A 57671-nucleotide genomic window follows, 5' to 3' on the forward strand; every position below is an offset into this window, starting at 1 on the left:
CCTCCGCATCGAGGGTCGGGCGAGCTCGCCGTCGGCCAGGTGGAATGCAAGATCGTTGTAGGGTCTTGCCGGATCGGGGCGTCAGCCCATCGACACGCATCCCTGCAGGGTCTGGAAGTCACCTGCGAATCCGGGCCCGCCCGCACAGGTGGGTGTCGAGGTCCCGGTGACAGTCACCGTGGCTCCGGGTCCGGCAATGCCGATGGACAGTCCTGGCCGCACGCCGGTGACAACCGCCAGTGCACCCGGCCCCACCGCGATCGCGGCCGGTCCGGACAGATACTGCGATGCCGAGGCGGCCTCGCCGCCGTTCGCCGCGATCGCGAGCGACAGGCTGGTGGGGGCGGCGTCGGCGTCGGCGTTGCCGTCGAGTCCGTATGCCGCGGCCGCCCCCATGGCCTCGCTTTCCGCGGCGCAGGACGCACCCTCCTCGCCCGCCTGGGCCGTGGTAGCGCCGGGGGCCGGACAGGCCGCGACCGGCGCGGCATTCGCTGTCGGGCCGCCGACCAGAGCCGACAGTGAAACCGCACCCGCACCTACCAATAGGGCCGCGGCGCGCCTAGCAGTGAAGCTGAACATCGGGGTCACCCTCGCTCTCGATCGTGTCGCTCGTACCCGGCAACCCGCGAGGCTGCCCGGTCGAGCTGAAATCTGAGTTGGACAACCTTCAGCTTACGCACCTAATGATGCAAATTCGATGCACTCGGCTACTTTTACGTTCGCAGGACGGGCGAGACCGTTGAGCAGGCTGCGGCAGCGTGGAGGTGCCCGTACAGGTGGGCTCCGAGATCGGCCGGGCGGCCACGCCGCCGCTGAACACGACGAGCGAGCGAGGGCTCAGCCGTTCTTGAAGGGGTTGAGGGTCTTTCCGGCGAGGTAGCCCAGTCGGATGGGCAGGGGCTTCATGGCGACGGCGGAAATCTTGTTGACGATGCCCGGGATGCACACGGGTTTGCCTTTCATCACCGCGGCCCAGCCTTCGGTGACGACAGCTTCGGGCTGCTGCCAGAGGATTCGGGGTAGCTGGTCGGCTGCGTCGCGAGTGCCCATGACGTCGTGGAATTCGGTGCGGGTGAAGCCGGGGCACAGCGCGGTGACATGGATGCCGTGGGGCTTGAGTTCCATGTCGAGGGCTTGCGAAGTGTTGAGGACATAGGACTTGATGCCGGTGTAGAGCAGGCCGGCGCCGGGCGGGGCGAACGCCGCGACCGAGGACAGGTTGATGATCCGGCCCCAGCGGCGCTCCTTCATGCCGGGGATGACCAGGTGAGCGAGTTCGGTCGGGGCGGTCACCATCAGCTGGATCTCCGCGGCCAGGGCGTCCCATGGGGTGTCGGCGAACGCGGTCTTGCCCGACAGACCCGCGTTGTTGATCAGGACGTCGACGTCCAAGCCCTGCTGGGCGGCGTAGTCGAGGATCGCGGCGGGTGCGGCGGGGTCGGTGAGATCGACGGCGAACACCTCGCAGCGCACCGCGTGACGTTCGGTCAGCTGCGTGGCGAGCTCCTGTAGCCGGTCGGCGCGGCGGGCGACGAGCAGCAGCTGGTAGCCGCTGGCGGCCAGGTGGTGGGCAAACGCCGCGCCGATGCCGGCGGACGCGCCGGTGATCAGGGCGGTGCGGGGGGACGTGGTCATGGGTCCTTCGTTTCGGATGGGGGTGGGCGGTGTTCAGGCGGGTGGGCCGGGCAGCTCGCGAGGACCGGGTGTGAAGTCATGGCGGGCTTTGCCGATGTCGCCGCGGTAGGAGCCGACCGGACCGGTCAGCAGGAAGGGGCGGGGTACGCGCCGCTGAGCGTCGGTGAATCCCCAGGTGCCGATGCCCAGGTAGACGCCGGGCGCGGCACGCCGCACCTCGTCCACCATATGGAGCGACCCGCACGTCGAGGTGTAGGCGCGATAGATGAGCGTGTAGGCCGCAGCGCCGTCGTAGCGGGACGGCGCCAACAGTGTGCGCATCGGGTAGCGCTGCCGGACCCGGCCGAACTCGCTGAAAGTGTTGTAGCCGCGCCCGCTGTTCTCGTCGACGGGCTGGAATGCCTTGCACAGCCATGGACCGAGCGGGTTGGCCACGGCCACCTTTCCGGTCGCCACGGCGAACAGGTTCGGCTGCGCCAGCAGGGCGGCGGTGTATTCACCGTCGATCTCGCTGATCGTGGGGGCTTCGAGGGTGGTGAACAGGGCAAGCAGGCCGCTGGTGTTCAGGCGGCGCAGCTCCGCGGTCACGGCTTCGGTGCCCACAGGGAACTCCACTTCTCTCGACTTCTTGAATGGTCCTCAAGAAGGTAGCGCGTTCTTGAGGACCATTCAAGATAAAGTGATGGGGTGCCCAGGAATCGACGCCCGCAGGATCGCGAGGAGAAGCGCGCGGAGATCATCGCTGCCGCGCAGCGCCTGTTCATCGACGACGGCTACGAGTCGGCGCCCATGGGGCAGATCGCCAAGAGCGCAGGAGTCACCGTCAATACGGTCTACTGGTACTTCCGGGACAAGGACGAGCTGCTCATCGCCGTCCTGGATCGCCTCCTGGCCGAAGCGCTCGCGACCTATGCGTCGGTCGACGGCCTGCCGCTCAACGACCGGCTGCTGTGGGTGGTCGACCAGCTGGAACGGCTACACGGGCTCGTCAACACCGTGCACACCCGCGCCCCGGCCTCTCCCGCCATCGGCACCTGGCACGCCGGGTTCCACCAGCTGGCTGACGCCCTGTTCGCCGACGACCTCCGCAGGGCAGGCGCCGCCGAGGCCGACCTCGCCGCCATGACCGCCATCGGGACCTTCGTCATCGAAGGCCTCCTCACCCATCAGCGCGACGACGCGGGCAAGCGAGCCGTCATCGACCTGCTCGTCCACAGCCTCACCGCCGCCCCCAGCCGAACCGGGACAAGCTGACCCGCTGTCGTCGAGATCGGGTGTTACGAACGGATCTTGTGCCCCCCGACCTGCTCAACCTGGAGGCTGCCAAAATCTCCCAGGCTGCATATGCCCAGGACGAGGCTGTTGGAAGGTATCCATCACCAATCGGATCGCGGCAACGACGGCACCCGGACCGTGTTCAGGCCTGCTGTCGAAGTCTTCGTATCGCACTGCGGCCGACCCGTGGACGATCAGTTCTTCGGTGTCCGCCGGATAGAAGCCATAGCCCACTCCGTCGGTGAGTTCGGTGTACGGATGACGACTGGAGTAGGCCGTAGCGAGAACGCCCGGGTGGGGAGAGCGCACCAGACCGCTGGCCGCCGCACGGTTGATCAGTGCTTCCAGTGCCGATTCGATCTCGAAGTCGGGGGTGCGGAAACCGAGCAGGTCGGCCCAGTCCGGAAACGTCGACTGGCGTAGCTGCAACGCCGCCGGTGCGCCGACAACCCATGCTTGCGCCCACTCGTCGATCGCCGGATCGATGACGAATTCCCAACTCCGCGCATCGAATTCCTCGTGGGCTCGCCGCGCACGCCGGGAGTCCTCGGCGTAGTAGGCCTCTCGAAATGCCGCAGTCGAGCGGTCGACAATCGGGGAATTGCTGTGCAGCGCCCTGTCCCGATCGTCCCAGCGCCGCACAGGAGCGATGCGCGCCAACGAGAGTTCGTAACCGGACGGCTCCTGCTTCATACACGCACAGTACCGATGTTCAACTTCCGCGGAGGGGTGCAGCGAACGAGCACCAGGAGTCTCAACGGCAATTTATCGGCAATGGCATATTTCCGCGAGTGAGTGAGCTGGTCCGTCGATCCGATCAGGGGGACGTGCGCGCGTCCTTCGCGGCGCGGCGCGGGGCTTGACAGGGGCGCCGGACACGGCTTTGACTGACTTGGAAATGGGTTCCACCTCCTACGACAGTGCTCTGAGAGGTCGACTATGGGTAACACGCGGATAGCGAGCCCGGGGCATCGGCGCGGATCGTCCGCCCGCCGCGGAGTCATCTCGGTTCTGGCACTGATCGGTGCGTGCCTGCTCTCCTTGACGGCTACCCAGACCGTCTCAGGGCAACCCATGGCAAACACCTCCGACACCGGATTCGCGATCCCCTTCGCCGGTGCGCCCGCCTACGAACACGTCGCACCACCGCTGATGACGAGCCCGGAGCAGCTCAACCAGCCGCTCGGTCAGGCATTGGCCGACACGATCGCCGGTCAGGTGGGTCTCGACAGAGCCGACGCGCTGACCGAGCAGCAATATCGTGACCTCAGCACCGGCGGCGGCGTCGGCGGCAGCCGCGAGGCGGCCGAGGTGATCGTCGCCTGCGTCGAGATCCTCACCAATACGGTCGGCCGCCCTCTCTATTCCGAGGTCAACGGGCAGCGCACGCCCTCGGTGCTGGCCAGCTACGGACTGTACGTGAACCCCGGTGGGCTGTTGGAGAGCCCGGCCAACGTGGACGCGCCGACCAGGCAGGTGAACACCTTGCTCGCGCCCGGCGGTTACGTCGGAACGTGGTTGCGCGACAACGGCGCGTTGCGCACTCTGGTCGCGCTCTACCGGTCGGCCTACACGGTGCAAGCTGCCTACGGCTTCGCGGCACAACAGATTTCGGGCGCAGCGCAGCTGGTGACCAACACCAAGGGGGGCGTGAGCTCCGAGGTCGGCATGTCGATGGCCCCGCCGCTGTGGATTGTGAACTTCGCGCTGATCTACATCTTGAACCCGGCCCTGGCGGCCGAGATGCCGGCCTACTGGGCTCCCATACCCCCGCAGGTCGCCGACGCCATCACAGCGAGCCCGACCGGCCAGGTCCCTTTCGGCGACTATGCGGTCTACTTCGAGTGACGTGGTCAGCACCACGGTGTGCCGGCGATCGTGCGAGCGGAGCGTCAGTTGATGGTGCCGACGTAGCCGATGATGGTGTCGCGCGCTGTGTTCCATGCAGCCGACTCGGCGTCGGCGAATTCACCGTGTCCGGTACCGCGCAGGATTCGTAGGTCGGCGAAGCCGCCGGCGCGAGTGACAGCTTCGACGTAGCGGTGGCTTTGTAGCGGCGCCACAACTCGGTCGTTCTCGCCGTGTAATGCGGTGATACGAGTCTCGTTCGCCGGGAGGCGGTGAATGGGGGAGGCGTTGCGGTAGCGGTCGGGTACCTCCGCCGGCGTACCGCCGAGGAGCTTCGGGACGAACGAATCCTGGCTCTCGGTGACGGCCAGATCCAAGTCGAGTACCGCCGCCATGAGGGTGAGACTGCGGATGCGAATCGCGGGATGTCTCGGTGGTTCGGCCGATCGGTGTCCGGCGGTCCAGGCGGCGAGGTGGCCGCCGGCCGAGTGCCCGGCGAGGTGAACCCGCTGTAGGTCGAGCAGGTTACCGAGGCGTGGTGCGACGATGTGTGCCAGCGCGTCGACGGCGTCGTCGACATCGGTGAGTGTGACCGGCCATCCGCCGCCGCCGTTCACTCGGCGATACTCGATGTTCCACACGGCGACGCCGTCGCCTGCCAGCGCACGGGCATGGGCGTCGAGTTGCGCGAGGGTCCGGTTCTGCGCCCATCCGCCGCCGTGGATCAGCACCACCACGGGCAGTCGCGTGTTCGATGCCGGTGGCAGATAGAGGTCGCCGAATGTCTCCGGTGAGTTTCCGTAGTTGATGCGCATCGGGGATGGCGGAATCGCCGATGCTTCCACAGCGATCGTCTCGGCCGGTACCGACAGATCCGTGGCGCGATATCCCAGGGCGAGGATGACCACCGCGAGCACACCGAGACCGGCAATGCGACGCTTGCCTCCGTGTGCCATTGGTAGATCTCCTCTCGATATCTGCTCCGTATCGTTCCCGCTGTCGGTGAACGACGAGATGAGGCGGTTGGATCCAGCGGCGTTCCTCACCACCACCCGAGTATCGGTTGCAGCTCCCGTCCGAGTGGTCCGGCCAGGGATCGGGAGTAGCTCGCGGTCAGGTGGTGTTCGTCGTGATAGATCAGGATGTTGCCTTCGGCTACCGCGCAGAGCGTGGGTTCGCAGACTGCGTCCGTCAGGTCGATCGGGAAGACGCTGGGAAACGCCGAGGCCGGTTCCAGTCCTGGGTTGACCGGGTCGAGCGCGTCCTCGCGGCGCATGCCGCAGCTGGTTCGGTTCCCGCCGCCTGCCAAGCAATCGGTGGCCTTGTATCGGACGGTTCCGCGGCGCAGCCAGGGGGTGTCGCGGATGGCGACCACGTTGAGACCGCGGTCCGACAGTGCCGCCCAGACGTGGAGATAGTCGGCGGGCGTCTCGTCGCCGCCCTCGTCGCGGGGCCGGGTACCGGTGGTGAACACCCAGTCGGGGCGGTCGGCATCGAGGCGGTCGATCACTTCGGCCGACCAGTCCCGGCAGTCCGGGATGGGCTCGCCCTTGTAGGTGGCGTCGTCGGCGAGCGTGAGCGGGCAGCCCATCTTCAAGTACACCTGGATGCGGAACGAGTGTTCGGTGGCGAGCACCTGGAGCGCGGGCAGCCAGTGTTCGGCATGGGAGCTCCCGACCAGTGCCAGTGTTCGATCAGCATCCGGGTCGCCATAGGTACAGGTGACGACGTCGCGGGTGTCCCAGTCCGCGATACATCCGTCCGCCGTGGGCGGGGGGACTTCGGTGGGCGCGGCGAAGACGGTGGGTCGCATCGGCTCGTCGGGTGTCGCAGCGCCGGAGGCCAGCGCCTCCGCACCCGGGTACAGTGCCGGGTCGAGCTCCCCGGCCGCGACCGGTGGCTTGACCTGGACCACTGCGAACTGCCAACCGGCGGTGACGGTGATGGTCGCCGCCAGCAACACCGCGACCGCGGACGCGGCGAGGTGCCGCGATCGTGCGTCCCCGGCATCGTTGCTGTCGGCTGGTGAAGTGCGCTGCCGCAGTGGCTGTTCGATCCAGCGGTGTGTCATCCAGGCCAGCACAACAGACAGCCCGATCACCCCGGTGCCGCCCACGAGACCGGCGTGGGTGTTCCCGCGTTCGGTGAGGAAGAAGATCAGGATCGGCCAGTGCCACAGGTACATGGGATAGGCGATATCGCCGAGCCACCGCATGGCCGGATGCGCCAGTAGCCGGTTCGGCAACGGCCAGTCGGCGAACCGCAGCTGGGTCACCGAGAGGATCACCGCAGCCGTCGCGCAGACAGGGAGCAGGGCCGCGGGGCCGGGGAACCGGTTGGCGCCGTCGATGATGAGCCACCCGCACAGCACGACACCGAGAACACCGAACACCGACAGCGCGACGCGCACCTGCCGCCACAACATGAGCGTCGGCGCGACGACGGCGAGCCCGGCGCCGACCAGCAACTCCCACCCACGGGCGAAGCTGTCGTAGTAGTTCCACCCCTGGTTCGTGGCGACGCCGTAGGCCGCGTAGACGAACGAGGCCACCGACACCGCGACCACGACAGCGCCGATGGTCGCGCGAATCCGACCAGGTCGTGAGAGCCGCGCGCACAACCAGGCGACAGCCGCGACCGTCAGCAGTGCGGCCAGATAGAACTGCCCCTGCACCGACATCGACCACAGATGTTGCAGCGGACTGACCGAAGGATCGGCGGCCAGGTAGTCCGACCAGGTCAGGGCGAGCTGCCAGTTCTGGTAGTAGAACAGCGAGGACAGAACCTGCGCCGCCGCCGTCGACCATTGTGTATACGGCAGCAACACCACCGTCGCGACGACGACCGCCGCCAGCACGACCGTCATGGCCGGGACGAGCCGCCGCAGAGTGCGGCGCACGACCGACCAAGCCCAGAACGGCTCCGGCGACTCCGCTCGGCGCAGCAGCAAGCCCGTGAAGAAGAACCCCGAAAGCACCAGGAAGACGTCTACACCCCCGGAAACACGACCGAACCACACATGAAAGACGACGACCAACGCGATCGCGAGACCCCGCAACCCGTCCAGATCGAAGCGGTACTCCAACTCACGCTTGGTTCGCGTTGCCGTGCTGAGACGAGTCTGCTCGGTCGAATCGGCGTCAACATCGGTCACAGCCCCTGACACCGCCCCGCGGAGCTCACATCGGGTACAGGCGAGCCGGTTCTCCGGAGAACGGACGATGACGAGGACATGACAACTCTCCTACCACGGACGAAACCGCCAGGTCCATTCGCCGGCGCTCGCTTTGAGCCGGGGGCCATGCCATCGGGCGTCGATATTCGCGGCGATCGTGGTGGCGGTAGGTCGCCGAACGGATAGTGGTTCGGTAAACATGATCTGAATTCCACTCGGGCAGTTATGGTCTGGGTGCCGTCGTCATGAAGGGACGTCCATGGACACCACCGACCGAACGACACCCGATCAACACTCCTGGGTCCGCCGGAATCGGTGGATCGTCATCGCGAGCGCGGTCGGCGCGGTGATCGGGTTGACGTTGGCCGGCGGTGGCCTCCAGTACCTGAAACCGCTGTTCGGTATCGAGAGCGATTCGGTACGGTTGACCGAACCCGATGCCCTGCAGGGTCTTCCGCGCCTCGCCGGTCCCGAAATTCAGCGCGAGGCCGCGACTGTCAAGAGCACCTACGGTGCGGACGTCGACTCGGTGGTCGCCGCTTACGGCGCCTCCAGCGAGCAGCCCGAGCTGATGGTCCATGTGGTGGCCGCGTCTTTGAAGAACCCCGAGACCAACCTCGACCGGCTGTTGACCGACACGCTCGGCACCACGCCCCGAGACGTGACGAGGGTCGACGCGGGCCCGTTGGGCGGTATCGCCCAGTGCGCCACTGCCGAAACCGTTCAGGGCGCGACGGCCCTGTGCTCGTGGGTGGCCGACAACAGTTTCGGCAAGATCGTCTGGGTGGGCGCCTCACTAGCTGACGCGACGCGCGAATTCGCGCACATCCGGGGCCAGTTCGAGAGCTGATGTCCGGCCGAACTGCCAGTCGGCGCGCGAGTTCGGCCACAGCGTCATCTCCGCGCAGCGGTGGTCTACCGATCTTGTTGAGTCGACTCGGAACGTCGCTGGCTTCGTGCGACGGGTTACCGTCCAGCACTACGTTCGGCGGCGTGCCGTCGGCGTCGGTCAGAGCGATAGCTTTGGTTGTGCTTACGGTGATGATGAACGACCGAGCGACGAGGGTGCTCGGTGTTCGGGGCGGATTCGGCGGCCTGGACCCAGAGGAGGGCTTGGCGGCCGGTCTGCGGAAGAGGGTGGACGGTGGGATCGAATGCCGCGGCGAGGTGGTGTGCTGGGGTCCGGTTCCCGCGCACGCTGACAACGCGCCGGGGCAGGCCGTCGATCTGACCGGCTGGGAATGTACTCATACCAGCTTCCATCTCGAAGACTTTGTGCCCGTTGAGGCTACGTACGCCGAAGGGCCGATCGTCAGCGTCGACGCGCAGCGAACCCTGCTTCGGCAGGGGATCGCACTGGCGCGGGAGGTCGGGCGACTGGCTGGTGAACTAGACGCGTCGATTCCGCTGCGATGCATCATCGCGACCGACGAAACCAACGGTACGTTCCGGTTTCACAAGATCCGGCCCGATGAAAGCTGGCTGGCCGACGACCTCGACGGTTACAACGGTGAATGCGTAGTTGCTATCGACTTTCCCTCGACTCACCCTTGATCTGTGAGCCTCTGTGCGTGAACGGCAGCCCGTTCGGGTTGGCGACAAACGACACGGCTGTGTGTACCCAATCCCGGAACAAGCCAAAGACCAACGCACGGCGTCCAGTACCCGGGTCCGCCACCCGTTTGGGTCGCTCTCCAGCACGGTGGCGTAGGTAAGTCACCTGTGCGGACACCGACGCGCTCCCGATGGTCGACGCGATCCGTCTACGCCTGTCCGATTGGCGCTCTGGTCAGTACCCGGCTATCCGTTGACCGGGTACCTGACCACAACGACTCGGCTGATCGGAACGCCCGGCCGCGGGATACCGCGGCCGGGAGCGTCGGTAGATCAGGGCTGGCCGCTGACGGCGGCGGTGACGGCGTCGAGGAAGGGCTGGCCGCCCATGGCGTAGCCGCCGGCGATGGCGCCCAGGACCAGGCCGACGGGGCCGGTGATGATGCTGAGGAAGCCGAAGCCGAGGACCGTGCCGATGAGGCCGCCGAGGATGCCGCCCGCGACGACGCCGACCACGTTGCGGTTGATCTCGTTGGTCAGCTGGGACATGGGGCTGATGGCCTGCATCTCGCCGATTCCGGTGGCGCTCGCCTGCGGGGCGAGGACGAGGTGATGGCCGTTGTCGGAGATCGTTTGCGCTACCCGCATCTCCTTGCCGGAGATCTGGTAGGTGAGCGGGATACGGGTGACGACGGCGCCGGAGTCGGCGACGAGGGTGACCGCGGTGTTGTCGTCGGTGGTGGTGAACGTGCCACCGGCGACGGTGGTGGTCAGCACCCGGGAGAACTCGGTGAGGGTGGCCTCGTAGTGCACGGACTGGTCGACCCCGGCTGTGGTGACCTCAGGGCGCGGCGGTGCGACCGGCTGCGCGGCGGCGGTCCCCGCGGTGATCCAGACGGCGGCGCCGACCAGGAGCGTGGCAGCAGGGAAGTAACCGAGTTTCATCAGGGAATTCCTTTACGCATCACGAAAGTTTGCGCGGCAAAACGGCGTGCCGCTGCTCGGGGCACGAACCGTGTTGTCCGCCAGTGAGATCGGGCAGACAATAGCATCCTTTTCCGGCTGTCGGTGAACCGCGTCGAATTGGGCGGTGGACCAGTGTTTAGCATTGTTAAAAGACGCAGATTCACAATTCGACACGTTCGTGTGTGCCGTGTAAGAACTGTCAGGCGAGTGGGACGTCGGTCGGGGATGTCCAACGGATGAGTAGGACAACACAGATGGCACGTCGAAGAAACCTAGCCATGCTCGGCGTGTCCATAGGGGCGGTGTTTGCCCTGGCAGGTGCGTTCTACCTGGCGCTTTCGGTCGTGGTGGGGTTCGCAGCCGAGGAGCCCGACGGGCCTGAGAATGCCTCCGCTGAAAAAACTTTGCCGAGCGAGGTTTCGGCGACTCAACCGCTGGGAACTATTACCGATGTTTCTGGCAGCGTCGTGTCGACTTTGACCAAATCCGCGACGCGGATTCCCTGGGTGGAACTGCGTGCCGGCGATTGTGTGGATTTGAATGCGAGTCCGGACGATATTCGCCAGGTCTCGTGCGGCGACATCAACTCCCGCTACAAGGTGACGGAATTGGCGTCGGTGGGCGGGCACTGCCCGGGCGACGTCGACCGCGCCCAACCTCGGACACTGCCCGGCGGTGTGGACCAAACCCTCTGCCTGGACATCGACTGGACCGTCGGGGAGTGCCTCGACATGGCGGGGGACGCGGCGAGGCACGTGGACTGCGCCGCCGACATCCCCGGTCGGGTCCGCGTCCTCGAGATCCGGCATGACACCACGGATGTGAACGTCTGCACGATCGGCGACCGCGGTGTCGTCTACGACCAGCGCCGCTACGTGGTGTGCGTCAGCACCCGCTGACGCGCCGGGATCGTCAGTCAGCCGTGCCGATGGTCGCGGCGGTCGTCTCCGCACTCGATGTGGCCTCGATCCGACTGACCGGCTCCTGGCCATTCGCTGTGTGTGAGATCCTCGGTGTACCACCGTGACTGGTGTATTCGAGGAGGAACCATGACCAACGCAGTCGGCATCACTCCCGCTGGAATCGGACGTCGGGCAGGGGCCAGGTTCATCGACTGGATCATCGCCGGAATCGTCGGCGCCGTGCTGTTCTGGATCCTCGAGCGAGTCACCGACCTCCCCAGCTGGATCGCGATCCTGCCCGGCGCCGGATTCGGGTTCCTGTACTTCGTCGTCTTCGAAGTGGCGACCGGATCGACCCCGGGCAAGAAGCTGCTCGGTCTGCATGTGAACGGCGCGGGCGGAGCGGTCAAGCCCGATCTCGTCGAATCGGCCAAACGCAACGCCTACATGCTGCTGAACCTGATTCCCTGGCTGGGCGGGCTGCTGTGGTTCGTCGCGGCCATCGGCATCGCGGTGACGGTGAGTTCGAGCCCGAGCAAACAGGGCTGGCACGACAAGTTCGCGGGTGGCACCCAGGTGGTCAAGGGCTGATCCGGCCGTGGTGCGGTTGTGTTGCGTTCTTCGCGGCCCCCGGCGATAAGGAATCGGCGAACGCCGAAACTCCTGCGCCGGAAGAGGAACCGAACACACATGGCCGTACCGGTGGTCTTCACCAGCAACTGTTCCGACCAGTCCAACGACAACGGTTTCCAGTGGGAGTTCCGTTGCGAACGCTGCACCACCGTCCACCGGTCAGCGTTCCAGCAGAACTACCTGTCTCGGGGTCGCGGTGTGCTGCGCTCGATGCGTGATCTGCTCGGGGACCGAATCCCTCTCCTCCACAAAGTATCTTCGGCCGCGGACAGCTACTCCAACAGTTGGGGCGGCTCCGCGTCGAGCACCAAGGACGCTGCGTTCGCCAAGGCTGTCGACGAGGTAGCGCGCGAGTTCCGTCTGTGTGCGGGCTGTGGTTCGTGGACGTGTGCGCGGATCTGCTGGAACGACCATGTCGGACAGTGCACCAACTGCTCGCCGCAGGTGGGGCACCAGATCGCGCAAGCGCAGGCAGCCGCCCGCGGCGCGCAGATCCACCAGGCGGCTCAGCGTCAGGAGTGGGCGGGACAACACGACCTCGGTACTCCCGCGCGCGTCGCCTGCCCCACCTGCGCCGCGACCACCGACGGCGGCCGGTTCTGTCCATCCTGTGGCAGCGCACTCGACATCCGCATCGATTGCCAAGGTTGCGGTTCCCCTGTAGGTCCAGGCGCGCTGTTCTGCTCGAACTGCGGTCGCGCCAGATAGGCGCGGCGATCGGGGGCGCTCACGACATCGGCATGAGCGCCCTCGGTTATCGGGGCGGTGTCGTCATCGCTTCGCTGACCAGTGGTTTACCGTCCGGTCGGTTCTCCTCGCCGAGGCTGCGCACCAGCAGCGTCGCACCCGCGACGGCGCCGGGCATCAGCAGCACGGCCACGAACGGGATCAGGAAGACAAGGGCGAGCGGAACACCGAAGCCCCAGGCGAGCATGCGTCGTCCGCGCAAGACGGACAGTTGTTCGCGCAGTTCGACGCCGCGACGCTGCCATGCCACCGCGGTGAGTTCTTGCGCGAGGAAGAAGGCGGTCACGCCGATCCCGATCACCGGAACGACGGTTTGGCCGAGGACGGGGATGAACCCGAGAACGAACAACAGCACGGCCCAGACCAGCACTCTGATCAGCAGGCGAACACTGTCGCGGGTCGATATCCACAGATCCCGCCCGAACCCGTTGCCCGATTCCGGTGCGGTGCCGTCCGCCGACTCCGACCTGTCGACCTGCTCGGACAGTCGCTCGTAGAACGGCTGCCCGATCACCAAGGTGATCGCGGTGAACGCCACGACCGCGACCAGGGCCCCGAACCCGAACAACACCACGCCCAGCAACCCACGAAACAGCCCACGCCACGGCGAGTTCCAGTCGTCGGCGAACGGCGACATCCATGCGGTGAAGTCCCCGACACCGAACGCCGCTGCGGTGAACACCGCGATGTAGAGGATCAACGTGACCAGGCCGGGCAACAGCCCGAAGCCGAACCAGCGACCGTGGCTCGCGACCCACCGCTGCCCGCTCCACAAGTAACCGAACCCTGTCCCCAGTTCATGCATGGCCGTAGCCTATCCGCGATCGATCGACCCCTCTGCGGTGTTGTGGGCGTTGAGCTTTCACGCCCTGGTACGAAATGATTTCTCGTACAGTGGAACCAAGCATTCCTCGGGGGTGAGAGGCGCAACGGTGTCGACGAGTCTGTCGAAAGGGCAGAACAGCCCGCTGACCGTCCACGATGTCGTGGTCGCGGTGCAGATCGATGCGGCCGCGGACCTGTCGGCGCTACTGGTCACCGACGCGGGCAAGGTTCGCTCGGACGCGGACTTCGTCTTCTACAACCAGCCGACAGGGCCCGGCGTTCGTCTACAGCCGACCTCGTCGGGGCGACCGTCAGGGTTGACGGTTTCGCTGGATCAGGTCCCGGCCGATGTCGCCCAGATCCGGGTGGTGATCACCCTCGACGACACGCGTGCCACGTTCGGACGGATTGCGGCCCCGTCGGTGTTCGTGGCAGACGCATCCGGCATTCGGTTGCACGAGTACCGGATCGACGGGTTGACGACCGAGTCCATCGTGATCGCGGTCGAGTTCTACCGTCGCCAGGGCAGTTGGAAGGTTCGCGCGGTCGGACAGGGATACGCCGGTGGATTCGCCGCCTTGGTCACCGACCACGGCGTCACGGTCGATGACCCTCCGCCGCCGGCCCACCCCGCCACACCAGTCCCGAGCTGTCCGCCGCCGCTTCCAGCGACTGCCGGTCACCCGCCACCGCCGCGCGCGACGCCACCGGTCGCCGCCGGTGAGGTCAGGCTGTCGAAGAATCGACCCGTCAGCCTGGCGAAAGGGCAGCGGGTCACGCTGCGCAAAGACGGTGGCGTCGCGTTGACCTTCATTCGGATGGGGTTGGGCTGGGATCCGATCCGGCGCGGCGGGCTGTTCGGGCGCCGTGCGATCGAGATCGACCTCGACGCCTGGGTGGCGATGTTCGCCGACCGAAATCTGGTCGACGTCGCCTATTACGGGCAGCTCGTGTCCAAAGACGGCTCGATCCGGCACCAGGGTGACAACCTCACCGGTGAGGGGGAGGGCGACGACGAGGTGATCCTGGTCGATCTGACCCGCGCCCCGGCTCACGTCACCACGTTGCTGTTCATCGTGACCTCGTACCAGGGACATACTTTCGAGAAGGTCGTCAACGCCTTCTGTCGCTTGGTGGACAACACGACCGACACCGAACTGGCCCGATACTCGCTGACCGGTGGGATGCGGTGCACCGCGATGGCCATGGCGAAGGTCTTTCGCGGCGAAGGAGACTGGCAGCTGCAAGCCCTCGGCGAGGGCTTCGATGCCAAGCATCCCGGTGAGGCGGTGCCCCTGCTCGGGCGATTCGTCACACGAGGATGACCTAGCTGCCGGGGTCGACAAGGGCCGCGGGAGCCGGTGATCGGCCGGCCGTCACGTGCGGTCGTGGAGAGTGACGTGATAGCCGTCGGGGTCGGCGAAGGTGAAGGTTCGGCCGAAGGGGCCGTCGATCGGTGCGGCGACGATGGTGTGACCGTCGGCGGCGAGAGCATCGTGAACGGCCTGGACATCTGTGGTGTGGAGCCAGATCGCGACACCGATGCCGGGCTGGAAAACGGCGGCGAGATCGGTGCCGGGAACGATGTCGCGCAGGGCGAACGCGATCGGTTTCGTCTCGAAGACGACGGCGTGCGGAGGACCGTTCGGTGAGCGGACGAGGCCGAGGTACTGCTCGTAGAACGCCTGGGAAGCGTCGAGGTCGCGTGTTTGCAGCGAGAGGAAGTCGGGGCCGGTGGCGGGCATGATGAACTCCTTCTAGTCGTGTCAGTATCCTGACACGAACCAATCTATGTCAGAATACTGACATGAGTCAAGACGGAGTAGATCTGGGGACGTCACTGGGCTACCTGCTGAAAGAGGCGTCGAGCGCGCTTCGCATCGCCATGGAGGAAGTGCTGCGCCCGCTCGGGATGAGCGTGACGCACTACTCCTGCCTCGAGCTGCTGGCTCAGCGACCGGGCTTGTCGAACTCCGAGCTCGCGCGGGGCGCGTTCGTCACCCGGCAGACGATGAACGTGCTGCTCCAGACCCTGGAACGAGACGGCTATGTGACCAGGCCCGCGGCGGCGCCCGTCGGGAAGGTTCTTCCCACGCGGCTCACACCTCGCGGACGACGGAGTCTCGAGCAGGCCACCGTGGCGGTCCGGTCCGTCGAGGTCAGAATGCTGGCCGGCATGACCGAGGCCGAGCAGTCGGGCGCGTTCCGGATCCTGCGGAGCATGATCGGTTCTCTGCGCGAGGACAGCGACGGCGCATAGTCCGTTCCCCGGCGCGCTCTATGCTGTCGGCGTGGCACGCACCGAAGGAACCCGAGCTCCCGGCCGCCCGGCCGCGGCGAGCCGTGACGACGTGCTGGACGCTGCCGTGCAGGTCTTCCTGGCGGGTCATCGAGTCGACGCGAATGCCATTGCCGCCCAACTCGGTCTGGGCCGCACCAGTATCTACCGGTGGTTCGGTTCCCGGGACGGGCTGCTCGGGGCCGCTTTGGCGCGCCAGCTCGAGCGCATGGTCGCCTACGCCGAACGGCGCAGCACCGCCACCGGCGGGGAACGGCTCGTGGAGATCCTCGACCGCGCCATTCACTGGCTGGTCGAAGACGGTTCGCTGCGCACCTACTTCGATCAGGAATCCACGTCGGCACTGCGCGTGATCACCCGCAGCGACGGGGTGGTGCACCCGGCGGCGGTCTCGATCGTGGAAGGTCTGCTCGAGCGCGCCGAGGAGCAGGGCTATCAGCCGCCGATCGATCGCGCCACCCTGGCGTATGCCTTGGTCCGGCTGTGGGAGGCGTTCCTGTACAACGACGCGGTGGCCGGATTTCAGGGTGACGTGGAGCGGCTGAGTCGCGTCCAGGCTGCCCTGCTTCGGGCTTAGTCGCCACTGTCGCGCAGGCGCGAGCAGTACCACGCGGCAAGGGTGTCCAGCGCCGCCTGTCGCGATATCGGTTGCCGCAGGCGGTGCCATTCGTGTGCCGCCGCCAGGGTCGCGCCGATGAGTCCGGCGGCGAGGAGGCGGGTGCGCTGCGACCGATTTTCGTGCGGGTGCAGGTGAGTGGCCAGCGTGTCGACGAAATCCGCCAGTGCCCTGGCGATTCGGGACTCGACGGTGTGGTCGCCGACGGCCCCTGCACCGAAAACCAGCTCCGATGTGGAATGCGGGCCGGACTCGACGAGATCGAAGAGCACCGTCACGCAGTGCCGCACCTGGTCGACGTCTGAGGTCGCCGCGTCGTGGGCGTTGCGCAGCCTGTCCGCGACGTCGTCCAGATACTCCAGGATCACCGCGAGATAGAGCTCGCTCTTGGTGGAGAAGTGGCGGTAGAGAACGGGTTTGGTGACGTCGGCAACGGCGCTCACGGTGTCCATCGTGGTGCCGTGATAGCCGTGCGCGGTGAACGTCGTCCGCGCGGCGGTGATGAGCCGACCGCGCTGCACGCTGCCGGATCGAGACGTTGCGAAGGAAGTGCTCATGTGCCGGGTCCCTACCTCCATTTGATACACGCAGAACTCTATGTAACATACTGGACCATGCAACTGGCCTTCACCGAGGACGAGCTCGCCTTCCGCGACGAGCTGCGAGCCTTCTTCCGCCGTGAGATTCCCGCGGACATCCGCGGGCGGAACCGACACATGCACGAGCTGAGCAAAGACGACTTCGTCACCACTCAGCGCATCCTCAACGCCGCCGGGCTGGCCGTACCCCACTGGCCCGTCGAGTGGGGTGGCCGGGACTGGTCGGCCGTGCAGCACCACATCTGGCATCACGAAATGCAGCTCGCCTCGGTGCCCGAGCCACTCACCTTCAACACGAACATGATCGGCCCGGTACTCGCCGAGTTCGGCTCGCCCGAGCTCAAGGCCCGATTCCTGCCCGCGACGGCGAATCTCGACATCTGGTGGTGCCAGGGCTTTTCCGAGCCCGACGCCGGCTCCGACCTGGCCTCGCTGCGCACCGTCGCGGTGCGCGACGGTGATCACTACGTGGTCAACGGGCAGAAGACCTGGACCACCGCCGCGCAGAGCGCGGACTGGATGTTCTGCCTGGTCCGCACCGATCCCACCGCGCCCAAGAAGCAGGCAGGCATCTCGATGCTGCTGTTTGCCATGGACACCCCCGGCGTGACGGTGCGGCCGATCGAGCTGATCGACGGCGGCTTCGAAGTCAACGAGGTGTTCCTGGAGAACGTGCGCGTCCCGGCCGATCAGCTGGTCGGCCAGGAGAACCACGGCTGGGCCTACGCCAAATTCCTGCTCGGCAACGAACGCACCGGCATTGCCGCGGTCGGGCAGACCGAGGTCCGCCTGGAGCTGGCGAAGGAATATGCCGCCCAGACCAGGCTCGGCACCGGCACGCTCCTCGACGACGCGACCTTCGCCGCCCGGATCGCCGATCTCGACAACGAACTGCTGGCACTCGAGCTGGTGCAGCTGCGGGTCGCGGCGAGTTCGAGTGGCGGCGCTCCCAACCCCGTCTCGTCGATCCTCAAACTGCGCGGTACCGAACTGCAGCAGGCCGTCACCGAACTGCTCGTCGATATCGCGGGCCCCGCTGCCGTCGCCCGGGTGGGGGAGACCGACGACTGGGCGCGTCGCACCATCGCCGGATACCTGAACTACCGCAAGACTTCCATCTACGGAGGATCGAACGAAGTGCAGCGCACCATCATTGCCTCGACGATCCTCGGACTGTGAGTAACCGCCATGGATTTCACCTTCACCCCTGAGCAGACCCTGCTGCGCGACACGGTGCGCAGCGTGCTGACCCGCCATTACACTCCCGGACGCCGCGCGGAGGTGATCGCCGATGTTCCCGGCTGGGATCCGAAGGTGTGGGCGGACTTCGCCGAGGTCGGTCTGCTCGGGCTGACCGTGTCCGTCGAGGACGGCGGCGTCGGCGGCGGCCCGATCGAAACGATGCTCGCGCTGGAGGAAATCGGCCGCACCCTGGCGCCGGAACCGATCTTCGACTGCGCCCTGCTACCCGCCCTCGTGATCGGCCGGGCCGGCACCGCAGACCAGCGTGCGTCCCTGCTGCCCGGAATCGTCGACGGCGAGCAGCTGTTCGCCTTCGCCCACGCCGAGCCCGGCGTCCGCTGGCCGGACACGCGTTCGGAAACCCTGGCCGTCGCCAACGGTGACCGGTGGACGCTGACCGGTCGCAAAAGTCCTGTGCCCTCGGGAGATCGGGCCGACCGGTTGATCGTCTCGGCCGTGGTACCCACCGGCGAGACCGCGTTGTTCCTGGTCGATGCCGAGGAGACGGCGGTCGTGCGCACCGCCTACCGCACCTACGACGGAGGTAGTGGCGCCGAGATCGAATTCCGTGGTGCGCCCGCCGAGTTGCTCGGCGCCGACCTCGACGCCGGTGCGATCATCGACGAAGCCGTGATCACGACGCAGGCCGCACTGGGCGCCGAAGCGGTCGGTGCGATGGCCGAGGCGTTGCGACTCACCACCGAGTATCTGAAGACCCGCAAGCAGTTCGGTGTCGCGCTGCGCACCTTCCAGGCTCTCACCCACCGGGCGGCGGACATGTACGTCGCGCTGGAACTGGCCCGCAGCATGAACCTGTACGCGGCGATGTCCTTGGCAGACGGCGTCATCGATCCGACGGTGGCTTCCCGTGCGAAACGGCGAATCGACCTCTCCGGCAAACACATCGGCCAGGAGGCCATACAGCTGCACGGCGGAATCGGCATGACCGCCGAATACCCGGTCGGGCACTACACCGCCCGGCTCACCACCATCGAACACACCCTGGGCGACACGAACGATCACCTGCGCTACCTGTCCGGTCCGCTGGGCGAGCACCGGAAAGCGAAGATCTGATGCGTATCCGTGGCGCGGTTCTCGACCACCCCGACCGGCCGCGGCCGTTCGCGTCGTCGCGCCCGATCGGGGTCTACGACCTCGAACTCGACGAGCCGGGCCCCACCGAGGTACTTGTCAGGATCGAAGCGGCCGGTGTGTGCCATTCCGATCTCAGTGTGGTCGACGGCAATCGGGCGCGGCCGCTGCCCATGCTGCTCGGCCACGAGGCGGCGGGCATCGTGGTGGCACTCGGCGACCAGGTCGACGATCTGACAGTGGGTGACCGGGTGGTGATGTCGTTCCTGCCGCGGTGCGAGCGCTGTGCGGCGTGTGCCCGCGGCGGTGAGCTGCCCTGCACCGAAGGAACCCGGTCGAACACGGCAGGCGAGCTCCTGCACCACCCCGGCAGACTGACCAGGGCCGGCAGGCCCGTGCGTCATCACCTCGGCGTCTCCGGGTTCGCCACGCACGCGGTGATCGACCAGGCCTCGGTCGTCGCAGTCGGCCGCGACGTGCCGCCCGAGGTCGCGGCACTGTTGGGGTGCGCCGTCCTGACCGGGGGCGGCGCCGTGCTCAATGTCGCCGACCCGGGACCGGAGGACGACCTGATGGTGGTGGGGCTGGGCGGCGTCGGCATGGCCGCGTTGCTCACCGCCTCCGCGATCGGGGTGCGGCGCATCGTTGCGGTCGACCGTCTGCCCGCCAAGCTCGCGGCCGCCCGCGACCTCGGTGCGACCGAAACCTGCACACCCGAACAGGTTGCGGCACAGGGGATCCGGGCGCGCTACGTGATCGAGTGCGCTGGTCACCCCGCCGCGTTCGAAACCGCCTTTCTGGCCACCGCTCCCGGTGGAACCACCGTCACCGTCGGTCTGCCCGCCCCGTCGGCCACTGTGACACTGTCACCCCTGATGTTCACCGCGGAAGCCCGCACCGTGGTCGGTAGCTACCTCGGCTCCGCGGTGCCGGCGCGCGATATCCCGCGCTACGAGCAGATGTGGCGGGCGGGCAGGCTACCGGTCGAGAAACTGATCTCCGCCCGCATCGGCCTCGACGACCTCAACGAGGCGATGGATCAACTCGCCGACGGCGCGGCGGTGCGTCAGGTGATCGTCTTCGAACCCGACATGGAGCCACGATGACATCCACCCTTTCCGACCTCCCGGTCGCCCAGTTCATCGGCGGCGACTGGGTGCACAGCGCGGCGACGATGCCGGTGCGCAACCCCGCCACCGGCGAAGAGGTCGCCACCGTCGCCGATGGTGACGACCGGACTGCCTCGGCCGCCTTGGACGCCGCGGTCGCCGCCCAGGACGACTGGGCGGCCACCGATCCGCGCCACCGCAGCGACATCCTGCTGCGCGCGTTCCACCTGCTGCATGCCGACACCGAGCGCATCGCCCACACGATCAGCCTGGAAATGGGCAAACCGCTCGCCGAGGCACGCGGCGAAGTCGCCTACGGCGCCGAATTCCTGCGCTGGTTCGCCGAGGAAGCCACCCGTGGCAGCGGAGCGTACTTCCGCGCACCGAGTGGTGGCCGCCGCATCGCTGTCCGCACACAGCCGGTGGGCCCGGTTTTCGCGATCACACCGTGGAATTTCCCCCTGGCCATGGTCACCCGCAAGGTGGCCCCCGCCCTCGCCGCGGGCTGCACCGTTGTTCTCAAGCCCGCACCCCAAACCCCGCTCACCGCAGTGGCATTCATGCAGATCCTGGCGAAGGCAGGCGTGCCATCAGGCGTCGTCAACTGTGTCACCACCTCGCGCGCGCCGCTGGTGTCGGCGCGGATTCTCACCGACCGGCGGCTGCGCAAGCTCACCTTCACCGGCTCCACCGCCGTCGGCCGCATCCTGCTGACCCAAGCCGCGCAAGGAGTCCTGCGGGTTTCGATGGAGCTCGGCGGCAACGCTGCCTTCGTCGTCCTGGAGTCCGCCGACCTGGACAAGGCCGTCGGCGGCGCGGTGCTCGCCAAACTGCGCAATGCGGGCCAGACCTGTGTCGCCGCCGACCGCTTCCTGGTCCACGAATCGCGGGCAGCGGAGTTCACCGACCGGTTCCTCGCCGCCGTTTCCGCGCTGCCGGTGGGCGACGGCCTCGACCGAGCCACCCGCATCGGACCCGTGATCGACGACGCGGCGGTACAGCGGATCACCGCGCTCGTCGACGAAGCGGTCAGCCAGGGCGCACACCTGCACGCCGTCGGAACCGACACCGCAGGATCCGGTTACTTCGTGCAACCGGCGGTCCTGACAGACGTCGACACCCGAACCCGGCTCTGGAATTCGGAGGTATTCGGCCCCGTCGCCGCGATCCGCACCTTCACAGACCCGGCCGAGGCCCTGCAACTGGCCAACGACACCGACTCTGGCCTGGCCGGGTACGTCTTCGGCGAAAACCTCGGCGACACCCTCGAATTCGCCGAGAGCCTGCAGACCGGCATGGTCGGCGTGAACACCGGCGCAATCTCCGACCCGGCCGCGCCCTTCGGCGGAATGAAGTCCTCCGGACTGGGACGGGAGGGTGGCAGCACCGGGCTGGAGGAATACCAGGAACTGCAGTACCTGGCCATCGACCGGTGACATGCCGATCTGTGAGGTTCACCCAATTCGTGTGATGCGATCTCGGCGGTGCCGGACGATCGTCGATCCCGACGGTTCCCGGACCCCGACAGGAGCGCTGCATGTGCGAGAAGCCGAAGCCCGCGAGCGCCGCGACAACGGATATCAACCACGCCGCGACGCAGCTCTACGACCTGGAGAACCGGGCCGACTTCGCCGATGCGCAGCGGGGGCTCATCGCTCCACTTCCCGGCACCGTCTACTCCGACGCCGATCCCGACCAGGTGGTCTTCGACCCCGCCGAGTTCGACTACCTCCGTGGTGACCCGCCGGTTCCGGACTCGGTGAACCCCAGCCTGTGGCGGCAATCGCAGCTCATCAGCATGGGCGGGCTGTTCGAGGTGACCAAGGGTGTCTACCAGGTCAGAGACAACGACATCGCGAACCTGACGGTGATCGAGGGCGAGGACGGCATCATCGTCATCGACTGCATGGCCGGTGTCGAATCCGCGCGGCAGGGCATGGACCTCATTCGTGAACACGTCGCCGACAAACCCGTCGCGGCGGTGATCTACACCCATACCCATGTCGACCACTACGGCGGCGTGAAGGGGGTGGTCTCGGCAGAGGATGTGGCGTCGGGCAAAGTGCCGATCATCGCCCCGGGTCTGCAGTTCGACAAGTTCGCGATCGGTGAGAACGTCGTCGCCGGTAATGCCATGGCGCGCAGAAGCTTCTACGCTTTCGGCGCGCTGCTGCCGCCCGGTGAACGTGGGTTCGTCACCTGCGGTATCGGTATCGCGTCGACGAACGGGCCGTCGATCTCCTACATCTCACCCACCGACCTCATCACCGAATCCGGGCAACGGCGCGAGATCGCGGGCGTCGAGTTCGAATTCCTCTACACCCCCGACACCGAGGCGCCGGAGGAGATGCACATCTGGATTCCGCAGTTGAAGGCGTTGACCTGCGCCGAGAATGCCAACCATGCCCTGCACAACATCCAGACGCTGCGCGGCGCCCGCACCCGCGACGCCCGCAACTTCGCCCGCTATCTCGACGAGACCTTGGAGCGGTGGGGTGACGACGTCGAGGTCCACTACGGCCCTCACACCTGGCCGGTCTGGGGCAACGAGAACGTCACCACCCTGCTGGAATCTCAGCGCGACACCTACAAGTTCATTCACGACCAGGCCCTGCGATTGGCCAACAAGGGCTACACCCCGCTCGAGGCCGCCGAGGTGATCGAACTGCCCGACGAGCTGGGCCGGAACTGGGCCAACCGCGGCTACCACGGCACCCTGCACCACGATGTGCGCGCGGTGTACACCAAGGAACTCGGAATGTGGGACGGCGATCCGGTCTCGCTGCACCCCCACACGCCCGTGGACGCGGCAACTCGGTTCGTCGAATTCGCCGGCGCCGACAACATTCTCGCCGAGGGCGAGCGTGCGATCGCGACGGCCGACTACCGCTGGGCGGCCGAGATCCTGCACAAATTGGTGTTCGCCCAGCCCGACAACCAGCGAGCCAAAGACCTGCAAGCCGACGCCTACGAGCAGATGGGCTATCAGGCAGAGGGTCCGCAGTGGCGCGGGATCTTCCTCTCGGCCGCACTCGAACTGCGTGAGGGTACTCAGCCACCGCCGTATGTGATCGCCAGCCAGGACACCATCTTGGCCATGCCCATCGACATCCTGTTCGACTTCGTCGCGGTGCACATCATCGGCGAACGTGCCGCCGAGGTGGACCTGCGCCTCGATCTGGACTTCACCGATGCCGGTGAGCAATGGACGATGTGGGTTCGCCGCGGCGTGCTCAACGCACGCCGAGGCAAGTCCGACAACCCACAGGTAGCAGTGTCCGGACCGAAGCCGTTCCTGGTCTCGACACTGTTGAAGCCGGAGACTGCGGTCCCCCTCGCCGACAGCGGCAAGATCACGATCACGGGCGATCCGGCGGTCCTCAGCACCTTCGGCACGCTCCTCGACGAGTTCGATCCGGCTTTCCCGATCGTCACCCCCTGATCCGCCGTGAGAGGTCCGCGAACTGGTACCGACCCCGAGCGGCTGCCGTCGGTGTCGACGAGTCGGCACCACCGGACCGGGGGCGACGAATTCCCGGACCTCGTTCAGTGACGCCGAGACCTGGATTTCATCCGAGGACGAGGTTGCGGTAGGTATCGAGGATGCCGCGGATCGACGATGTCACCGGCAGCTCACCATCGAGTGGTGCCCAGATGTAGCGGGCGTGCGCGGTGAGGTGGATCGGGTGTGTCGCGGCGACATCGACGGCGAAATGCAGACGGCGAACCGGGTGTGCGTCGGGGGACAGGTAGTCGAAATCCCCGACGTGGTGGCGGATGCCGGTGACCATCAGCCCAGTTTCCTCGAGCACGCCGCGGGCGACCGCCGCTGCGAGGGATTCTCCCGGCATCACCGTCGCACCGGGCAGCTTCAAGGGTGCCTTGATCGGACCGGTGTCGTGGCGCTCGAGAAGTAGTATCTGCCCACCACGATCGATGATCGCGCCGACTCTCGGTGCGGTGCCGTCGATCGCGGCCCGGCGGGACAGATCTTCGAACTCCGACTCAGATACCGTAGGACTCACCGACTCTTCACTCCTACACCCACTCGATACCAACGGCCGGGTTCGACGAACACAGCCGACTATTACGGTACTTGCCGGACGCCGCAGATGGAGGCGAACCGGAGGGTAGCTTGAGTTGGCCACTGCTGCAGCGAAACTGGACAATTGACCGCTGTCCGGTCGATGCGGGGAACAGTCGAGCGGGCGAGGGACCTTCGAGGAGCCACATGGGGGTCTGTGTCCAATAAGGTGGGCACCGATACCGGATCCAGGGGTGGGGGGTTGTATTGACAGGCAAAGGTTCCCGAGGTCTCGCGACCATCGCAGTGGCGCTGTGCACAGCGGCCGCCACTGCCGTCGTGCCATCCTGCGCCACACCACCGGCGGCGCCGAGCGCACCTGTTGTGGTGTCACTGCCGGCGCCCACCGGGCCGAACACAGTCGGCGTCACCGAACTCCACGTGAGCGACTCTCGCCGCGCCGATCCCTGGACCGGTGCCACGCGCGAACTCCTCGTACAGATCTGGTACCCGGCGCAGCCCGCCGGTGACGCGGTCGCGGCGGCGTGGATGGCGCCCGGCGGCCGCTCAGCACAGGAGGCCTACCTCGCCGGCCTCGGGGTGCCCGAAGCTCGATGGTCCCTGGGGCCGAGCCACAGCTACCCGAACCGACCGGCTCGCGAAGCTGGTGGGCCGTTCCCGGTCCTGCTGAACTCTCCCGGCATGGGTGACGCCACCGGCTGGAGCACCGCGCAAGCCGAGGATCTCGCCAGCCACGGCTACGTCGTTGCCGCGATCAACCACACTCATGAGGCCTTCGCCGTCCACTTCCCTGATGGCCGGGTCGAGCACACGGTCGTTCCTCTCGATTCGCCCCAGGAAGTCCTGCGAGATCTTCTGGTCCCCACTCGGGTGGCCGACGCTCGTTTCGTCCTCGACGAACTCGCCGCTGCGACGACCGACCGGCAGTCGGCAGCGAGGTTGCCCGTCGGGCTGACCGAGCGACTCGACCTGTCCAATGTCGGAATGTTCGGGCATTCGCTCGGCGGATCGACCACAGTGCAGTCGCTGCACGACGAACCCAGGATTCGCGCCGGCGTCAACTTCGACGGGCCGATTCTGGGCTCGGTCGCTACCGACGGGACAGCCCAGCCAGTGCTGATGCTCGCCAGCGGCGCCTCGCCGTGGTACGGAAACGCAGGCTGGGAACCGAACTGGCCCAACAACTCCGGGGTGAAGATTCCCCAGCGCGTCGCGGACACCGAGCACATGTCCTTCAGCGACCAGCAAACGATCCTGCCCCAACTCACCGCCGCAGGACTACTGCCCGCCACCACAACAGCGAAGGCGGTCGGTGGGATCGACCCACAACGATCCATCGACCTGCAGCGCACCTCGCTACGCACATTCTTCGACGCAGTGTTCGGCCGCAGCGCTGGCGGCGTCGTCGAGGCGATCGACAACTTGGATCAACCCGAAGTCGCTGGACCTCGATAGCTACACGTGCCGTGACCGCGCCGTGGGCAGCCCACGGCGCGGTCGGTGTCAGCTTTCGATGGCGGCGTGGAAGGCCACGGTGTCGAAGATGTCTTCCATCCGGGTGGCTTTGCCGTGGCGCATGGTCCAGGAATGCAGGAACGGCAGGGTGGTGATCGTCCCGCTGCGGGCGGTGACCCGGCGGGTGCCCATGACGATGACGCGGTCGTTCTGTTCGATGAACTCGACCGGATCGAGCGCCATGCCGCCGAGTACCGACGGAACATGGGCGAGGAACTGCTTGATTCCGTCGTGGCCGATCTTGGTTCCGCCGAGGCCGTACTTGTGCATGCCGTCCGGGTGGACCCATTCCACGTCGTCGTGCATGACGGACAGGATCTTGCCGACATCGCGCGTGGCGAAACCGTCGTAGGACGTGCGGATGGCCTCGATGTTCGGCGTCGTCACCTGTGCGCGGCTCATGACGGCGTCACCTGACGCACGTGCGCCGGGTGGTGCGCGGCGAGCGTGCGACGAATACCGTCGCGCCAGTCGACCGTGCACGGGCCGGTGAGGGACCGGCGCAGTTCGGGATCGAACTGGTAGGTCTCACGGGTGACCTCGGCGGGGACGAGTTTCGCCTCGATACCGCTGAGCTCTTCGAGGTATCGCACACAGTCGGTGATACCCACCGATTCGTCACCACCCCAGTTGACGAGCCTGGCCGGCACCGACGCCGCGTTCCACAGCTCGGGAACATGGGCGACGAGGTCGTCGGTGTAGAGCAGCGAACACCAGTTCTGCCCCTCCAGCGGAACCGGAATCGGTTCCCCGGCCAGCATCCGCTGGAAATACAGCATCGGCACACCGCCGTATCCGCCGGGACCGTAGGCGATGTTGAGCCGGGCGATCGTGGTCGGGAGTTCGAGCACGTTGGCCATCGCCCGCACGGTACCTTCGGCGGCGATCTTGCCGACCGGGTAGGTGGGCAGCCAGTCGGCGACGCCGTCGATCGGGTCGGATTCGCGATAGGCGTGTTCGAGGGTCTGCCGTTTGTAGAGCGCGCCGGTCGAGACGAACAGGAACGACTCGGCGGTGCGGCAATGTGTCATGAGCCGCGCACAGGCGGTGGCGTTGATGCCGAGCGCGTCCTCGAAATCGCTGCCGTCACCGCGATGGACCGCGGAGTGCAGTACGTGGGTGAAATCGGTGGGCAGCTGTTCGTAGCCCGCGGCGGTGGTGTCGTTCATGTCCCACTGACGCGTGATCACACCGACCTCGCGCAGTTCGGCTTCGACACCCGGTGTCCCGAAGCGGCCGAGACACCAGACCTCGTTGTCTGCGGCGAGCGCCTCGGCGACAGGTCTGGCGACCTGCCCGGTCCCGCCGGTGATCAGAATCTTCTTGCCGTGCAACGTGTTTCTCCCTATCGGTCGGCGTCGGCGAGTGCCCGGTCGAGTTCCTTGCGCAGAACGGACTGGAACGCGGTGACGTGCCGTGGCCCCATCAGCGTGTAGTGCTCGCCGGGGACGTCGATGTAGCGGTTGGGTTCAGTGGTGAACTCGTCCCACCGGCTGAGTTCGTTGTCGATCCAGTCTTGTTTGGTGCCGCGCAGGGGAACCGCGCAGAACACGCTCATCGAGCGCACGGCACCACTGGGCGAATACGTGCGGCCCAGGCCGGTGAGACCGTCGGCGAGCTCGGCCCATGCCGTGAACTTCGTCAGGTCCAGATCGAGTTCGGCGATCCGTTCGGGTGGGGCGAGCTCGATCAGGCGTGCGAGCTGCCGGCTCTTGGGCAGTGCGCGCAGCTCGGCGGGCAATTCGGCGGCCTGCCGCTTGCTGATCAGGTCGAGGAACATCGCCAGATTCGCCGCGGTCTCGGTGAAGTCCAGCTCGTCCATCCGGTACTTGATATGCGGTGGCAGGTTGAAGCTGCCGAGGAAATCGACCCGCTCACCCTCGGCCTCGAGTCGCTTGGCGATCTCGAAAGCCACCGCGGCACCGAAGGAGTAACCGGCGAGGGCATACGGTCCGTGCGGTTGCCGTCGGCGGATGGCATCGAGATAGACATCGACCATCTCGTCGAAGGTGTGGAACGGCTCCTCACCGCTGTTGAATCCGCGGGCGCGCAGCGCGTAGAACGGCCGATCGCCGACGAAGTACTTCGCCAGGTTGACGAAGACCAGGACTTCGCCGACGCCGGGGTGGACACAGAACAGCGGCGTCTTGTCGCCACTGGTCTGCAACGCCACGATCGGATCGTATCGGCGCGGTCCGTCGCCGCCGCCGTCGACGATGGCGGCCAGCTCCCGCACCGACGGGGCGGTCAGGATGGCGATGATCGGCAGGGTCGCCACCTCGAAGCGTCGCGCGATCTGCTGCTGCAATCGAAGGATGTCGAGCGAGGTGCCACCCAGATCGAAAAAGCTTGCCGTGACGCTGATTTCGGTGACCGGAAGATCGAACAGCTCCGCGTAGACACCGGTCAGGATCGACTCGGTGTTGCCCTCCGGTGCCGAATATCCGCCGAGCTGACGGGTTGTGACAGCCGCGGTGTCGGCGATGACCTGGTCGTAGCCACCCGATTCGAGCCGTTGGCGCATGCGTGGCCGCAAGGTCTTACCCAGACTCGTCTTGGGAAAGTCCGCCTTGTCCAGCGGCAGGATGAATCCGGGCCGGAACCCGCACAGCAGCACGACCGTGGAACGCACCGCGGTCAGCAGGCGATGCAGACCGGCTTCGTCGGCCCCGGTCTCGGCGTGGATGGCGATCACGAGCTGTTCGGTGTCACTGCCGGGGCGCCGCGTCGGGAACGCGGCGACATAGCCGGGGGAGATGCCGTCGAGTTCCTCGATCGCCGTTTCGATCTCGTGGCTGAAATAGTTGACGCCGTTGACGATGATGCTGTCCTTGCTGCGCCCGACGAGCGTCAGCCTGCCGTCGGCCAGCCGCCCGAGATCGCCCGTGCGGAACCAGCCGTCGGCGGTGAAAGCCTCGTGGGTGGCGTCCGCGTTGTTGAAATAGCCGTGAGTGACCATCGGTCCGAGCAGTTGCACCTCGCCGGTCGCACCGTCGGGTAGTGACAGGTCTTCGTCGTCGGCGACCCGCAGCTGCAATCGGGGCACCGAATGCCCGACAGCGGCGAACTCCTGCCCGGTGTCGGCACTCGGGAAATCGCGATTGTAGATGCTGCCCGCGCAGGTCTCGGTCATCCCGAACGCGGGCCACAACGCGGCGTCGTGCAGGCCGCAGGCGGCGAAGGTCTGCAAGAACGTCTGTCCTGTCGCGACCACATTGGCTTCGCCACCGCTCACGATGTGGCGCAGGCATGTCAGATCGAGTAGGTCGCTGTCGCTATCTGGTTCGAACAGCGCATTCAACTGGCCCAGTAGGAAATTCGGTGTGAAGGTCATGGTCACCCGGTGGCGGGAGATGATCCGCAGGAACTGCATCGGGTCGTCGGCGACGATCTCGCTCGGAGCATGGATCTGCTGCGCTCCGGAATACAGCGGAAGCAGATGTGTTTCCAGCAGCGCCGCGACGTGATCGAACGAGATCCAGTTGAAGGTGGTATCGGCCGGGGTGAGGTGCTGCACCGCCGACTTGCCAGCCATGGAGCTGAGCAGGTTGGCATGGGTGAGTGACACCGCTTTGGCGTTTCCGGTGGATCCGGAGGTGAGGACCAGCAGCGCGAGATCATCGCTGCTCGCGTGGTGCACGAACGGTGGGTGTTCGCCCGTCCGCAGGGATTCCACCGTCACCGGCGCCAGTCCTGACACGGCGGGCATGGTGTCGCGCATCGCGAGCGATGTCACCACCAGTGGGCCTTCGAGCAGTTCGCCGACATGGCGCAGTGCGCTCGCCCAGCGCGTCGGGTCGGCGGGCTGGGCGACCATGGGACACGGGACGAACCCGCCGAGGAAACAAGCCCACAGCACGGTGACGAAGTCTTCGTGATCATCGAGCAGGAGAACGACTTTCGACTGTGGTCGCAGCCCTTGGTCGCGCAGCGCGCCGGTCAGCCGCAAGGCGTCGTCGAGCAGTTGTGGATGGGAACGATGGACCCGAACCGCGGGTGCGTCGGCAGTGCGTTGCAAATAGGTCGTGCCGCTGGTCGGATGATGGCGCGCGGCGTGCAGGAGAATTTGTGGTACCGACTCGGCGTCGCGTACCGCATGCGGTACAGGCACCGTCGAAAGAATCGATGTAGCAGTCATTTTCACCTAACCACTGATCAGACGTGCGGCGAACCGCGATGTTCAGGCAGTGCCGAAGACCTCGTCGTACTCCAGCCGGGGAAGGCGGCCCATCCAGGCGTCCGGGCCTGGCTTGCCGATGTTGATGACGCACAGCGGTGCGTGCCTGCCGTCGGGGAAAAACTCCCGGGCGATGGCGTCGGCGTCGAATCCGACCATCGGGCCTGCCGCGAGACCCGCGGCCCGGATTCCGATGATCAGGTACGCCAGCTGCAACGCCGCGTTGAACGTGGCCGACTTCTCGCGCACCGCCGGGTCGGCGAAGACGTTCTGCGGGTTCTCCATGAAGGGAACCAGTTTGGGCAGCTCGTCGTGGAAATCGAGGTCGGCCCCGAGCACGACTGCCAGTGGCGCCTGCGCGGTCTTGTCCTTGTTGCGATCTGTCATGGCCTCGACCAAGCGCGACCTCGCCTGGTAGGAGCGCACGAGGACGCCGCGAAGGGGTTGCTGGTTCATGGAGGTCGGCCCGAATTTCACGAGTTCGTAGATGGCGCGGAACTGTTCGTCGGTCACCGGCTCGTCGGTGAAGGTGTTGGCCGTGCGGGCGGTGCGGAACAACAAGTCCTGCGCTTCCGCGTCCAGTGCCAGCTGCTCGGTCGATACCGTCGCCGCCATGAAACCCTCCAGGGTGAGTTGATTAGACTAGTCGGTCCAGTCCAGTAAATAGTAGATAGACTGACTCGTCCACCCGTACTGTTGGTGACGCGGGTCACTCACCACGAAAGGCGCAGACGGACATGTCGACATCGGCCATACGCTCGAGTGGATCCGGTGGCCGCCCACCCGGCGGCGACCCGGGTAAACGTCGAGCCATCCTCGATGCCGCGATCGATACGTTCCTGCGAGACGGCTACGAGCGGGCGACCCTCGACGTGATCGCCGAACGAGCCGGCGTGGCGAAACAAACCGCCTACAACCACTTCGGCGACAAACAGACCCTGTTCCTGGCCGCCGTGGACGACGAACGCAGCCGTGTCGCCGCGAACTTCGGCACAGACATCACCGGCGCGGATCAGGCCGACGATCTCGATGCCACCACCGCTCTCGTCGAGATCGGCCACCTCGTCCTGCGCGTCCTGCTCGACGAGCGCGCCTCCGCGCTGCGCCGCCTGGTCATCAGCGAGGTCGCCCGCATCCCGTCCCTGCGCCCTGCCTGCGCGGACGGCGAACCGAAACAGCTCGTCACGCAGATCGCCGACCTGCTGCGTCGCCGCAGTGAACGAGGTGAGCTCGATGTCGACGATTCGTCGACCGCCGCTCGGCAGTTCGTCTCACTGCTCGTCCAACAGGGTCTGCACGCCTCGATGTACGGCACGATCCCACTGCGTGCCGACGACGCCGCAACGATCTGCACCGAGGCCGCCCACCTCGTCGTCCGCGCCTACCGCCCGGCCGCGGATCCCGACTGATGGACCGTGACTTTTGTCGAGATCGCGGTCCCGGTTGTGCGGAATGTAGGCAAAGGGCTTGTGTCACTTGCCATTGAGGTGCGCAGGGGATTCGATCCCCGGAGCGATCGGGAATGGGCGCGGCATCGCTGTGCGAGAGGCTACAGCGCCTAGGATGGATCCTGCCCCCGCGACGTGGCGGCGGCGCGTGGGTGCACGGGGAAGGCTCGCCTCGACCGGTCAACCGGTCGAGGCGAGCCGCACCGCCTTGCGAACGCCGAGGGCGTCAGTGATTACTGCGCGATCGCTGATCATGGGGAGGTCGGAGGGAATCCATCCGATCAGAGAGACAGCATGACAGCGACCATCGCCGTTTGCCCGAGCAGCTGAGCTATCGGATCGTCTATTGTTGTGACCATTTTCCCATGGGACTCCGGTCCACCGACACGTTCTGATCCGACACTGGACAAGAATCCCATCGTCGTGGCACTTCGCGCCGACCGGAGGTGTTGAGGACGGTCGTGGACATGCCTTCGGCGGCTTCTTCCAGCCCGGCGCGCTGCGTATTCTGGTCGGATGATCTCCGCAGGTATCGCGGCGATCGAATTCCTTGTGAGCGGAGGGTAATTCGTGAGCAGCGCGCAGGTCGGGTCGTCGCGAGGGGTGGGCGAACAGGAGATCCTGGATCGGGTGGCCGAACTGGCGGTGGGGTTTGCCGCCGACGCGGCCGGCTATGACGAGCGGGCCGAGATTCCGGTCGCCGAGCTGACCGCACTGCACGATGCCGGGGTTGATCGGGCGGTGCTGCCTCGGCGGCTGGGTGGGCTCGGATCGAGCTATCAGTCGTTCGGGACAGTGGTGCGGATTCTGGCGAAGGCCGATCCGTCCATCGCGACGATCTGGGTGATGCACGCTGGTGCGGGCGTCGCGTTGGCCGAGTTGACCGGGGATTCGGCGGGGTCGTTCTTCGCCGAGGAGTTCCTCGCGGGTAAACGGTTCGCCAACGCGTTGTCCGAGCCGGGCAGCGGGAACCGGTTTCTGCAACCACAGCAGGTGGCCGAACCCGTGGTGGGCGGCTGGTCGCTCACCGGCGCGAAACGGTTCGTCTCCGGTAGTGAGATCGCGGACTACCTGCTCGTGAACGCGCTGGTTTCGGGGGCACCGACGTTCTTCGGGGTGATACCGGACGAGTCCGTATCGATCATCCCGATCTGGGACACCCTCGGTTTGCGCGCGACCCGCAGTCAACTGCTGGCCTTCGACAACACCGTGTTGCGCGCCGAATACCGTGGTCGTGCACCGGGACCGGGTGATTTCGCGGTGATCCCGGCCGGGTTGCCCGCCATCTCCCTCGGCATCGCCGACGCGGCGCTCGCCGCGTTGGTCGCGCACGCCCGGTCGCGGATGATCCTGGGCAATCCGCTGGCCGAGCAACAGTGGGTGCAGCACGAGGTCGCCGACGTACAGGTACGCCTCGCCGCCGCCCACGCCCTCTACGACCAGGGTCTGCGCGAGGCCGACAGCGCGAGCCCCGCCTTCTTCTCCACCCTGTCGCGGGCGAAGTATCTCGCGAACAAGGTGGCAGTGGACGTCGCCCAGTTGGGTGTGCGCGTGGGTGGAGCATCGGGGTATCTGCGTCAGTCGCCCATTCAGCGGCACCTGCGCGACGCCGAGGCGGGGCAGCTCATGGCGTACTCGACCGAGGTGCTGGCCGGTGAGATCGGCCGGGAGGTGCTCGGCGCCGATGTGCCGCCGCCGAGCTCTTGATCACCTCGGTCGAGATCGGTTGTCTTCCAATACTTCAGGTGCCACGGCCGTCGTCGGACGTGGAGCTACCGGAGTCACTATCCGGCCATGGCGTCCTTGCGCCGTGCGGCGCGGTAGGCGGCCGGGGTGACCCCGTACTTGGCGCGGAATGCTCGGGAGAGTTGATCGACCGTGCGGAAACCGCAGCTGTCGGCAATGTCGCGCAGGCCACGGGTGTCATCGCTGAGCGCGCTCGCCGCGGCAGCCAGCCTGCGGGTGCGGATGAGCCGCCCCACGGACAGGCCCTGGAGTTCGAACGCCCGGAACAGGGTCCGCCTGCTCACGTGCAGCCGGACCGCGACCGCATCGGGATTCACCGCCGGGTCCGCGAAATTCCGGTCGATGAAGTCGGCCGCGCGGCGACGCAGCACATCCTCGGTTGTCAGCTCCCTCGTCGCATCCGTGAGATCGCGTTCGAGCAGCGCGACTATCGCCGCCCGGAACAAGATCTCGTCGATGCGAGCCACAATTCGCAGATGGTCGGGACTTGTTGCACCACAGGCGATATCACGGCCGAACATCAAGGCCGACACCGCCGCGCGCGACAGCGGCCAGGACCAGCCGCCTGCCGCGGCCGCGTCCAGTCCCCACGCGGTCAGCGAATCGACCGGTAGGTAGAGGTACAGCACATCGGTGGCCGGAGCCTCGCAGCGCGCGAGGGTCGACCGGAACGGGCTGTCGAGGCACACCGCGAAAGCCTCACCGGCCACCGCGGTCGATCGGTGGCCTCGTTGCTCGAGCGTGGCCCGCCCGGCCAGCACCAAACCCAGTTGCAGGTATTGGCTGTAGTGGTCGTCGCCGACGCCGGCGCCGCGCTCGGCGGTGATGTCCGAGGATCGCAGCCGGGCGACCAGCACCGACCCGGTGCTCGAGGTCCACAGCGTGGCAGCGAAATCCTCCCGGGCGCGCAGGCGGCAGCCGAACGCCACCCGCTGCAAATCGGGCGTCCCGCGGAGGGCCACACCCTGGTCGGCGGCGGGGCCCGGTCGCTCCAAGGGGCACACAGTTGCCGGTCGAATCAATTCGCTCGCCGATTGCCCCAATTCGAACAAAACGGACTTCTCTGGCGCTGGGACCCTCGGAAAGGCCTCCGTTCGGTCGGAGTGCTGCTCGCCGCGCTCGGTTCGCCCTCCGGTCTCGATCCTGTGCGCGTCCGCCTCGCTGTGCATATTCCACCTCCGCGCTGGGGGTGCGCGGTCGCCGGAAACGGGTAGGACGCGGATCCGTCACCGGTTGCCTGCACCTGTCGACAATGGGAGTTGCTCTCGAAAAACCAAGGATAACAGCGTAATTCGCTGACATAGTACGGTCTATCGGATCTCGGTGTCACCTCGTGGACGACACTCGCATTCCGTGCCAGGTTCGCCGGGATGTCGTGCCAGGACGGGTTGCGCGGGCCGTGCTCTCGACTGCCTCGAAGGCGGTTCCCGCCTGCCGATTTCGGTCATCCGGTAGCCATCGGGGGCGCTCGTCGATGGTTTGCCTGGTTATTGCGGCACTCCTGCCTGCGGCCTAACCTCGACACCGTTGGCTCCCTTGCTATTCCGCGTTCAACGGTCGCAGGATTCCTCATCGTGTCCTCCCTGCTCGCGCGCATTCCTCGCTCACCTCGACGACAAAGGACTACTGAGACATGCTGTGGGAAGCACTGCTGTGGGTGATCGTCGCCGCAGGACTGGCCGGAACCGCCGCCTACCTGCTGCGCAGGCGCGGCAAGGGGCGCGACGGAGAGGCCACCAACGAGTCGGTGGGGCAGGTGTTCACGCTCGTCGGCGGACTGCAGGTGGTGCTCGCGTCGTTCCTGCTCATCGGCGTGCTCGACACCAACGCCGGTGCGGCGAAGGCGGCATCGGACGAGGCAGACCGGCTGCTCGCCTTGCAGTGGGCGGGCGACGCGTTGTCCGAGCCGGCCCGCAGCACCGTCACCAGGGCTGTTCACTCCTATACCGGCCAGGTGATCGAGGTCGAATGGCCAGCCATGAGCTCCGGTGGGAGTGTCGATGACAGGGCTTGGAACCAGTTGTCGGCGGTGCGCACCAGCATTGCGGCCAGTCCCGCCACCGACGAATGGCAACGTTCGCGTCAGATCGCGGCAGCCGATCGGCTGTGGGAGGTCTACGAGGCAAGGCAAGCCAGGATCGAGGCCGCGGGCAGCGCGCTGTCGCCGATGATGTGGCTGGCGCTGGCACTCGGCGCGATTCTGTCGGTGGGTTTGTCACTGCTGTTCTCGGGCACCAGCGCGCGCATTCACATCGTGGTGGTGGCCAGCTTCGCGGCGGTGGTGACGTTCATGATCTTCACCATCTTCGAGCTACAGAACCCCTATGGCAGAGCGGCGGCTGTCGCACCGACGGCCTTCGATGCCGTGCTGGTGCAACTGAGGTGAAAAAGACTGTGCGGAGAGGGATCTGGGCTGCCGCACTGGCGGGGGTGGGCCTGTTCGCGCCCGGATCGGTCGGTGCGGTTCCAGGTCCGGTATCACCGTCGATCGAGCCACCGAGCGTCGTCGTACCGCGAAACATGCCGCGAATCGGGACGTTGACCACCGCCCCACCGGAACCCGCGGAGACGCTACGCGTACCGCCGCCTCTCGCGACGACCGGCCAGCTTCCTCGGTCGGTGCCGCGGTACGAGGAACCGGAGGTCACCCGGCGGCCGTTCGTGGAACCCGGGCTCCCCGGTCAGGGCGACCGGCCCGATCTACCGGAGACGACCACGCCGAGAAGGCCGTTCGAGAAGCCGGCCGTTCCTTCGTTCGAGCGGCCGACTGTTCAGGTGCCGGTACCGCCTCGCGGTGGTCTGGAATGGCCCGCTCCGGCCCGCCCGTTCGATGGACGGGAAGCGCCGGTTCCGCAGGCCCCGCGTCCGCTCCCGTTGCCTGCTCCGGCACCTCCGCCGTTCCCCTTACCTGCTCCCGCGCCGCCGAAGCCGCTGCCTGTACCATCGCCACCTCCCTCGGTCCCGGCCCCGCAGCCGACTGTGTCGCCTGTCCCTGAACCGTCACCTCCACCGGAACCTCCTCCGCCACCGCCGAGCGTGTCGGTCAGCCCCCCGCCGGCCCCGATTCCGTCACCCGTGGAACCGCCGCCGAGTCCACCCGTCCCGGTCCCCACGCCGGTGAGGTTTGTCTCGCCGCCCGAGAAGGAGCCGGAGGCGGTGGTTGCCCAGCCGGTGGCGGTCGAACAGCGACGCTGGGCGCTCACCGCCCTGCTGCTGGTCATCGGAAGCGCGGGTGCGGGGAGGGCGGCGATGAGGCGCTCATGAGTCACTGAAGTAGACATGCAGCGTCCTCGTGGCAATGCCACGAGGGCCGATCGAACCTGGCTACGGGCCCGCGCGAGAATCGTGAAGGAGCTACGAATTCACTTCGCGCACAACGGATTTCGCGTCATTTTGCTCCGTAGATCGCGCACGATCCGCTACAGTCGCTTCTGCCACAATCGATAGCCGGTGGATAACTGATTCGTTCACTCCCCGTGGTGTGTCATCTCGTTTCTCCCATGTCTCTCGAAGCAGGAAGAACTCATGACTGAACTGGCTGAACCATTCTCTGGAACCATCGCCGCCGCCCAGCTGAGCCTCAGCACCGTCGCCGCGCGCAACCTCGCAACCACCACCAAATCCGTGCCACAGATGCAAGGCATCACCTCTCGGTGGCTGCTGAAACTGCTGCCCTGGGTGCAGGCCGACGGTGGTGTGTACCGGGTCAACCGCCGCCTCACCTACACCGTCGGCGACGGTCTGATCACCTGCTACGACACCGCGGGCCAGGCGCGGGTCCTCGCACCCGACCTGCGTGAACTGCGCTATCTGCGTGACTACACCGACGATGCCGCCCTGCAGACGGTGGCGGACTCCTTCGTCGAACGCCAGTACGCGCCCGGCGACATCATCGCCGAAGCAGGCCGACCGGCCGAAGAGCTGGTGGTCCTCGCCCACGGCAAGGCCGACAAGCTCGGCACCGGCGCCTACGGGGAGTCGACCGTCCTCGAGATCATGACCGACGGCCGGTTCATCGGTGAACGAATCCTCGGCGCCGACGCGCAGCCATGGGACTTCACCGTCAAAGCGGTGACCGCGTGTACCTGCCTGGTCCTCACCGACCGTGCGCTGGCCGAGGTCAGCGCACGGATCGAAGGATTGCGCGAACACGTTCGGGCGGCCCAGCTCGACGGCGCCGTCACCGACGAGCGGGCCAACCCCTACGGCGAGAGTTCGATCGAGCTCGCCTCCGGTCACGAGGGCGAACCGCAGTTGCAGGGCACCTTCGTCGACTACGACCTGTCCCCGCGCGAATACGAGTTGAGCATCGCCCAGACCGTGCTGCGGGTCCACAGCCGCGTCGCCGACCTCTACAACAAGCCGATGGACCAGATCGAACAGCAGCTGCGGCTGACCATCGAAGCCCTGCGCGAGCGGCAGGAAGACGAGATGGTCAACAACCGAGACTTCGGATTGCTGCACAATGCCGCACCACAGCAGCGGATCAGTACTCGCACCGGGGCTCCGACACCGGACGACATGGACGAATTGCTCGCCCTGGTCTGGAAGGAGCCCGCGTTCTTCCTGGCCAATCCGAAGGCCATCGCCGCCTTCGGCGCCGAATGCAGCCGCCGCGGCATCTATCCGACGAGCACTGAGCTGAACGGACATCGGGTGCCCTCGTGGCGCGGGGTACCGATCCTGCCGTGCAACAAGATCGGCACCTCGGCCGGCCGTACCACCTCGATCATGCTGATGCGCACCGGTGAATCGTCACAGGGCGTGATCGGCTTGCGCCAGACCGGAATTCCCGACGAGTACGAGCCCGGACTGAACGTGCGCTTCATGGGCATCGACGACAAAGCGATCATCTCCTACCTGGTCAGCACCTACTACTCGGGTGCGGTGCTGGTGCCCGATGCCCTCGCGATCCTCGAGAACGTGCAGCTCGGCGCCGAGGGCTGACATCGTGCAGCCCTTCGAGCTGCCCGAGTTCTACGTCGCTCATCCCGCGCGGCTGAACGCGCACGTGGAACAAGCACGGGCACATACCAAACAGTGGGCCTACGAGATGGGAATGCTCGGCGACACCGTCGGTGGCGATGTGGTGTGGGACGAGCCGAGTTTCGACGGCATGGACTACGCCGGTCTGTGCGCCTACACGCATCCAGAAGCCGACGCACCGGTGCTCGACACCGTCACCGACTGGTACACCTGGGTCTTCTATTTCGACGACCACTTCCTCGACGCGTTCAAACGCACCGGTGACATGGACGGTGCACGGCGGTATCTCGACCGTCTGGCCACGTTCATGCCGCCCGACGGTGCCGCGATGCCCGAGCCGACCAACCCCGACGAACGCGGTCTCGCCGACCTCTGGACCCGGACGGTGTCGTCGATGTCGGAATGCTGGCGCGAACGGTTCCGCGAAAGCACCCGGAACCTGCTGCTCGACTGTGTCTGGGAGATCGGCAATATCAATACCGCCCGGATTCCCAACCCCATCGACTACATCGAGATGCGTCGCAGGGTCGGCGGTGCACCGTGGTCGGCCGATCTGGTGGAGTACGCCCGCGGTGTCGAAATTCCCGAAGCCATCGTCGGCACCCGGCCGATGCGCGTGCTCAAGGACACGTTCTCCGATGCCGTGCACTTACGCAACGACATCTTCTCGTATCAGCGCGAGACCGAGGAAGAAGGCGAGGTGAACAACGGAGTCCTGGTGGTAGAGCGGTTCTTCGACTGTTCGCCACAGCAGGCCGCCGACATCGTCAACGACCAGCTCACCTCGCGGATCCACCAGTTCGAGAACACCGTGCTCACCGAGCTGCCGCTGCTGTTCGACGAGCACGGGCTGGACGCGGTGCAGTGCGCGGCGGCGCTGTCGTACGCGCACGGTCTGCAGGACTGGCAGTCCGGTGGCCACGAATGGCACCTGCGGTCCAATCGGTACATGAACGGCTCCGCGGCGACGGGACCGATGTCGTTCGGTCCCGCGGGAATCGGCACCGAACTGGCCAGACCCGGGTTCTGGAAAGGTCTCGCCGGGCCGGGCGGCGCGCGCAGCCACACCCGGACTCCGTTGCGCCGCACCGGGCAATTGCCGCTGCCGGACTTCGACGTGCCGTTCGAGTTGAGTCTGTCACCGCACATGCCCGTGGCACGCGCGGCCAGTATCGACTGGGCGCAACAGGTCGGATTCCACGATCCGCTGCCCGAGCTCGGTGGGCGGCAGTTGTGGACTCGCGAGGATACGGCCGGATTCGATTTCGCGCTGTGCTCAGCCGGTTTGGACCCCGACGCCGATGTCGACGTGCTCACGCTGTCGGCCGAATGGCTCACCTGGGGGACCTGGGGCGACGACTATTTTCCTACTGTCTTCCCTCCCACCCAGGGCTCCGCCGCGATGGCCGGCGCGAAAGCCTGCAACGCCAGACTGTCGACGTTCATGCCGCTGGACCTGAAACCTGTTGACACACCGGTCAACCCGCTGGAACGGTCGTTGGTGGACCTGTGGTCGCGCACGGCGGGGCCGATGTCGCCGACGGCTCGGCGCACCTTCCGGCAAGCGGTGGAATCCATGACCGAAAGCTGGTTGTGGGAGCTGGCCAACCACATCCAGCATCGCGTCCCCGATCCCGTCGACTACCTGGAGATGCGCCGCCGCACCTTCGGCTCGGATCTGACGATCGCCCTGTCGAAGATCGCCCGCGGCGGCCTGATCCCCGATGCGGTGTTCGAATCCACCACCATGCGCGGCATCGAACACGCCGCACAGGACTACGGCTGTTTGATCAACGACTTCTACTCCTACCAAAAGGAAATCGAATACGAATCCGAACTGCACAACGCGATTCTGGTGGTCGAGTCGTTCTTCGATTGCGACCGCGACGTCGCCGCCACCGTCGTCGATGACCTGATGCGGGCCAGAATGCGGCAGTTCCAGCGACTCGTCGACGACGAATTGCCCGTCCTGTTCGAACACCACCGGCTCGACGACACCGCTCGCGCGGCGCTGACCAGCTACATCGACGAACTGCGTGATTGGATCGCGGGCATCCTGCACTGGCATCGCGGCACCAGCCGCTACCGCCCCGAGAACTTGCGCCGCCCGGTCGGCCAGCAACCGCGAACCGCCGCCCGCCCGGTCCACACGTGGGGACCCTCGGGCATCGGCACCGCCGCCGCCCGGGTTCGACCCCGAGTCGGATCCGTCGCCACCCATGCCACCTCGCCGGGAAGGACCTCCTTGTGACCAGCACCGCCCAGAACCCACCGACAGCGCTCGGTGTCGCCGCCGCCCGCACACTGTCGACCACCACCAAATCTGTTCCGCAGATGCAGGGGATCACGCCCCGCTGGCTGCTGCGCATGCTGCCCTGGGTCGAGGTCGACGGCGGAACCTACCGGGTCAACCGGCGCCTGACCTACACCGTCGGGGACGGCTACGTCACCTGCACGCTGGCCAACGGCCGGTACCAGGTGGTCCCCGCCGAACTGCGCGAATTGCGAGCGCTGCGCGATTTCGACGACGACGACACATTGCGCGAGATCGCCCACCTGTTCACCCAGCAGGAGTTCGCGGCGGGGGAGACGATCTGCGAGTTCGGCAACGAAATCGACGCGGCCTATGTGCTCGCCCACGGACGGGTCGTGCTCTCCGGCCCCGGCGACTACGGTCAGCAGGTACAGCTGGACGTGCTCGACGACGGCAGCCACCTCGGTGCCTCCACACTCCTTGGCGGGCAGGCTATTTGGGAGCACACGGCGACCGCGAACACCGCCTGCACGGTTCTGGCGTTGCCGCGCGCCGTGTTCGACGCCCTGTGCGCCCGAGAACCGCGCCTCGCCGCCCATGTCGCCGGCCTCGGAGCCGCGGTCGCCGCCGAACGAAGCGGTGCCGACAAATACGGTCAGGCGGCGATCGGACTGCTGTCGGGCCAGCAGGGTGAGCCGACGCTGCCCGGGACCTACGTCGACTACGACCAGCAACCACGCGAACTCGAGCTCAGCATCGCGCAACTGCTGCTGCGCGTGCACACCCGGGTCACCGACCTCTACAACAAGCCGATGAACCAGCTCGACCAGCAGCTGCGCCTGTCGATCGCGGCGTTGCGGGAACGCCAGGAACGCGACCTGCTGACCCACCACGACTACGGTTTGCTGCACAACGTCGACCCGAGTCAGCGGTTGTGTTCGGCCACCGGCCGCCCGACACCCGAGGACCTCGATCGCTTGCTGGCCCGCCGTCGCAAGACCGCGTTCTTCCTCGCCCACCCCCGCGTCATCGCCCAGTTCGGCCACGAATGCACAGCCCAGGGCGTCTACCCCGATCACACCGAAATCGAGGGAAGACGGGTGCACGCGTGGCGCAACGTGCCGCTGCTGCCCTCGGACAAGATCCCGATCTCACCGAGCGGAACCAGCACGATCTTGGCGATGCGGATCGGTGAATCGGATGACGGGGTGATCGGCCTGCGCCAGACCGGTCTGCCCGACGAAGTCGAGCCGGGCGTCAACGTCCGCTTCACCGGCATCGACGACCGCGCCATCGCCTCCTACCTCATCAGCGCCAATCATGCTGCGGCAGTACTCGTTCCGGACGCACTCGGCGCGCTGACCGAAGTGCAGGTGAATCGATGAGCACCCCGGATGTCGCGACCACACCGATCCCGGTGCCCACACCCGCTGTTGCGCACAGCTCGCGCACGGCCGCCGACGTCCTCGATCAATGCCGGGAGACCTGCGCGGCCACCCTGCATGCCACCGTGCAGATGATGCCTGCCACGGTCCGCACGATCGTGGGCTACCACTTCGGCTGGTGGGACAAGACCGGGCGACCGGAACGTCACGACGGCGGCAAGGCCATTCGCCCCGCCCTGGTTCTCTCGGCCGCGCGGTTGACCGGCGGCGACGTGGGAGATGCCGTGCGCGCTGCCGTCGCGGTCGAACTGGTGCACAACTTCTCGTTGCTGCACGACGACGTGATGGACCGAGACACCACCCGACGGCACCGGCCGACGGCGTGGACCGCGTTCGGGATCGGGCCTGCCATCCTCGCCGGCGACGCGCTGGTGGCCCAGGCGTATTCCCTGCTCGCCGCGGAGCCGGACACACCGATCGTCGAAGCGACGAATCTGATGAGCCGCTCGGTGCTGCACCTCGTCGAGGGTCAGTGCGCGGACCTGGGATTCGAGCGGCGCACCGATGTCGAGCTCGAGGAGTGCTTCACCATGGTCGACCAGAAGACCGGGGCGCTGTTCGGGTGTTCGGCCGCACTCGGGGGCCTGTTCGGAAACGCGGACTCCGGTGAGCTGTTGCGGCTGCAAGAGTTCGGCAGGCGCTTGGGCCGTGCCTTCCAGCACACCGACGACCTGCTCGGCATCTGGGGCGACCCCAGCGTCACCGGCAAATCGGTGTTCTCCGACCTGCGCAGCCGCAAGAAGTCGTTGCCGGTGGTGTTCGCACTGCGCTCGAACACCCCGGAAGCGGGCGCCCTCGCCGACCTCTATCTCCGTGAGAAGCCGCTCGACGACGCCGAATTGGTCCGTGCCGCCGAGCTGGTCGAAGCCGCAGGCGGGCGGGAATGGAGTCGGCTGCAGGCCAGGCAACTGTACGAGGAAGCCATGTCGACGATCAGCGAGGTCGGGGCGAACGCCGAAGCCCTGGCCGACCTGGACCTGCTCGCGGCGCTGGCCGCGAACCGAGACTGCTGAGCCGAGTGCTTCTCATGCCTCCGCCCGATCGCGGCCACGGTCCCGATCGGGCGGAGGCTGATTCGGGATTCCACGGCACAGCACCGATCAGGCCGCCACGACGTCGGCGGCGCCGTTGAGCCGGGCATAGCGTCCTCCGTCGTCGACGAGGGACCGGTGGTTTCCACGCTCGGCGACCCGGCCATGGTGCAGGACCGCGATCTGGTCGGCATCGCGGATGGTGCTCAGCCGGTGCGCGATCGTGATGACCGTGCGGCCCTGGGCGACCACGTCGATGGCTGCCTGCACCGCACGCTCGGTCTCGTTGTCGAGGGCGCTCGTCGCCTCGTCGAGTACCAGCACACGCGGGTCGCGCAACAGGGTGCGCGCCAGCGCGATCCGCTGCTTCTCACCGCCGGAGAACCGATGACCGCGCGACCCGACCACAGTGTCGTAGCCCTGGGGCAGTGAGGCGATCAGCTCGTGGATCTGGGCGGCACGGGCCGCGCGCTCGATCTCCGCATCGGTCGCACCGGGCTTGGCATAGCGAAGGTTCTCACGAATGGTCGTGTGCAGCAGGTACGACTCCTGCGACACCACGCCGACGATGCGAGCGAGGGTGCCGAGCTCCAGGTCACGGACGTCGACGCCGTCGATGGTCACCCGGCCACCGGTCGCGTCGTGCAGTCGCGCGACGAGCGAGGCGAGGGTGGTCTTGCCGGAACCGGTCTCGCCGACCAGAGCGAGCGTCGACCCGGGAGGTACGACAAGTGAGACGTCATCGAGCACATCGGGACCCGCGGCGTCGTAGCGGAAGCTGACATGCTCGAACCGGACTTCGCCCACGACATCGCGTGGGTCGAGGTCGACCGGCTGGGTGGGTTCATCGATCTCGACCGGAAGGTCCAGGTAGCCGAAGATCCGGCTGAACAACGCCATCGAGCTGGTGACTTCGACACCCACATTGAGCAGAGCCATCAGCGGCCTGAACAACCCTGCCTGCAACGTGGTGAAGGCGACCAGGGTGCCGATCGTCATGCCGCTGCTGGTCGCCGGAAGACCGGCGGCGAGGTAGAGCAGCGCCGGGATGGCCGCGAAGAGGATGCTCATGGTGGCCATCCGCCAGCGGCCCGCGAGCTGTGAGCGCACTTCGAGGCCGACCAGGTCATGCGAGGTCTGCTCGAACTGCGCGGACGCGAGAGGACCGGTGCCGAGGGTCTTGCCCAGCTGGACGCCGCTCACCGAGAGTCCTTCCTCGACCTGGCCGTGTAGATCGGCGAGGTGACGTTGGCGCTGGGCGGTGATGTCGCGACGCAGCAGCGCTACGCGCCGGGTCAGCCAGATCGCCGGCGGCAGCACCACCAGCGACAGCAGCGACAACCGCCACGACAGCACGGCCATCGCGACGGCGGTGCCGACCACGGTGGTGACGTTGCTCGCGATGGCGGTCGCGGTGCTGGTGACCACGGATTGCATGCCGCCGACATCGTTGATCAGGCGCGACTGGACCTCACCGCTACGGGTGCGGGTGAAGAACGCCAGCGACTGCCGCTGTAGGTGGCGGAACACGTCGGCACGCAGGACATGCATCACCTGCTGCCCGACCGTGGTGGAGATGAGTGTCTGGCCTACGCCGAGCACGGCGGTGAGCACGGTGACGGCGAGCATGCCGCCCACGGCCCAGAGCAGGAGTGGGACGTTCTGCTGGGGGAGCGCGTCATCGATCACCAGCCGCAGCAGGAACGGCGAGGCGAGGCCGATCGTCGAACCCGCCACGATCAGGACGGTCAGCAGGGTGAGCTGAAGCCGGTACGGCGCGAAGAGCGCGGCGATCCGGCGCAGGGACACGGGGGACTCGCGCAGTTGTGCGCGATCGGCCGGGTCGGGTCGGCGGGCGCGGCCGCCGCCGGCGGAGACTTTCACTTCCATCTGCAACCCCCTTGGGTTGTGTTTATGCTGAGGTTACCTCACTATCTGGTAAGGAAAACAAAGCGAGAGGCGGGTTTATGCCCGACAACGAGAGCGACCTCCTGATGCAGGTGGCCAGGACGCTCCGTCGGCGCTGGTCGGCGGCGTACGCGCCGATGGGTCTGACGCCACACCAGGCCCGCGCGCTCCGCGTGGCCGGCGAGCACGACGGTCTCCGGCTGTCGGCCATCGCGGACGCGTTGCGGATCAGCGCCCGGTCGGCCACGGAAGTGGTGGACGCGCTCGAGGAAGCTGATCTGGTCGCGCGACGGCCCGACCCGACCGACCGCCGCGCGATTCTCGTGGTGGTGACCGCGCTGGGCAAGCGGACTCTCGCAACCTTGACTGCCGCCCGGACGAAGGACGCGGACGACTTCTTCGGACGACTCACCGACGATGAGCGCGCTTCGCTGCGCGACATTCTCGGCAAGCTCGTCTCCGAGGGTGAGGAGCAGATCCACCCGATCCGGCGCTGAGCGCGGAACATCGAGCGGTGTTGACCTACCGGTGATTTCATGTCGTCGTGACGGATGAGGGACTACCGACCCGTCAGCGGTCAGATGCCGGCGGGTTCGTGGGGCGGAAACAGCGCTGCAGTGCCGTGCGGAGCGCCTGTCGGTCCGAACTGTCCGGGCACGGGGATGTGGTTGCCCACGCGACGTAGCAGTCCGGGCGCAGGAGCAGGGCGGTGGGTGATCCGGGTTGGGGGTGTGCGGTGACGATGTCGAGTTGGTCGTGCCACTCGGGCAGCGTTTCCGCCAACCCCGTGTTCCCGGTCAGGTCGAGCAGCAGTGGCCGTGCGGTCCTGGTCAGCTCGGCCAGCCGGACGGTCCCGTTCGGGGTGGTCAGTTCCATGTCCGGCGCGAACCGGCCGATGAGCGGGTGGGTATCGGGTCCGCCCGTGTCGTAGCGGATGTCGGCGCCCGCGGTGAGGGCGGCGAGACGCTGCACGGTGTCCTGGTCGCGTAGTAGTTCGGTGAACAGTTCGCGCAGGGCGGTGACGTCGCTGCCCGGGGCGATCAGCGCGGATTGTGCTTGGGCGTAGGTGACCATGCGGGAGGCGGCTTGCCGACGTTCGGCTTCGTAGCTGTCGAGTAGGTCGGTCGGGGCGTTGCCGCGGATGTTGGCGGCGAGTTTCCAGCCGAGGTTGGCCGCGTCCTGCAGGCCGAGATTGAGCCCTGGGCCGCCTCCTGCAGTGTAGATGTGGGCGGCGTCGCCGATCAGGAACACGCGGCGGTCTCGGAATCGGTCGGCGATTCGGGTGTTGCCACCGCTGAGCCGGCGCAGCACGTGCGGTTCCTGGCCGGAGGGCGCGCCGAGTGGGATGTCGGCGGCGAGTACACGGTCGACGCTGGCCCGAAGCTCGTCGAGGCTCATGGGAGCGTCGGTCTCGGGCTGGTCCCACTCGATGGTGCTGATGAGCGGCGAATGACCGGGGAACGGCGCGTAGGAGAAGCCCCCGTGCTCGGTGCGCAGTGGCAGGAATGGTTGGACGGACCCGTAGCCGGGCACGGTCAGGACGCCGGTTGTGGGGTCCACCCAGTCGGCCGGGACGGTGGCGTGCGCCGCCCGGCTGGTCGCGCGGTCGTAGGTGACACCGGGGAATCCGATGCCGGACAGCGTGCGGGTGACGCTGTGCGCCCCGTCCGCGCCGACGAGATATCGGGCTCGCAGGCGGTAGGTTCCATCCGGGCCCGCTACATCTACGGTGACCACGTCATCTACGGTGACCACGTCGTCGTCTTGTGCCAGGCCGACGACCTCGTGTCCGCGCCGGATCGCCGCGCCGAGTTCGACAGCACGCTGTTCCAGGACCTGCGCGATGTGGTGCTGCGGCGCCGCCAGCCCGAAGACCGGGCTGTCGTCGAGCAGGCTCAGGTCCAGGGCCATCGCGGCGAACATGAAGTAGGTGGAGTTCGGTTGCGGCGGCGCCGGGCTGCCGCTGAGCCGCTCGTACAGACCCCGCCGGTCGACCAGTTGCACGACCTGGCCGAGCAGCCCATTGGCTTTCGGTTCCTCGCTCGGTTCGGGCAGTCGCTCCAGCACGATCGGCCGGATCCCGGCCAGGCTCAGCTCGCAGGCCAGCATCAGCCCGTTCGGGCCGGCTCCGCTGATCACAACGTCGACGGTCATCGGTGATTTCTCCTTCATCGGGATGGAAAGACGCGCAGCTCGCGCTCGACTTCGTCCAGGTCGACGCGCGCACGGGAGATCGTGCCGCCCCTGCCTCTCATCGACCTGGTTCCTGTCGGTCGGGGATGAGGAGGCCAGACTAGAGGACAAAAGTGCGTGCACGCAATTTTGCGTGTGCGCAAAGTCGATGGAATACTGAAGCGGTGACGACACGACGGGCAGGGTTGCGCGAGCAGAAGAAGCGGGCCACCCGGGAGGCGCTGTGCGAGGCGGCACTTCGGCTGGCGCTCGAGCGCGGGCCGGACAACGTGCGCGTGGACGACATCGCCGAGGCCGCCGGCGTCTCACCCAGGACCTACAACAACTACTTCTCCAGTCGAGAACAGGCGATCGTCGCTGCCATCACCACGGAACGGGAAACGCGGGTCGCGGCGGCAGTGGCAGCTCGGCCCGCCGCCCGACTCGCCGATGCCGTCATCGACGCGATCGTGGATCAGTACACCGCTCAGGACGAATCCGGTCGTGACGCGCTGCTCCTGATCGCCGGCCATCCCGCGCTGCGTGACGCCTTCGTCCATACCTCCACCGCGATGGAACATCCTCTCGCCGACGCGATCGCGGCCCGCCTCGGCGACATCGACCCGCACACCGCCCGCGTGCTCGCGGCCAGCGTGACCGCCGCGGTTCGCGTCACCCTCGAACGATGGCTCCAACCGGCCCCCGTGAGCAGCGGACTCGTCGTGCCATCCGGCGCGTTACCGGAGCTGCTCCGCGCCGGACTCGCACCACTCGCCCCCGCACTCGATGCCGCCGAGAAACGACCACACCGCTGACATTCGTGCACCGCGAAACCCGTGCCCGCGGCCTGATCTGCGCCGATACCGGACTGCTGCGATGGCGGGCCGGCAACATCCGGCACCGACCCATCCCGGATTTCCACCCGCACTACCCGGTCATGGTTTACCGAGTCGATTTGTCGCGCAAAGAAATCGATCCTGAACCGGGCAGCAGGGCAAAACTCTAGGTCGCCATCGCGTCGGCTGGCAGGCGGACCAGGCCGAGGTGATCGCATCGGCGGATCAGCGGTGTGAGGATGCGATCGGCTTCGCTCGCGCGGTCGGCCCGGCGCAGGGCGCTGCCGAGCAGGAACCCGGCACGCAGCGCGGCCAGCGGCCTGCGCTGCATATCTATCCCGGCGACCAAGTGCTCGGCGCGCTCGATCGCCGACCGGGGCCGACCCGTCGCCAGCAACACGCGGATCGCGGAGTCCTCATCGAATTCATCGATGGCAGTGGCGGTTCCGTTGTCACGACGGATCGTGCGCGCGCTCGTCAGCGCCGCCGCCACGGTGGGATCGAGTTCGACGCCGAGACGCACCCGCTCGTTGCGGACCCGGGCGGCCAGGCGCGGCAGATCCAAGAGTTCGGCGTGGGACATGCCCTCGTCGAGGAGTTCCAGCGCGCCGTCCCGGTCGCCGCGCAGGGCTCGTACCCGCGCACCGGTCGCGTAGGTGGCGAGCATGATGTCCACTCCGCCGCCGCCTTCGGTGGACAGTTCCCTGCTCTGCTCCAGTAGATCCGCCGCGATATCGAAATCACCGGTCTCATAACGTAATTCGCCCAGCAAAGCGCACGCGAGGCGAGTCGCGTGGGCGGCGGCGCCCATGGTCGTGCGTGCGGTGTCGAGCGCGGTCGTGAACAGGTCGTCGGCGCCGATGATGTCGAGCTGTTCGCGGGCGGCCACACCCGCGAAACAGCGCCCGTACACCGACAGGAACGGGCCGGTCGCCTCGTGATACGGCGCTGCCCAGAGCTGCCACCGGCGCGCCTCGGCGAAGTCGAAGCGCTGGATCGCCGCGAAGCTGGCGATATTGGCCGCCACTCCGGGGATCCGCGGGGAGAAGTCGTCGGGCCGGGCCAGCGCGTCACCGATCAGACCGTCGAGCTCGGATACGCGGTCACCGAACATCTCCCGGACGCTGATCGCCACGTCCGCTTCCGCGCGCAGATCGGTGCGCTCGGGCTCGGCGAGTGGGGCCGCGGCCAGCGCGGTCTCGAAGCGGGCGAGGGAGGACGCGGTGGCCGCGGGTCTGCGCAGCACCAGGTTGACCCAGACGCCGAACAGCTGGATACGGGGCCTCGCCCGGCACACCCTGGCGGGTAGTTTTGCCAGAATGCCCTGCAGCATCACCATTTTCGACAGCTCCAGCAGGTAACCCGCGCCCTGTTCGACGAGATCGGCCGCGCGTTCGGGGTTCTGCGCGGCCAGCGCTTGGTCGACGGCCTCGTTGAGCAGGTGATGGTGCGCGAACCAGTCGGCGGCTCGCAGCCGCAGACCCGCGATCTCGCCCGGGCGGTCCTGGGCGAGCCTGCGGCACAGATAACCAGCGAACAACTGGTGGTAGCGGTACCAGTGGTGGTCGGGGCCGGTGGGCAGCAGGAACAAACCGCGGTCGGCGAGATCGGCGAGGAGGTCGGCGGCGTCGGTGCGGCCGGTCAGGGCGGTGGCCAGTCCGCCGCAGATCCGCTCGCAGATCGAGGTCGTCATGAGGAATTCGAGGGTGTCCGGATCCAGTGCGCCGAGTACGTTCTCGGCCAGGAACGCCCCGATGTCGGGGTGCGCGGCGAGGCTGTCGAGCAGGTGCGCCGGGTCCTCACCTGCGCGCAGCGACAGCACCGTCAGCTGTAGTGCCGCGACCCAGCCGTCGGTGGCGCCTGCCAGCGCGGCCACCTCGTCGGCGGCCAAGTGCACACCGCCGGCTTCGGCGAGGAACGCGTGTACCTCGTCGGGATTGAAACGTAGTGTCGTGGCGTCGATTTCGGCGAGTTCACCGTGGATGCGCAACCTGCTCAACGGCAGGTCGAGCCGCTCGGTGCTCGTGACGACGAGGGGCAGATGGTGACACCCGTGCTCGAGCAGGAACCGGACCGCGTCCACCGAGGCGGGGGCGGTGACCCGTTGCCAGTCGTCGAGTATCAGCGTCACCCGCCGGTCGTCGGCGTGCAGACCGTCGACGAGTGCGGTCAGCACGGCGCGGGTCGGGTCGTCGGGGTTGGCTTCCAGCAGCCGGTCGAGATCGTCGGCGAGCACGGGGACGGCGGGACGGATCGCCTCGGCGAGGTGGGTGAGGAACCAGGAGACATTGTCGTCGTCCTCGTCGACGGTCAGCCACGCGACTGCGGCGCCGTGCTCGACCAGCTCGTCGTGCCATTGGGCGGCCACCGTGGTCTTGCCGAATCCGCTGGGCGCGTGGATGGCGGTGAGCCGGGTGCTTTCGGTGGTGCGCAAGTGCTCGAGCAGGCGCTTTCTGGCGAGAGTCGCCCGCGCCGGAGTCGGCGGGCGATACTTCGTGGCGGGTGTGGGAGGCGCGGTGGTGCGATCGCGGGCCCGGGCCGCCGGTGCGATCGGCACCGCGACGGGTCGCTGGGTATCCGGGACCCGGAGGACATCGACGGGGCTGCCGGTACTGCGCTGGGCCGCAACCAGTTCCGCGCCGAAGCCGGCGGCGCTGTCGGGCCGGTCGGCGGGGTCGGTCGCCATCGCGTGCTCGATGGCGGCTCTGACCTCGTCGGGCACATCCTGGTCGGTGAGATCGGGACCGGGCTGCGCGGAGACTCGCAGGAACTGTGACAACACCTGCTCTCCGACGCGCCGCTCGTAGGCGACATGTCCGGTGAGTGCGCAGAACAGCGTGGCGCCCAGGCCGTACACGTCGGCGGCGGCGGTGGCTTGCGCGCCGCGCAGGACCTCCGGCGCGGCGAAAGCGGGGGAGCCGGTGACGATTCCGGTCGTCGTGTGGAACCCGCCCTGGATCCGGGCGATCCCGAAGTCGGTGAGTTCGGGTTCGTCGTAGTCGCTGAGCAGGATGTTGGACGGTTTCACGTCACGATGCAGGATGCCGGCCCGGTGCGCGGTCTCGAGGGCGCCCGCCATCTTCACACCCAACCGCAGTGTCGCTGCCCAGTCCAGCGGGCCGACGGCGTGGATACGTTGTTCCAACGACCCGCGTGCGTGATAGGGCATCACCAGGTAGGGGTGCCCGCCGTGGGTGGTGCCCGCTTGGAAGACCGCGACGATGTAGGGATGACCGGACAGCCTGCCCATCGCCTGCTGTTCGCGCACGAAGCGCTGCAATCCGTCGGGGTCGAGTTCGGCGGTCAGTACTTTCACCGCGACCACGCGGTCCAGATCGGGCTGGACGCAGCGGTAGACCACACCGAAACCGCCGCGTCCGATCTCCTGGGCGTCCTCGAAGCCCTCGGCGGTCAGTTCCGCCGCGATCCCGGTGGCCGAGCTGCGCTGCGTCGGCAAGTTTTCGGCCATTCAGGCTCGATTCGGTGCGACCTCGTGGCGGTGCGCTGGTGCGCCGCCCTCTACCGAGGATAGCCCCGGAACCCACGGTGTTCGACGACGTCAGGCGCGTTTCCGGTGTCGGCGAAACCCCCTGCGTTCGCGCTGCGGGCGGGCGGCTCAGGCCCGCTTGTGCGGCGGGTCGACGAAGATGTCGTATTCCAGCCCGTCGGCGCCTCCGTAGGGCGAGAGATCGGTGACGCCTTCGGCACGGAGCACGTCGACGTCGAGGAAGGTGTTTCCGGTGACCGATCGTGCGTCCTTGCGCAGGAGCGCCACCGCGGCGTCGGCCATGATCTGCGGGGTACGGGCTTTGGCGATCGCGTCGTCGCCGCCGAGGAGGTTCTGCACCGCGGCGGTGGCGATCAGGGTCTCGGGCCACAGGCAGTTGCCCGCGACGCCGTGTTCGGCGTATTCGGCGGCCCAACCCAGCGTCAGGAGCGACATCCCGTACTTGGCGAGCATGTACGCGGGGTAGGCGCCGAGCCATTCGGGTGCGAGATTCAGCGGCGGCGACAGGCTGAGGATGTGGGCGTTGTCGCTGCGGCGCAGGTGCGGCAGGCAGGCGCTCGAGAGCAGGTAGGTGCCGCGCAGCTGGATCTGCTGCATCAGGTCGAACCGCTTGATCGGCAATTCCTCGGTGGGGGCGAGGGCGATCGCCGAGGCGTTGTTCACGCAGTAGTCGATGCCGCCGAAACGCTCGACCGCGCGGGCCACCGCGTCGGTTACCGAGGCTTCGTCGCGCACATCGCCCACCACCGCGAGCGCCTGTCCACCGGCGGCTTCGATCTCGGCGGCGGCGGTGTGGACGGTGCCCGGCAGTCGGGGGTCGGGCGTATCGGTCTTGGCGAGCAGCACGATGTTGGCGCCTTCGCGGGCGGCGGCGACGGCGATCGCCAGCCCGATGCCGCGGCTGCCGCCCGACATGATCATGGTGCGCCCGGTCAGCGGGAACGGGGAGGTCGTGGATGTGGTCGTGGTCATACCGTGCGACGTTACAGTTTTCGGACAGTCGCGGCAATAGTGAAATATGTAGACTCGGTCTCGTGAAATCCGCTGCTACCGGCTTCGACGCACGGGTCCGTCCGGTGTCGGCCCGTTCGGCGGTGATCCGGATTCTGATAGCGGCCGAGTCGCCGACGACCACCTCGAGTGAAATCTGCGCTGCCACCACCGCCGTCGGCTATCCGGAGACAACGGTGCGTGTCGCGGTGTCGCGGATGGTGGCCGCGGGCGAGCTGATCCGCGAACAGCGCGCCTACACGCTCGACCCCGCCTTGCGCGCACGCCGGACCGAACTCACCGCCCCGCCCGCTCGGCCCTGGGGCGGCGACTGGGAGCAGGTCGTCATCACCGCCGCCGGACGGCCGTCGGCCGAGCGTGCGGCCCTGCGCGCCAGGCTGCTCTCGCTTCGCCTGGCAGAACTTCGCGAGGGAGTCTGGCTGCGGCCGGCCAACCTCGTCCGCGAGCTGCCCGCGGACCTGGCTACCACCACGCTCCATTTCCGACTCCGGCCGGTCGAGAACGCTGCCGACCTCACCGCCGAACTGTGGTCGCTGGCCGATTGGTCGGCGCGGGGGCGCGCCCTGCTCGATGACATCGAAAACCCTGACCCGGCAGCAAGATTCGCGGTGGTATGCGCCGCGCTCGACCTGCTCACCACCGACCCCGCCCTTCCTGCGGCGCTGCAACCCGACGACTGGCCGGTCGACGATCTCCGGGCACAGACCTCGGCCTATCTCGCCTGGATCAGACAACTCGACCTGTAAGCCGTCCCGGCGCCGCAGGTCAGGAGAGGACGACTGCGCGGGCGCCGTTCTCGCCGGCGCAGTAGTCGACGGCCTTGCCGATGTCGCCGAAACCGAAGGTCTCGGTGACCAACCGGTCGTCAGGTCGCGTCGTCCACGGTGGTCTCGGCCGACCTGCGACGGCTTCGCCGGGGCTGGTGAGGAGCCTCTGGGATCCCCAGTTGGGCGCAGGTCAGCAGGGCCACTTCGATGTCGAGCCTGCGCTCGCCGAGCGGATGTCCGAGCAGCTCTTCGGCTTTGCGCACCCGGTAGTGGACGGTGTTCTTGTGGACGTGCAGCCGCGCGGCGGCGTCGGTATAGCTGCCACGGGCGTCGAGGAACGCGCGGACGGTCTCGCGTAACCGCGCTGCGGTCTCGTCCGTGCCCAGCAGTGCGCCGAGCACACGCTCGGCCCACACCCGCATCTCGGGCACCCGGTCGGCGAACAGGGCGGTCAACGCCACGTCGGAATGGACGGTGAGTCCGTGCTCTCGCCTGGTCAGGGCGACGGCGCGGGCTTGTTGCGCGTCGCGGAAGGTCTGGCGGAATCCTTCGAGGCCGGTAGCCGGATCGCCCAGGGTGATCGACAGATTCGGATGGGCCCGCAGATCGTGGGCGAGTTGTTCGGTGTCGAGCACGGGTCGGGCCACCGAGGAGATCCACACCCACCGGTTGTGATCGTCGACCTCGACGGTCATCGGCGTCTTGCCGGTCGCGGCCGCCAGCAGGGCGGTGCCCGCGCGCAGCGACGCGCGGGGATCGCGGGTTCCCGGCGGTGTCCACAGCGTCGCGAACTGGTGCCAGCCACGCAGGGAGGCCGACAGCATCTGCTCGGCCGAGCCCACGTCCAGATCATCGGCGTCGACGACGGCGCGCACCTGTGCGGCGCGGGCAGCGTCGGTGCGCGCGTCCCAGCGGCGGCGCTCGCTCTCGTAGATATCGATCAGGCCCTCGATCACCTGGTCGATATAGCTGTTGACCAGGTAGGCGATGCGGGCCGCGGTGGCCATCGCCACGTCGGTGGGCGGGTTCAGTTCGGCCAGCAGCGTCATCGTCCACTGGACGAACATGTTCTCGCCGAGCCGGTAGGCGCGCAGCAGTGCCTCCAGCGACAGATCGTGCTGGGCGAAGCGGCGGGCGTATTCGGCGGCGGCGGGCGGCACGGTGATGTCGTCGAGGCCGATGGCCAGCGTGAGTATGTCCAAGATCGCGGACAGGTTGGACTCCGTGCTGGCCACCATCAGCCTGCGCACTTCGTCGTCGTGCCGGAATTCGGGGATGACCTCGGTGAACATCGTGGTCATCCTCGGCGACAGGTGGTCCAGGTCGGCTTTGATCCGGCCCGCCACCGCACGCACCAGTGGATCGTTGTCGTGGGCCATGGCCGCAGACAGTACCCCCGACGCTCACCCGTGTGGCGCTGTTTGTGCCCGTGGCACAACACGTCGGCGCAACGCTGGGCTGCGGGCCCGTAGTCGGCGCCTGATTCGCGTCCTACCGTGAGTGATGTAACTCAGATCACATTCGCCACCGGTGAGGAATCATGCGACACATCGCCGAATTGCCCGAGGTCAGAGCCGCTGCCGACCCGCACGGACCCTGCATCGCCGACGACACCGTCACACTGTCCAATGCGCAGTTCCATGCTCGGGTCGATGCCGCTGCGTCGGTCCTGCATCGTGAGGGCGTGCGGTCCGACGACGTCGTCGCGGTGGTGCTGCCCAACCGAGTAGACCTCGTGGTGGCCCTGTTCGCGGCCTGGCGACTCGGTGCGGCCGTCACTCCGGTGAATCCGGGGCTCACCGACGACGACATCCGGTACCAGGTCGAAGACTCCGGCGCCGCCGTTGTCCTCGGCGAATCCGGCAGGCCCGCAATCACTCTCGACATCGCGGAATTGGCCGAGCACGCCGGTCCCGTCGCCGCCGCGTCCTCTGACGATCTCGCCCTGATCATCTACACCAGCGGCACCACGGGTAGGCCCAAGGGTGTGCTGCTCGGTCACGAGAACCTCGCCGCCATGTGCGCGATGATCATCGACTCGCTCGGCCTGAACGAGACCGACCACAGCCTGCTGATCCTGCCGCTGTTCCACGTCAACGGCATCGTGGTCAGCGTGCTGTCGCCACTGCTGGCGGGCGGACGCACCACCATCGTCGGAAAGTTCTCCGCCTCAGGCTTTTTCGACACGGTCGAGCGGGTCCGGCCCACTTATTTCTCGGCGGTGCCCGCCATCTACGCGATGCTGGTGGCCCAGCCCGACGGTCCTCGTCCCGACAATTCCTCGTTGCGCTTGGCGATCTGCGGTGCCGCGCCGATGCCCGCCGAGCTCATCGCCCGGTTCGAGCAGCGCTTCGGTGTGCCGATCGTCGAGGGTTACGGTCTGTCCGAGGGGACCTGTGCGTCGACTCTCAATCCCGTAGCGGGCCAACGGAAGCCGGGGACTGTCGGTATCCCGTTGCCCGGTCAGACCGTAGCGATCATGGATGTCGGCGGCGCGTTGTCGGCGCCCGGCGAACCCGGCGAAGTCGTCATTCGCGGAGCGAACGTGATGCGCGGCTACCTCGGCAGGCCGACGGAGACGGCGAAAACCGTCGTGGACGGCTGGCTGCACACCGGCGACGTCGGCTACTTCGACGCCGACGGCTATCTGGTTCTGGTCGACCGAATCAAGGACATGATCATCCGGGCGGGCGAGAACCTGTACCCCAAGGAAATCGAGAACGCGCTCTACCGTCATCCCGCTGTTCACGAAGCCGCGGTAGTCGGTGTGCCCGACGCCGTGCTGGGCGAGGTGCCGGTCGCCCACGTGGTGCCCGCGCCACAGTCCGCGGTCACCGTCGAAGAGCTGATCGAGCACTGCCGCGTGGAACTCGCGGCGTTCAAGGTTCCCGCCGCGATCGTGTTGACCGCGGAGATGCCACGCAATCCGGTCGGCAAGATCGACAAGAAGCAGCTGCGGCTCTCGGCCGCGCGCACCTGAGCGGTTCTGCACCGCAATCCACTTCGAACGAAAGACAGCCCTTTCGGTCGCGGTCACTCGCGTCCGGAAGCCGGAAGAAAGGGATCGAGCCATGGGATTCAAGACGGGAGACTTCCCGCCGGTGGACACCGAGACATTCTTGGATCTGCCGCTGCGCGAACGTATACGGACGCTGGCACTGCACTGGGCGGAATACGGATTCGGCACGCCGAAGATGATCCACACCGTGTATCTCGCGAAAGTGCTCGTGCTCTACATCATCGGCGGCATCGCGATCGCGACGGCGACGTCGGGCACCGGACCGTTCTGGGATGTGGCGCAGTGGTGGAACCAACCGGTGGTCTACCAGAAGCTGGTCCTGTGGACGGTGCTGCTCGAAGCCCTCGGCGTCGCGGGCTCCTGGGGACCGCTGGCGGGCAAGTTCAAGCCGATGACCGGCGGCATCCTGTACTTCGCCCGACGGGGAAGTATCCGATTGCGGCCCTGGTATCGGGTGCCGTTCACCAACGGTGACTCGCGCACCGCCCTCGACGTGGTCCTGTATCTGGGCTTTCTCGCGTCGCTGGTGATCGCCCTGGTCGCACCGGGCCGGACCACCGCCGCACTGCTGGAAGCGCTGCCGGACAACACCTCCGGACTGGTCCGGCCCGTGCTGCTGATCGCGCCGATCGTGCTCTACATCCTGTGCGGGCTGCGCGACAAGACGATCTTCCTGGCGGCTCGCGGCGAGCAGTATCTGCCCGCGCTGCTGTTCTTCGCGGTGCTGCCGTTCACCGACATGATCATCGCGGCCAAGCTGCTGATCGTGATCGTGTGGGTCGGCGCGGGAGTTTCGAAGTTCGGCAAGCACTTCACCAATGTGGTGCCCCCGATGGTGTCCAACAGCCCGTCGATGCCGTTCCGATCGATCAAACGCGCCCACTACCGCGACTTTCCGCGCGATATCCGCCCGTCGCGGGTGGCGGCGTTCATGGCTCATGTCGGTGGTACCGCCGTGGAGGTGCTCACCCCGATCGTGTTGCTGTTCTCGACGAACCACTGGCTCACGTTGGCCGGGGTCGCGATGATGGTCATCTTCCACCTGTTCATCACCTCCACCTTCCCGCTGGCCGTGCCGCTGGAGTGGAACATCCTGTTCGCCTACCTCACCGTGTTCCTGTTCCTCGGGTTCCCGAACTCGGACGGGTACGGGGTATTCGACATGTCGTCGCCGTGGTTGACGGTGGCGATCGCGGCGGGGCTCGCCTTCTTCCCTGTGCTGGGAAACCTGCGTCCCGACCTGGTGTCGTTCCTGCCGTCCATGCGTCAGTACGCCGGCAACTGGG

General features: G+C 67.0%; 49 protein-coding genes (1 of these 49 cut by a window edge). 28 read left to right on the plus strand and 21 right to left on the minus strand.

What is annotated here, in order from left to right:
* Positions 1–81: 81 nt before the first annotated feature.
* The 3 genes from ACWGCN_RS15760 to ACWGCN_RS15770 form a co-directional block, all read right to left on the minus strand.
* Positions 82–579 (minus strand): DUF6764 family protein, encoded by a 498-nt coding sequence (locus tag ACWGCN_RS15760; RefSeq protein WP_378989601.1) that lies wholly within the window; start codon positions 577–579, stop codon positions 82–84.
* Positions 580–837: 258 nt separating this feature from the next.
* Positions 838–1635 carry an SDR family NAD(P)-dependent oxidoreductase gene (locus tag ACWGCN_RS15765; RefSeq protein WP_452459424.1) on the minus strand — a complete coding sequence of 266 codons (798 nt, stop codon included), beginning with the start codon at positions 1633–1635 and terminating at the stop codon, positions 838–840.
* Positions 1636–1668: 33 nt separating this feature from the next.
* Positions 1669–2238, minus strand: a complete 570-nt coding sequence (locus ACWGCN_RS15770; RefSeq protein ID WP_452459423.1) for a hypothetical protein — start codon at positions 2236–2238, stop codon at positions 1669–1671.
* Positions 2239–2322: 84 nt separating this feature from the next.
* Between ACWGCN_RS15770 and ACWGCN_RS15775 the strand changes: the two genes are divergently transcribed.
* On the plus strand, positions 2323–2889 hold the full coding sequence (locus tag ACWGCN_RS15775; protein ID WP_378989604.1) for a TetR/AcrR family transcriptional regulator: 567 nt from the start codon (positions 2323–2325) through the stop codon (positions 2887–2889).
* A 54-nt stretch (positions 2890–2943) separates the two neighbouring features.
* Here the strand turns inward: ACWGCN_RS15775 and ACWGCN_RS15780 are convergent, their stop codons facing one another.
* A complete protein-coding gene (locus tag ACWGCN_RS15780) occupies positions 2944–3603 on the minus strand; it encodes a hypothetical protein (RefSeq protein ID WP_452448537.1) in 660 nt (219 codons plus the stop codon).
* A gap of 246 nt (positions 3604–3849) precedes the next feature.
* Between ACWGCN_RS15780 and ACWGCN_RS15785 the strand changes: the two genes are divergently transcribed.
* Positions 3850–4758 carry a hypothetical protein gene (locus tag ACWGCN_RS15785; RefSeq protein WP_378989606.1) on the plus strand — a complete coding sequence of 303 codons (909 nt, stop codon included), beginning with the start codon at positions 3850–3852 and terminating at the stop codon, positions 4756–4758.
* A 44-nt stretch (positions 4759–4802) separates the two neighbouring features.
* On the opposite strand, the gene ACWGCN_RS15790 is transcribed toward ACWGCN_RS15785, so the two are convergent.
* A complete protein-coding gene (locus tag ACWGCN_RS15790; RefSeq protein ID WP_452459422.1) occupies positions 4803–5714 on the minus strand; it encodes an alpha/beta hydrolase family protein in 912 nt (303 codons plus the stop codon).
* Between the two features lie 86 nt (positions 5715–5800).
* Entirely contained in the window at positions 5801–7843 is a 2043-nt protein-coding gene (locus ACWGCN_RS15795) for an acyltransferase family protein (RefSeq protein WP_452529046.1), read from the minus strand.
* Between the two features lie 349 nt (positions 7844–8192).
* On the opposite strand from ACWGCN_RS15795, the gene ACWGCN_RS15800 reads away from it, so the two are divergent.
* Together ACWGCN_RS15800 and ACWGCN_RS15805 are read left to right on the plus strand one after the other, a co-directional pair.
* On the plus strand, positions 8193–8783 hold the full coding sequence (locus tag ACWGCN_RS15800) for a hypothetical protein (RefSeq protein WP_449960625.1): 591 nt from the start codon (positions 8193–8195) through the stop codon (positions 8781–8783).
* A 191-nt stretch (positions 8784–8974) separates the two neighbouring features.
* On the plus strand, positions 8975–9487 hold the full coding sequence (locus tag ACWGCN_RS15805) for a hypothetical protein (protein ID WP_452459420.1): 513 nt from the start codon (positions 8975–8977) through the stop codon (positions 9485–9487).
* Between the two features lie 333 nt (positions 9488–9820).
* Here ACWGCN_RS15805 and ACWGCN_RS15810 read toward each other — a convergent pair whose 3' ends face one another.
* Complete coding sequence (locus ACWGCN_RS15810) at positions 9821–10432, minus strand: hypothetical protein (RefSeq protein WP_378989612.1); 612 nt, start codon at positions 10430–10432, stop codon at positions 9821–9823.
* A gap of 299 nt (positions 10433–10731) precedes the next feature.
* Here ACWGCN_RS15810 and ACWGCN_RS15815 point away from each other — a divergent pair, with 299 nt between their 5' ends.
* From ACWGCN_RS15815 to ACWGCN_RS15825, 3 genes are all read left to right on the plus strand, one after another.
* Positions 10732–11352: an LppU/SCO3897 family protein gene (locus tag ACWGCN_RS15815; protein WP_449960630.1), complete on the plus strand. Its 621-nt coding sequence runs from the start codon at positions 10732–10734 to the stop codon at positions 11350–11352.
* Positions 11353–11502: 150 nt separating this feature from the next.
* Positions 11503–11946 carry an RDD family protein gene (locus ACWGCN_RS15820; RefSeq protein WP_452459419.1) on the plus strand — a complete coding sequence of 148 codons (444 nt, stop codon included), beginning with the start codon at positions 11503–11505 and terminating at the stop codon, positions 11944–11946.
* Between the two features lie 99 nt (positions 11947–12045).
* The gene (locus tag ACWGCN_RS15825) at positions 12046–12696 is read left to right on the plus strand and encodes a zinc ribbon domain-containing protein (RefSeq protein ID WP_379312808.1); all 651 of its coding nucleotides are present in this window, start codon (positions 12046–12048) and stop codon (positions 12694–12696) included.
* Between the two features lie 46 nt (positions 12697–12742).
* Here ACWGCN_RS15825 and ACWGCN_RS15830 read toward each other — a convergent pair whose 3' ends face one another.
* Positions 12743–13540, minus strand: coding sequence for an EI24 domain-containing protein (locus ACWGCN_RS15830; protein WP_452459418.1), 798 nt, complete (start codon positions 13538–13540; stop codon positions 12743–12745).
* Positions 13541–13667: 127 nt separating this feature from the next.
* Between ACWGCN_RS15830 and ACWGCN_RS15835 the strand changes: the two genes are divergently transcribed.
* The gene (locus ACWGCN_RS15835) at positions 13668–14885 is read left to right on the plus strand and encodes a TerD family protein (protein WP_452459417.1); all 1218 of its coding nucleotides are present in this window, start codon (positions 13668–13670) and stop codon (positions 14883–14885) included.
* 51 nt (positions 14886–14936) lie between these two features.
* Here the strand turns inward: ACWGCN_RS15835 and ACWGCN_RS15840 are convergent, their stop codons facing one another.
* Positions 14937–15305: a VOC family protein gene (locus ACWGCN_RS15840; RefSeq protein WP_452459416.1), complete on the minus strand. Its 369-nt coding sequence runs from the start codon at positions 15303–15305 to the stop codon at positions 14937–14939.
* 62 nt (positions 15306–15367) lie between these two features.
* Here ACWGCN_RS15840 and ACWGCN_RS15845 point away from each other — a divergent pair, with 62 nt between their 5' ends.
* Both ACWGCN_RS15845 and ACWGCN_RS15850 read left to right on the plus strand, forming a co-directional pair.
* Positions 15368–15820, plus strand: a complete 453-nt coding sequence (locus tag ACWGCN_RS15845) for a MarR family winged helix-turn-helix transcriptional regulator (RefSeq protein WP_449960640.1) — start codon at positions 15368–15370, stop codon at positions 15818–15820.
* 31 nt (positions 15821–15851) lie between these two features.
* Positions 15852–16436 carry a QsdR family transcriptional regulator gene (locus ACWGCN_RS15850; RefSeq protein WP_379312804.1) on the plus strand — a complete coding sequence of 195 codons (585 nt, stop codon included), beginning with the start codon at positions 15852–15854 and terminating at the stop codon, positions 16434–16436.
* Here the strand turns inward: ACWGCN_RS15850 and ACWGCN_RS15855 are convergent.
* Complete coding sequence (locus tag ACWGCN_RS15855; RefSeq protein WP_387446808.1) at positions 16433–17032, minus strand: TetR/AcrR family transcriptional regulator; 600 nt, start codon at positions 17030–17032, stop codon at positions 16433–16435. The two genes, ACWGCN_RS15850 and ACWGCN_RS15855, sit on opposite strands and share 4 nt — an antisense overlap.
* 57 nt (positions 17033–17089) lie before the next feature.
* Here ACWGCN_RS15855 and ACWGCN_RS15860 point away from each other — a divergent pair, with 57 nt between their 5' ends.
* From ACWGCN_RS15860 to ACWGCN_RS15880, 5 genes are all read left to right on the plus strand, one after another.
* Complete coding sequence (locus ACWGCN_RS15860) at positions 17090–18253, plus strand: acyl-CoA dehydrogenase family protein (protein WP_379312801.1); 1164 nt, start codon at positions 17090–17092, stop codon at positions 18251–18253.
* Between the two features lie 9 nt (positions 18254–18262).
* Positions 18263–19390 carry an acyl-CoA dehydrogenase family protein gene (locus ACWGCN_RS15865; protein ID WP_387446812.1) on the plus strand — a complete coding sequence of 376 codons (1128 nt, stop codon included), beginning with the start codon at positions 18263–18265 and terminating at the stop codon, positions 19388–19390.
* Positions 19390–20514, plus strand: coding sequence for an alcohol dehydrogenase catalytic domain-containing protein (locus tag ACWGCN_RS15870; protein WP_387446814.1), 1125 nt, complete (start codon positions 19390–19392; stop codon positions 20512–20514). The genes ACWGCN_RS15865 and ACWGCN_RS15870 overlap by 1 nt, the downstream gene beginning before the upstream one ends.
* Entirely contained in the window at positions 20511–21953 is a 1443-nt protein-coding gene (locus tag ACWGCN_RS15875; RefSeq protein WP_452459415.1) for an NAD-dependent succinate-semialdehyde dehydrogenase, read from the plus strand. The genes ACWGCN_RS15870 and ACWGCN_RS15875 overlap by 4 nt, the downstream gene beginning before the upstream one ends.
* Before the next feature lie 101 nt (positions 21954–22054).
* Positions 22055–23959: an alkyl/aryl-sulfatase gene (locus ACWGCN_RS15880; protein WP_452459414.1), complete on the plus strand. Its 1905-nt coding sequence runs from the start codon at positions 22055–22057 to the stop codon at positions 23957–23959.
* Positions 23960–24086: 127 nt separating this feature from the next.
* On the opposite strand, the gene ACWGCN_RS15885 is transcribed toward ACWGCN_RS15880, so the two are convergent.
* Positions 24087–24542 (minus strand): NUDIX hydrolase, encoded by a 456-nt coding sequence (locus ACWGCN_RS15885; RefSeq protein ID WP_378989627.1) that lies wholly within the window; start codon positions 24540–24542, stop codon positions 24087–24089.
* Between the two features lie 440 nt (positions 24543–24982).
* Between ACWGCN_RS15885 and ACWGCN_RS15890 the strand changes: the two genes are divergently transcribed.
* On the plus strand, positions 24983–26017 hold the full coding sequence (locus ACWGCN_RS15890) for an alpha/beta hydrolase family protein (protein WP_387446818.1): 1035 nt from the start codon (positions 24983–24985) through the stop codon (positions 26015–26017).
* 48 nt (positions 26018–26065) lie between these two features.
* On the opposite strand, the gene ACWGCN_RS15895 is transcribed toward ACWGCN_RS15890, so the two are convergent.
* From ACWGCN_RS15895 to ACWGCN_RS15910, 4 genes are all read right to left on the minus strand, one after another.
* Positions 26066–26479, minus strand: coding sequence for a nuclear transport factor 2 family protein (locus ACWGCN_RS15895; protein WP_378660098.1), 414 nt, complete (start codon positions 26477–26479; stop codon positions 26066–26068).
* Positions 26476–27411, minus strand: coding sequence for an NAD-dependent epimerase/dehydratase family protein (locus ACWGCN_RS15900; protein ID WP_452459413.1), 936 nt, complete (start codon positions 27409–27411; stop codon positions 26476–26478). Before ACWGCN_RS15900 ends, ACWGCN_RS15895 begins: the two co-directional genes overlap by 4 nt.
* An 11-nt stretch (positions 27412–27422) precedes the next feature.
* A complete protein-coding gene (locus tag ACWGCN_RS15905; protein WP_452459412.1) occupies positions 27423–30188 on the minus strand; it encodes an AMP-binding protein in 2766 nt (921 codons plus the stop codon).
* Positions 30189–30257: 69 nt separating this feature from the next.
* Complete coding sequence (locus ACWGCN_RS15910; protein WP_378989633.1) at positions 30258–30869, minus strand: malonic semialdehyde reductase; 612 nt, start codon at positions 30867–30869, stop codon at positions 30258–30260.
* Between the two features lie 122 nt (positions 30870–30991).
* On the opposite strand from ACWGCN_RS15910, the gene ACWGCN_RS15915 reads away from it, so the two are divergent.
* Both ACWGCN_RS15915 and ACWGCN_RS15920 read left to right on the plus strand, forming a co-directional pair.
* Positions 30992–31663: a TetR/AcrR family transcriptional regulator gene (locus ACWGCN_RS15915; RefSeq protein WP_452459411.1), complete on the plus strand. Its 672-nt coding sequence runs from the start codon at positions 30992–30994 to the stop codon at positions 31661–31663.
* A gap of 609 nt (positions 31664–32272) precedes the next feature.
* The gene (locus tag ACWGCN_RS15920) at positions 32273–33409 is read left to right on the plus strand and encodes an acyl-CoA dehydrogenase family protein (protein ID WP_387446825.1); all 1137 of its coding nucleotides are present in this window, start codon (positions 32273–32275) and stop codon (positions 33407–33409) included.
* 77 nt (positions 33410–33486) lie between these two features.
* On the opposite strand, the gene ACWGCN_RS15925 is transcribed toward ACWGCN_RS15920, so the two are convergent.
* On the minus strand, positions 33487–34443 hold the full coding sequence (locus tag ACWGCN_RS15925; RefSeq protein WP_378989637.1) for a helix-turn-helix domain-containing protein: 957 nt from the start codon (positions 34441–34443) through the stop codon (positions 33487–33489).
* 638 nt (positions 34444–35081) lie between these two features.
* Here ACWGCN_RS15925 and ACWGCN_RS15930 point away from each other — a divergent pair.
* The 5 genes from ACWGCN_RS15930 (at position 35082) to ACWGCN_RS15950 (ending at position 43146) form a co-directional block, all read left to right on the plus strand.
* Positions 35082–35834, plus strand: coding sequence for a bestrophin-like domain (locus ACWGCN_RS15930; protein ID WP_378989638.1), 753 nt, complete (start codon positions 35082–35084; stop codon positions 35832–35834).
* A 1139-nt stretch (positions 35835–36973) separates the two neighbouring features.
* Positions 36974–38395 carry a family 2B encapsulin nanocompartment shell protein gene (locus ACWGCN_RS15935; protein ID WP_387446828.1) on the plus strand — a complete coding sequence of 474 codons (1422 nt, stop codon included), beginning with the start codon at positions 36974–36976 and terminating at the stop codon, positions 38393–38395.
* Positions 38396–38399: 4 nt separating this feature from the next.
* Complete coding sequence (locus ACWGCN_RS15940; protein WP_452457390.1) at positions 38400–40685, plus strand: terpene synthase family protein; 2286 nt, start codon at positions 38400–38402, stop codon at positions 40683–40685.
* Entirely contained in the window at positions 40682–42073 is a 1392-nt protein-coding gene (locus tag ACWGCN_RS15945) for a family 2B encapsulin nanocompartment shell protein (protein WP_387446832.1), read from the plus strand. Before ACWGCN_RS15940 ends, ACWGCN_RS15945 begins: the two co-directional genes overlap by 4 nt.
* Positions 42070–43146, plus strand: a complete 1077-nt coding sequence (locus ACWGCN_RS15950) for a family 2 encapsulin nanocompartment cargo protein polyprenyl transferase (protein WP_387446833.1) — start codon at positions 42070–42072, stop codon at positions 43144–43146. The genes ACWGCN_RS15945 and ACWGCN_RS15950 overlap by 4 nt, the downstream gene beginning before the upstream one ends.
* Positions 43147–43233: 87 nt before the next feature.
* Here ACWGCN_RS15950 and ACWGCN_RS15955 read toward each other — a convergent pair whose 3' ends face one another.
* Complete coding sequence (locus ACWGCN_RS15955; protein WP_378989644.1) at positions 43234–45054, minus strand: ABC transporter ATP-binding protein; 1821 nt, start codon at positions 45052–45054, stop codon at positions 43234–43236.
* Between the two features lie 77 nt (positions 45055–45131).
* Here ACWGCN_RS15955 and ACWGCN_RS15960 point away from each other — a divergent pair, with 77 nt between their 5' ends.
* On the plus strand, positions 45132–45569 hold the full coding sequence (locus tag ACWGCN_RS15960) for a MarR family winged helix-turn-helix transcriptional regulator (RefSeq protein WP_379315850.1): 438 nt from the start codon (positions 45132–45134) through the stop codon (positions 45567–45569).
* A 73-nt stretch (positions 45570–45642) separates the two neighbouring features.
* Here ACWGCN_RS15960 and ACWGCN_RS15965 read toward each other — a convergent pair whose 3' ends face one another.
* Positions 45643–47226: an FAD-dependent monooxygenase gene (locus ACWGCN_RS15965; protein ID WP_452457389.1), complete on the minus strand. Its 1584-nt coding sequence runs from the start codon at positions 47224–47226 to the stop codon at positions 45643–45645.
* A 203-nt stretch (positions 47227–47429) separates the two neighbouring features.
* On the opposite strand from ACWGCN_RS15965, the gene ACWGCN_RS15970 reads away from it, so the two are divergent.
* Positions 47430–48059 carry a TetR/AcrR family transcriptional regulator gene (locus ACWGCN_RS15970; RefSeq protein ID WP_378989648.1) on the plus strand — a complete coding sequence of 210 codons (630 nt, stop codon included), beginning with the start codon at positions 47430–47432 and terminating at the stop codon, positions 48057–48059.
* A gap of 187 nt (positions 48060–48246) precedes the next feature.
* Here ACWGCN_RS15970 and ACWGCN_RS15975 read toward each other — a convergent pair whose 3' ends face one another.
* The gene (locus ACWGCN_RS15975; RefSeq protein ID WP_452457388.1) at positions 48247–51549 is read right to left on the minus strand and encodes a protein kinase domain-containing protein; all 3303 of its coding nucleotides are present in this window, start codon (positions 51547–51549) and stop codon (positions 48247–48249) included.
* 147 nt (positions 51550–51696) lie between these two features.
* Positions 51697–52560 carry an SDR family oxidoreductase gene (locus tag ACWGCN_RS15980; RefSeq protein WP_452457387.1) on the minus strand — a complete coding sequence of 288 codons (864 nt, stop codon included), beginning with the start codon at positions 52558–52560 and terminating at the stop codon, positions 51697–51699.
* 62 nt (positions 52561–52622) lie between these two features.
* On the opposite strand from ACWGCN_RS15980, the gene ACWGCN_RS15985 reads away from it, so the two are divergent.
* Positions 52623–53345, plus strand: coding sequence for a PaaX family transcriptional regulator C-terminal domain-containing protein (locus ACWGCN_RS15985; protein WP_452457386.1), 723 nt, complete (start codon positions 52623–52625; stop codon positions 53343–53345).
* A 119-nt stretch (positions 53346–53464) separates the two neighbouring features.
* Here the strand turns inward: ACWGCN_RS15985 and ACWGCN_RS15990 are convergent, their stop codons facing one another.
* Complete coding sequence (locus ACWGCN_RS15990) at positions 53465–54745, minus strand: helix-turn-helix domain-containing protein (RefSeq protein WP_379314897.1); 1281 nt, start codon at positions 54743–54745, stop codon at positions 53465–53467.
* A 161-nt stretch (positions 54746–54906) separates the two neighbouring features.
* Here ACWGCN_RS15990 and ACWGCN_RS15995 point away from each other — a divergent pair, with 161 nt between their 5' ends.
* A complete protein-coding gene (locus tag ACWGCN_RS15995) occupies positions 54907–56346 on the plus strand; it encodes a class I adenylate-forming enzyme family protein (RefSeq protein WP_452457385.1) in 1440 nt (479 codons plus the stop codon).
* A gap of 91 nt (positions 56347–56437) precedes the next feature.
* Positions 56438–57671, plus strand: partial view of a DUF3556 domain-containing protein gene (locus ACWGCN_RS16000; protein ID WP_452457384.1) — the 5' portion only. Its footprint extends 578 nt past the window's final position; only the first 1234 of its 1812 coding nucleotides appear in the window; the start codon lies at positions 56438–56440; the stop codon falls past the right edge of the window.

It is taken from the genome of Nocardia sp. NPDC055050 (assembly GCF_053608345.1).

Bases quoted from the DNA above. Each gene is read 5' to 3' on its own strand.
- ACWGCN_RS15785 (WP_378989606.1), top strand. From the start codon at position 3,850: ATGGGTAACACGCGGATAGCGAGCCCGGGGCATCGGCGCGGATCGTCC.
- ACWGCN_RS15960 (WP_379315850.1), top strand. From the start codon at position 45,132: ATGCCCGACAACGAGAGCGACCTCCTGATGCAGGTGGCCAGGACGCTC.
- ACWGCN_RS15855 (WP_387446808.1), bottom strand. From the start codon at position 17,032: ATGAGCACTTCCTTCGCAACGTCTCGATCCGGCAGCGTGCAGCGCGGT.
- ACWGCN_RS15965 (WP_452457389.1), bottom strand. From the start codon at position 47,226: ATGACCGTCGACGTTGTGATCAGCGGAGCCGGCCCGAACGGGCTGATG.
- ACWGCN_RS15820 (WP_452459419.1), top strand. From the start codon at position 11,503: ATGACCAACGCAGTCGGCATCACTCCCGCTGGAATCGGACGTCGGGCA.
- ACWGCN_RS15825 (WP_379312808.1), top strand. From the start codon at position 12,046: ATGGCCGTACCGGTGGTCTTCACCAGCAACTGTTCCGACCAGTCCAAC.
- ACWGCN_RS15830 (WP_452459418.1), bottom strand. From the start codon at position 13,540: ATGCATGAACTGGGGACAGGGTTCGGTTACTTGTGGAGCGGGCAGCGG.
- ACWGCN_RS15810 (WP_378989612.1), bottom strand. From the start codon at position 10,432: ATGAAACTCGGTTACTTCCCTGCTGCCACGCTCCTGGTCGGCGCCGCC.
- ACWGCN_RS15935 (WP_387446828.1), top strand. From the start codon at position 36,974: ATGACTGAACTGGCTGAACCATTCTCTGGAACCATCGCCGCCGCCCAG.
- ACWGCN_RS15765 (WP_452459424.1), bottom strand. From the start codon at position 1,635: ATGACCACGTCCCCCCGCACCGCCCTGATCACCGGCGCGTCCGCCGGC.
- ACWGCN_RS15870 (WP_387446814.1), top strand. From the start codon at position 19,390: ATGCGTATCCGTGGCGCGGTTCTCGACCACCCCGACCGGCCGCGGCCG.
- ACWGCN_RS15975 (WP_452457388.1), bottom strand. From the start codon at position 51,549: ATGGCCGAAAACTTGCCGACGCAGCGCAGCTCGGCCACCGGGATCGCG.
- ACWGCN_RS15780 (WP_452448537.1), bottom strand. From the start codon at position 3,603: ATGAAGCAGGAGCCGTCCGGTTACGAACTCTCGTTGGCGCGCATCGCT.
- ACWGCN_RS15880 (WP_452459414.1), top strand. From the start codon at position 22,055: ATGTGCGAGAAGCCGAAGCCCGCGAGCGCCGCGACAACGGATATCAAC.
- ACWGCN_RS15915 (WP_452459411.1), top strand. From the start codon at position 30,992: ATGTCGACATCGGCCATACGCTCGAGTGGATCCGGTGGCCGCCCACCC.
- ACWGCN_RS15865 (WP_387446812.1), top strand. From the start codon at position 18,263: ATGGATTTCACCTTCACCCCTGAGCAGACCCTGCTGCGCGACACGGTG.
- ACWGCN_RS15930 (WP_378989638.1), top strand. From the start codon at position 35,082: ATGCTGTGGGAAGCACTGCTGTGGGTGATCGTCGCCGCAGGACTGGCC.
- ACWGCN_RS15815 (WP_449960630.1), top strand. From the start codon at position 10,732: ATGCTCGGCGTGTCCATAGGGGCGGTGTTTGCCCTGGCAGGTGCGTTC.
- ACWGCN_RS15990 (WP_379314897.1), bottom strand. From the start codon at position 54,745: ATGGCCCACGACAACGATCCACTGGTGCGTGCGGTGGCGGGCCGGATC.
- ACWGCN_RS15995 (WP_452457385.1), top strand. From the start codon at position 54,907: ATGCGACACATCGCCGAATTGCCCGAGGTCAGAGCCGCTGCCGACCCG.
- ACWGCN_RS15895 (WP_378660098.1), bottom strand. From the start codon at position 26,479: ATGAGCCGCGCACAGGTGACGACGCCGAACATCGAGGCCATCCGCACG.
- ACWGCN_RS15860 (WP_379312801.1), top strand. From the start codon at position 17,090: ATGCAACTGGCCTTCACCGAGGACGAGCTCGCCTTCCGCGACGAGCTG.
- ACWGCN_RS15840 (WP_452459416.1), bottom strand. From the start codon at position 15,305: ATGCCCGCCACCGGCCCCGACTTCCTCTCGCTGCAAACACGCGACCTC.
- ACWGCN_RS15800 (WP_449960625.1), top strand. From the start codon at position 8,193: ATGGACACCACCGACCGAACGACACCCGATCAACACTCCTGGGTCCGC.
- ACWGCN_RS15845 (WP_449960640.1), top strand. From the start codon at position 15,368: ATGAGTCAAGACGGAGTAGATCTGGGGACGTCACTGGGCTACCTGCTG.
- ACWGCN_RS15790 (WP_452459422.1), bottom strand. From the start codon at position 5,714: ATGGCACACGGAGGCAAGCGTCGCATTGCCGGTCTCGGTGTGCTCGCG.
- ACWGCN_RS15875 (WP_452459415.1), top strand. From the start codon at position 20,511: ATGACATCCACCCTTTCCGACCTCCCGGTCGCCCAGTTCATCGGCGGC.
- ACWGCN_RS15955 (WP_378989644.1), bottom strand. From the start codon at position 45,054: ATGGAAGTGAAAGTCTCCGCCGGCGGCGGCCGCGCCCGCCGACCCGAC.
- ACWGCN_RS15980 (WP_452457387.1), bottom strand. From the start codon at position 52,560: ATGACCACGACCACATCCACGACCTCCCCGTTCCCGCTGACCGGGCGC.
- ACWGCN_RS15805 (WP_452459420.1), top strand. From the start codon at position 8,975: ATGATGAACGACCGAGCGACGAGGGTGCTCGGTGTTCGGGGCGGATTC.
- ACWGCN_RS15910 (WP_378989633.1), bottom strand. From the start codon at position 30,869: ATGGCGGCGACGGTATCGACCGAGCAGCTGGCACTGGACGCGGAAGCG.
- ACWGCN_RS15950 (WP_387446833.1), top strand. From the start codon at position 42,070: ATGAGCACCCCGGATGTCGCGACCACACCGATCCCGGTGCCCACACCC.
- ACWGCN_RS15760 (WP_378989601.1), bottom strand. From the start codon at position 579: ATGTTCAGCTTCACTGCTAGGCGCGCCGCGGCCCTATTGGTAGGTGCG.